The organism is Paracoccus sp. IB05 (assembly GCF_016405985.1).
Taxonomy (GTDB): Bacteria; Pseudomonadota; Alphaproteobacteria; order Rhodobacterales; family Rhodobacteraceae; genus Pseudogemmobacter.
In genome coordinates this window covers 1-54108 of record NZ_JAEFCF010000003.1, presented here as the reverse complement: position 1 = coordinate 54108, position 54108 = coordinate 1, and the positions used below count along the sequence as shown (strand labels likewise).

Genomic DNA, 54108 nt, shown 5'->3' with positions numbered 1-54108 from the left:
GTGCAGCAAAGCTTCGGCCTCAGGCTTGACCTTCGTCCCGAATCGTAACATGTATAGTTACATGAAGCGTGACAGCCGTCTCTCCTCCGTCCTCCATGCTTTGCTGCATATGGCAGAGCATGAGGGGCCGATGACTTCTGAGGCCCTGGGGAAGTGCCTCGGGGCCAATCCCGTCGTCGTGCGCCGTACGATGGGGCTCTTGCGCGAGGCGGGGCTGGTCTCGGCCGAGCGGGGGCATGCGGGTGGCTGGCGCATCAGCGCCGATCTGAAGACCGTCAACTTGCGCCAGTTGCATGCGGCACTGGGCGAGCCCGCGATCTTCGCGATCGGCAACCGCAACGAAACCCCGGAATGCCTTGTGGAGCAGGCGGTGAATGCCGCGCTCGACAAGGCCTTCCTCGAGGCGGAGGCGCTGCTGCTCGACCGCTTCGCCGATGTAACCCTCGCCGATCTGGCCGCCGATTTCGCGCGGCGGCATGCGGAAAGGCGCGCAAGCAAGGATTAGACCAGATGCAGGACGTGATCGTGATCGGGGGCAGCTACGCCGGAATGGCAGCCGCCCTGCAGCTTCTGCGTGCCCGGCGCAAAGTGCTGATCATCGACGCCGGCGAGCGGCGCAACCGGTTTGCCAGCCATTCACATGGTTTTCTGGGGCAGGACGGGGTCGATCCGGCGGTCATCCATGCGAATGCCCGCAATCAGCTGACGGCCTATGCGACGCTGGAATGGATGGAGGGCAGGGTAATCGCCGCCTCGGGCCGGAAGGACGATTTCATGGTGGAGACGGCTGGGGGGAGCCAGCATCGCGGGCGCCGCCTGCTGTTCGCGACCGGGGTGCGGGATGAGCTACCCGCGATCCCGGGGCTGGCGGATCGCTGGGGGCGGTCTGTGTATCATTGTCCCTATTGCCATGGCTACGAGCTGAACCAGGGCCGCATCGGAGTCATCGGCACGGGACCGATGTCGGTCCACCAGGCGCAACTGCTGCCGGAATGGGGTGAGACGACCCTGTTCACCAACGGCGTCACACCCCTTGATGCCGGGGCGGAAGCGGATCTGGGCCGTCGCGGAGTCACAGTCGAGCGGCAGCCGATCACCGGGATCGAAGCGGAGGCAGAGGTGGTGCTGACCGACGGGCGCCGCCTGAACTTCGCGGGTCTGTTCACCGCGCCACGCTGCGCGCCGGCCAGCGATCTGGCGGCAAAGATGGGCTTCAGGCTGATCGAGACACCGATGGGCCTGCAGATCGCGACCGGAGAGGCGAAGGAGACCGATCTGGCCGGCGTCTTCGCCTGCGGCGATGCGGCCCGAGTGCCGCATTCGGTGTCGCTGGCGGTGGGCGATGGCGCCTGGGCGGGCGCGCAGCTCCACCGCTCGTTCGTCTGGCCGGAAGGCTGATCGCTGTGATTTCGCAGGTTCGATATTCAAGGAGGCTACCATGACCGACGCCGATCCCCGCGCGCATTGGGATGAGATCTACTGCACGAAGCGCAGCACGTCGTCGGGACAGCCGAGCAAGCTGCTGGTGCAGATTACGGAGGGGCTGACCCCGGGGCGATCTCTCGATCTCGGCTCGTCGAATGGCGACGATGTCGTCTGGCTTGCGACGCAGGGCTGGCAGGCGCTCGGGGTCGACATCTCGGGCGTCGCCTGCGACCGCGCAACGGCCCGCGCGGCCTCGCTTGAGCTGCAGGGCCACGCCCGGTTCGAGGCGCGGGATCTGGGGCAGGGCCTGCCGGACGGCTCCTTCGATTTGATCACTGCGCTTTATTTTCAAAGCCATGTCGATCTGCCGCGCGCTCGGGTGCTGCGGGAGGCAGCCGGACGCGTCGCGCCTGGCGGCTATCTTCTGATCGTATCACATGCCGCGCCGCCACCCTGGGCGAGTGCAGAGATGCTGGCGAAGGCCGACCCCTTCCCAACGGTGGAAGAGGAATTGGAGGTAATCGCTGATGCGCCAGAGGATTGGGTCATTCGGAAGGCCGAGAAGGTCTCGCGCTTCGGAAAAGGCCCGGATGGCACATCAGCTGAGCTTTGGGACAACCTGGTCTGGCTGCAGAGATGCGCCGCTTGACGAAAAGGCAGCGACGGGAGGCGGGCTTTCAGGACGAGGTCCGCTGAGGCGCTGTTGCCAGAAGCTGCACCTCCACAGGCATCGGGGATGTGCTCACGGAGAAGACGGCCTCGATCGCAGCGATGCGGGGCGAAGCGGTCATTGAGCTTCAAGATAGCCTATCTGATGGGGCTAAGCTGGTCGTGAAGGGGGTAATCTGCGCATGGCCTTGACCGGATGCCGCATTATGCTCGCCGTGCCGGTTGACCTGAAATATAGAGGAGAAGCTATGGCACTACTGGCAACTCTCCTCGCTTCGGCAGTCAGCTTTATGGGAATGGGCCGCCGCCGCCCTGGCCATTCTCCGTAGCAAAAAGCTCAGGAAGCTCGGTGGGGCCGCATCGGTGGAAGAGAGGCTGAACCGCTTTGGTTTCTGTTGCGCCCTCTTGTCTGTCGGCCTGCTGATTGTTGTCATCGTCCTCGGACGCTTGTTCGAGAGTATCTGACTGCTGTTAGGGCGCGGCTCAACGTATTCAGTGAGAGTGTTCGGTCTTTGTGTATGGCTGATCCGGTCTATGCTTCATCGAAAATAAGCATGGTGGACGATCTCCAAGGAAATACTGGATGAGCTGCGGAAGGGCGTTGAACGCCCCGAACTTTTTCGACGATACCGGGCTGAAGAAAGAGCTGAAGTTACGGCTCATGGAACGGATATTCTGGATCAACGCGTCGCACAAACCTACGACCGTCAGCTATGGCCCGGAGAAACATGCTGCACTGCAGCGACCAGCAGGGATCACTGGACGCAGGGGGCGGCCAGAGTTTGGCAAGCTCGGCCCCTGCCGATGCTGCATGGCCGCATTTCTGGAAGCCGACATTCGACTAGCACCGCAGCGAAATCGCGGCCAAGATCGCAGGTCTGTGGAACACTTCTGCCGTTGATCTGGTCACTCTCCAGCAGGTGCGATCACCAGTTGAGAGGCGATGAAATCAACACATATGCGGGCTTTCGGTGACAGGTTGCAGCTGGACGGCCAGATCGCCTTGGACTCGACGCTGCCTGATGCCGCGCCCTCGAGGATAGCGACCACACATTCTCGATCCATTTGTTCGCGCACTGCAAAAACAGGAAGGCAGGCTAACCCTGATCGGCCGCTACCATGACGATCAGGGGTTCTATGGTGCTGGCAACGGCCGTGCCAGGCATGTTGATAGGGCGGGCAAGCGACCATTCCTCCAGTCGCCCGGTCGCAGGCTGGCGACGGAGGAGGCAACAGTATTGGGCCAAGTTGTGGATCGCGCACCAACGGTGTTTCTGCTTCTGTTCGGCAGGCCGCTTTCCTTGTCGGTCCTGGTGACCGGCGTTCTGCTGCTTCTGATCACCTTGCCGCAGTGATTGTGACAGGTGAAGGTGCCGCGAGGTAGCACATCCTATGACCTTGCCAGAGTTTGTTCACGCCAGACTGATCCGGCGCGCGGGTTCAGGCGTATAAGATAACCAAGATAAGAATCCGACGCGCAGAAACACCCAGAGCCCGCCAGCGCGAAGCCGAGCACCTTCACCCTGCCACGCGCTACTGAGCCGCAACATGAAAGGTTCCCCATGCTGAATGTGATTTTGCTCTACACGGTGACGGCGACAGTCTTCCTGGGGCTCGACATGCTGGGCATCCGCTACATCGTGCGCCCGGTGTTCGAGCCGCATGTCGGACATCTGTTCGCCTCGCCCTTGCGGCTGGGACCGGCGGCGGTGTTCTACCTGTTCTATGTCGCCGGGCTTTTGCTGTTCGTCTCCTGGCCCGCGTTGAAGGCAGGGGCGCCAATGCAGGCGCTTTGGTATGGGGCGCTCCTTGGCGCGATGTGCTATGGCACCTATGAGATGACGAATTATGCCACCCTGGCTGACTGGTCCTGGAAGCAGGTTGTAGTGGACGGGCTTTGGGGCACATCCCTGACCGGATTTGCCGCCTGGGCGGGGGTGGCAGCGCTTAGCGGTCGGGTTTCCTGACCGCAAGGCGCGCGGTCAGACGCAGCGACAGCGCATAGGGCAGCAATCTCAGCAACTTCATCGCAAGCGTAAAGCGCTTCGGGAAATGTAGTTCGAACGCGCGGGTCTGCAGCCCCCGGATTACGGCCTGCGCCGCTTCCTGGGGCGTGACAATGGCGGGCATGTTGAATGCGTTCTTGTCGGTCAGCCTTGTGCTGACGAAACCCGGACAGACCAGCCGTACATCGACGCGCGGGGCCAACTCGACCCGGAGGCTTTCAGCGAGGTTGTTCACCGCCGCCTTGGTTGCGCTGTAGGGCTGGCCTGCCGGCAATCCCAGATAGCCCGCGACAGATCCGAACAGAACCAGCTGGCCCCCATCACAGATCAGCGGCGGGGTCAGGCGGGCGACATCAAGGCTGCCGAGGAGGTTCACCGTCACCAGCCGCGCAGTCGCCTCGGGGTCGAGGTCGGCAATCAGGCCGGGATCGTAAAGCGCCGCAGTGCAGATCACCGCATCGAGACTGCCCGGCGTGATGCCGGCACAGGCCACATCAAGCGCGCCCGGCGTCGCAAGGTCGAGAGGCAGAACCTGTGCCCCGCCACAGCCTGCAGCGAGTGCTTCAAGCGCGATCGCGTTGCGCGCCGACAGGATCAGCGTCGCGCCCTCTTGTGTAAAGGCGCGGGCGAGGGCCGCGCCGATCCCCTCGCTCGCCCCGATGATCCAGACGGTTTTGCCGCTGAGCCCCATCGGCTCAGATCCGGAACAGCGGTTGCAGCAGGCGCGGGATCATCGCGCGGAACCGCAAAGGCGCATCGGTTGCGGCCAGACAGATGCAGGGGCCTTCCATCCCGGCCATGGGCTGATGGTCGATCTCATCGCCAGCGGTCTCAACATCACCCACGCCAAAGCGCCCCTCGCTGTCCGAGAAACTGCCCTGCAGCACCAGCGTCAACTCCAGCCCGCCATGACTGTGCTCGGGCACAGCCCGGCCTGCCGGGATGTAAAGGAGGCGCAACGACCCCTCCCGATCCGCCGAAAGGATCTGCTGGCGGATGCCGCCGCCCAGCATCCGCCATTTCGGTGGCTGGCCGCCCAGCGCCTGCATCACCGGTGCAGGAAAGATGCCCGAGCGTGCAATCGGTGCGCTTGGCGGAGACGTATCCTCCAGCGCGGCAAGCAGCCGTTCCTTCGCGCCGGAGCTCATGGCGCTCGGTGCTACGCGGTCGAGTAGCGCGCCACCCAGTATCTCGGCCGCCTCGGCACGTGCCCGGCAAGCGTCGCAAAGCGACAGATGCGCCGCGACGACAACCGAAAACGCATGCGGCAGATTGCCGGTGACATAGGCGTCCAGCAGGTGGTCAGAAATGTGATGCGTGATCTCGGTCATGGCTGCCTCAGATCTTTCAGGTCGCGCCGCAGTCGTTCCAGCCCCAGGCGGATCCGGGATTTGATCGTGCCCAGCGGAAGGCCGGTCATCTCGCTGATGCGGCTGTGCGGCAGATCCTCGAAATAGGCCTGTTCCAGTACCTTCGCCTGATCGGGCGACAGTGCTTCCAGCGCGCGGCGCAGCATCGATGCCTCTTGCCCGAGCGCCAGGATCTGCGGCGCATCGGGCTCCGATCCTTCGGGTTCTGCCAGCGGATCGGGTTCGGGCGGCGGCTTGCGGCGGGCAAGATCGATGCGGCGATTGCGGGCGATGCGGTAGATCCAGGCGCTGGCTTCGGCGCGGTGCGCATCGAACTGCGCGGCCTTGTGCCAGACCGTCAGCATGACATCCTGGACAACATCCTCGGCGCTGCCGTCACGTAATCCGCCCCGGATCAGCATGGCCTTCAGCCTTGGGCCGAAATGGTCGAAAAGCTGCAAAAAGGCCGTGCGGTCGCGGCGGTCGCGCACGGCAAGCAGCCATAGGGTTGGCTGCGTCGGGCTGGTCTTGTCATTGGACAAAAAGCCGTTCTCCTCGGATGCCGGTCGCGCATCGCCATGATGCATTGCGCCCCTGCTCTCGGGCGGCGCTATCACATTCTGGCTGCTGCGGTCATCTTGCATCATGGAATGGAATACGCTGCAGCTCACGGATCAGATCACCGCGTCACAGAATTTGCCGGTGCAGGAGATTTTTACGTCGGGTGATGATCTGTTACCCTGGGGGTTGCGTATTCCTCTCGGACAGGACCGAAGGAGACCGCCTTGCCCTTTGACGCATCCCGCGGCGCACCGCAGAAGATCGCCATTATCGGCGGCGGCATTTCCGGCCTGTCTTCGGCCTGGCTGCTGTCGCGCCACCATCAAGTCACGCTCTATGAGGCGGCCCCGCGCTTGGGCGGCCATGCCCGTACCGTGATGGCCGGGCGGCGTGGCGATGTGGCGGTCGATACCGGCTTTATCGTCTTCAATTACGCCAATTACCCGCATCTGACGGCGATGTTTCGCGATCTGGATGTGCCGGTGCAGCGCAGCGACATGAGCTTTGGTGTTTCGCTGGATCATGGCCGCCTGGAATATGCGCTGCGCTCGCTGGATGCGGTTTTCGCGCAGCGCCGGAACCTGTTGCGCCCCCGCTTTCACCGGATGATCCGTGACATCCTGCGCTTCAACGCGCAGGCCGAGGCGTCCGCGCGGGGCCGCCCCGAACTGACCATTGACCAGTTGATCCGGGACTTGGGCCTCGGCGCGCGGTTTCGCGACCAGTATCTTTATCCGATCTGCGGCGCGATCTGGTCGACACCTGCGCGCCAGATCGGTGCCTTCCCGGCAGAAGCACTTTTGCGCTTCATGTCCAATCATGCGCTGATGTCGCGTGGCGGTCAGCATCAGTGGTGGACGGTTTCGGGAGGCAGCATCAGCTATGTGACCCTGCTCAGGGATCGGCTGGCGGCGGCAGGGGTCAGCCTGCGGCCAGCGACCCCGGTCCGTGCGATCACGCGCAGCGATACCGGGGTGGTCGTTCAGACCGACGGCACGGCAGAGAGCTTCGACCACGTGGTTATGGCCTGCCATGCCGATCAGGCGCTGGCCTTGTTGAGTGACCCGTCGGGGGCTGAGACTGCCGCCCTGGGCGCGGTGCGGTTCCAGGACAACCGCTCCGTGCTGCATGCCGATCCGCAAGTGATGCCAACCTGCCGCAAATGCTGGAGCTCGTGGATCTACCGCGATGACGACCCGGCTGCGGGCAAGGCTGTTGGCGTCACCTATTGGATGAACCGGCTGCAATCGCTGCCCGAGGAGGATCCGCTTTTCGTCTCCCTCAACCCCGGCACGACCATCGACCCGGCGCTGATCTATGAAGAGACGGTCTATCGCCATCCGGTTTTCGACCATGCCGCGCTGAATGCCCAGACCGCTTTGCGGGGGATGCAGGGCCAGCGGCAGACCTGGTTTGCCGGTGCCTGGCTGCGCAATGGCTTCCACGAGGATGGATTTGCCAGCGCCATGCGGATCGCCCACCAGCTTTCGCCCGCGAGGGTTTGAGGGATGGGTGATCTCGCATCCACCCTCAGGGGGGGAGAGGTGCTGCACCTGACGGCAGATGTCAGCCATGCCAGACGTGGTGCGCTGCGCCACGCCTTCCGCTACCGCGTGGATTATCTGCTGCTCTCGCCCGAGGCTGTCCGCCCGCAGGGCCTGTTCCGGCTGGGCCGACTGGGGCTATTCAGCTTTCATCAGCCCGACCATGGCGGCAGGCGCAAGGCGGGCGCCGGGGCGGCCTGGGCATGGGCGGCGCTGGAACAGGCTGCGCTGACACGCGATGGCACAATGACCCTCGCGCTGATGGCGCAGCCACGTTTTCTCGGCTTCTGGTTCAATCCGGTCAGCTTCTGGATGGTCCTGCGCGGCCCGGATCTGCTGGCCGTCATTGCCGAGGTCAACAATACCTTCGGCCAGCGTCATTCCTATCTGTGCCACCTGGAAGATTTCGCTCCGATCCGCCCCGAAGACCGGCTGAGCACTGCAAAGCTGTTCCATGTCTCGCCTTTTCAGGATGTTGCGGGCGGATACGAGTTCCGCTTCACAGTGACCAACGACAGGTTTGCGATTTTGATCCGGCAGATCAACGGCGCGGAGGGTCTGCTCGCAACCCTGCAAGCGATACCCCGCCCCCTGCGCCAGCCCGCGCTGCTTGGCGCCGCCTTGCGCCGTCCGGGAGGGGCGCTGCGGATCGTCGTTCTGATCTACTGGCAGGCCCTGCGCCTGCGACTGAAGGGCGCCACCTATCGCCGCCTGCCCGTGCCCCCGGATGAGGAAATCAGCTGATGAGCCTGCTTAGAAACCGCTTTCTCGCCTCGCTTGAGGGCATCCGCCACGGGCGTCTTGCCCTGACCACCCCCGAAGGCCACCGCCACCAGTTTGGATCCGATGGCCCCGAAGCCGCGATCCATATCACCGACTGGGCCATGCTGTCCGCGCTGGCGCAGCGCGGCGATGTCGGATTTGGCGAGAGCCATATCGCCGGTCATTGGGACAGCCCGGATCTCGAGGCGCTCCTGGTGCTCGCGATCCGCAACCTTGACCACCTTGGCGGGCAGGCCCGGCAGGGGCTGCTTTCCGGTCTGCGCTTTCGCCTGACCGACCGGCTGCGCGCGAATTCGCTGACCGGCTCGTCGCGCAACATTCGCGCGCATTACGATGTCGGGAATGAGTTCTACCAGCTCTGGCTCGACCCCGGCATGAGCTATTCCTCGGCGTTGTTTGACGGCACGGATGATCTGGAGACCGCGCAGGCCCGCAAGAATGACCGTATCCTGTCGCGCCTTGCGCCCGGCGAGCGGATCCTCGAAATCGGCTGCGGCTGGGGTGGTTTTGCCGAGGCTGCTGCCAATACCGGCCGCCATGTCACCGGGCTGACGCTGTCCCCTTCGCAAAAGGGCTATGCCGATGCGCGGCTGGACGGGCGCGCCGAGATCCGGCTGCAGGACTATCGTCATGCCAGCGGGCAATACGACAATATCGTCTCGGTCGAGATGATCGAGGCGGTGGGCGAACGCTACTGGCCCGCCTATTTCGCCACGCTGAAAGCCCGCCTCGCGCCCGGAGGCCGGGCGGTCCTGCAGGCGATCACCGTCTCGGACGCGGAATTCTCGGTCTATCGTAAAAGGTCCGACTTCATCCGCCAGCATATCTTCCCCGGCGGCATGTTGCCCAGTCCCGCGATCCTTTCGCATCAGGGCGCAATGGCCGGGCTGGCGCTGCGCCACAGTTTCTCCTTTGGGCAGGACTATGCCCGCACCTGCCGGATCTGGGCCGCCCGCATGGCCGAGGCCGCGCCGCGCATCCACCGTTTTGGCTATGATGCGGCCTTCCTGCGCGGCTGGCGCTATTACCTCGAGGGCTGCGCCGCGACTTTCGCGACGGGGCGGACGGATGTGGTGCAGGTGGAATACAGCCATGCCGATGATATGGCGATGGCGGCATGACGATGCCTGCAATCCTCTGGCTGAGCCGCGACTTCCGCTTTGATGACAACGCGGCACTGTCGGCGGCCTGCGCTGACGGCCCTGTCCTGCCGGTCTTCATTCTGGATGCGGCGACACGGGCGCAAGGTTCGGCCAGCCGCTGGCGGCTGGGGCGGGCGCTTGCCGCCTTTGATGCCGCCTGGGCGGCGCGGACCGGCGAGCATATCACCGTGTTGGAGGGTGAGGCGGCAGCGCTGCTGCCCGCCCTCGCTGCCCGCCTCGGCGCGACGGGCATTCATCAGAATGACTGGCCCGCGCCTGCGCAGCAAAGGGTGCAGGCGGCTTTGCGTGATGCGCTCGGCAGTGGGCCGGTTCGGCTTCACCTGCATTCTGGGCACCTCCTGATCCACCCCTCCCGGATCCGCACCGGCGCGGGCGGCAGTTACAAGGTCTATACTCCCTTCGCCCGTGCCGTGCGGCAGGCCGGGCCGGATCGCCCGCTGGCGGCGCCCGGGCATCTGACAGCACTCCCAGCCATCGGGGAACTGCGCGCGGAGACCCTGAACCTCGCGCCGGATATGTATCGCGGCGCGGCCGTGCTGGCAGAACAAGCGCTGCCCGCAGGCGAGGCTGCTGCATTCGGGCGGCTGGATGATTTCTTTGACCGCGCCAGGGACTACCCCACCCATCGCGACCGCCCCGATATCGAAGCAACCTCGGGGCTTTCCGAGCATCTCGCTTTGGGGGAGATCAGCCCGCGCCGCATCTGGGCCACGGCAAGTCTGCGGGGTGAGGTCGAGCCATCCCTGGCCACAGGCAGCGAGAAATTCCTTTCTGAGGTTTTGTGGCGCGAGTTTGCCTGGCATCTGCTGCTGGCGTTCCCGCAGATGCCGGAGGCGCCCTGGCGTCCCGAATGGGCGGCCTTCCCCTGGGCAGGCGAAAGCCCTGCCGCCACCGCCTGGGCCCGGGCAGAGACGGGCATCGCACTGGTCGATGCAGGTCTGCGCGAAATGCGGGTGACCGGGCGGATGCACAACCGCGTGCGGATGGTGGCGGCAAGCTGGCTCACCAAGCATCTCATGACCGACTGGCGCATCGGGCTGCACCATTTCGCGGACAGTCTGACTGACTGGGACCCTGCGGCCAATGCGATGAACTGGCAATGGGTGGCCGGCTGTGGCCCGGATGCCTCGCCGTTTTTCCGCATCTTTAATCCGGAAAAGCAGGCCGCAACCTTTGACCCCGAAAGCCGCTACCGCGACCACTGGCTGCAAGGCGAGGGCGCGCGGGCCTATGCTGCCACCTTGCCCGCGTCCTGGAACAGTCCCGCCAGATGGAGAAGCGCAGACACTGCGCCCCTGCTGGCCAATGGCCGCAGCCGCGCCCTTGCCGCGCTGGAGCGGTTCAACCACGACAATTGACAGGCTCTGCGCGAAGAAAGGGTGATCCGATGCCACAAAAAACGCTTTCGATCCTGGTTCTGCTGCTGGCGCTGGCCTTTGCCGCCGCGCCGCTGCTTTCCGGGGGCTTCAGGCCGGAGCAGTTTCCCGTCACCGATGCCTGGCCCGCGCAACCAGCGGGATGGGCGTTCTCGATCTGGGGTCTGATCTATCTCGCGCTGATCGTTGCCGCTGTGATTGGTGTCTTACGTGGTGGCCCGGACTGGACGCAGGCGGCAGGACCGCTTGGCATTAGTCTGTCGGTTGGCGTGTTCTGGATCGCGGCAGCCAATCATGTGCCACTGCTGGCGACCGCGATGATCATGGTCATGGCGGGCTTTGCCATTCTGGCCTGGCTGCGCAGTGGGCCCGCGATCTGGCAGCACCTGCCGCTTGGCCTCTATGCGGGATGGCTGACGGCGGCCACCGGGGTGGCCTTTTCGGCGGCGTTGACCGGTTACGGCCTCCTGCCCGCCAGGACGGCTGCAGTTCTGATGCTGTTGGCAGTTCTGGCGGTTGCGGTCGTGATCCTTACGCGCCCGCAGAGCGACTGGACCTTTGCACCTGCGCTCATCTGGGCGCTGATCGGGGTGATCGCGGCGAACGTCGATCCGCTCAATCCGGTGGTGACCGGCATCTGTGGTGCAGGGGTGCTGCTGGTCTCGGTGCTGGCACTGCGCCAGTCGCCCGCGTCATATGGGAGGGTCAGATGACACCGGATGCTGTTCGGCCAGAGATCACCGATCTCATCCTCAGGGTTGCCCTTCGGGACCGTGTAGCCTTTGATCGGCTCTATGCGGCCACGTCGGCGAAACTTTTCGGCACCTGTCTGCGTGTCTTGAAAGACAGAGCGGAGGCTGAGGACGTGGTGCAAGAGGTGTTCATCGGGATCTGGCTGAAGGCGGACCGCTTTGCGCTGACCGGGCAAAGCCCGATGTCCTGGCTGATCGCGATTGCCCGCAACCGGGCGATCGACCGGCTGCGGATGCGGCGCGGAGTACTCTCGGCGCTGGACGATGACGCCATGGAGGTCCGCGACTCTGCGCCCGGACCCGAATCTCAGGCGGTTGCCGCTGGAGAGCGCCGCGCGCTTGAGGGCTGCCTTGGTGAACTGGACGCCGGTCGCGCCGCTGCGGTGCGCGCGGCTTATCTGGATGGCGACAGCTATGCCGATCTTGCGGTCCGCCATGCTGTGCCGCTGAATACGATGCGAACCTGGCTCAGGCGTAGCCTGATGCGGTTGAAGGAGTGTCTGCAAAGATGAGCGACACCGATATGGATCATGTGCCTGACGGCGATGACATCCTCGCAGCGGAATTCGCGCTTGGAGTTTTGTCGGACGATGAACAGGATGCCCTGGCCCGCCGGGTTGAAACCGATGCGGCCTTCGCCAGGCTTGTGGGGGAATGGGAGGACCGCCTTGCCCCGCTGTCCGAGGGCTTCCTGCCGGCTGATCTGCCGCCTGCGGTCAAACGCGCGCTGGATCTGCGGCTTTTCGGGGCCGCTCAGGCGCGGCCCGGTTTCTGGTCAAGCCTCGCGCTCTGGCGGGGGCTTGCAGGCGCGGCCACCCTGGCCTTTGTGCTGGCCATGGCCTTGCACGGTCTGAAGCCTGCGGTGCCGACAGACCGCCTCGCAGCATCGCTGACTGCCGAGGGCAGCAGCGTCACCTATCTGGTCCTCTACGACAGTGCCACCGGCAGCGTCAGCCTTGCGCATATGAGCGGCGATCCGGTCGAGGGGCACGACTTCCAGCTCTGGATCGCGCGCGGCGCCGAGGCTCCCGTTTCGCTTGGGGTGATCCCGGCCGGCGTCTCGACCCGGGTTCCTGTCACCAGCGATCAGATCCGCGCGCTGATGACCACCGCCGCCCATATGGCGATCAGCCTGGAGCCGCCCGGTGGCTCGCCCACCGGCCTGCCGACAGGGCCGGTTCTGGCGGTGGGCGATCTGCTCGACATCTGATGCCGGGTCTGACGCCCGGGAAAAAACAGGCCCCTGCGAAAAAAAATCGCAGGGGCCTGAAACTTTCTGAAACCACCATCCGTGTCTTCTCCTGTCCCCCGATCAACGGGGCAGACATTTCCGGGAGGAAGTCACATGAAGACCTTTACCAAAGCTCTCTTCGCAGGCTGTTTTGCGCTGACCACCGCAGGGGCAGCACTGGCGCAGGACAATCCCATGGTCGGCGGCGCTGCAATGTTCGCCGATAAGAACATCGTCGAAAACGCGATGAACTCGGCCGATCACACCACCCTGGTGGCCGCAGTCCAGGCCGCCGGTCTGGCCGAAACCCTGCAGGGCGAAGGGCCGTTCACGGTTTTCGCGCCCACCAATGCGGCCTTTGAAGCGCTGCCCGCAGGCACGGTCGAGACCCTGCTGAAACCCGAAAACAAAGAAACGATGGTCAAGATCCTGACCTGCCACGTTGTCGGTGCCAAGGCTATGGCCGCCGATGTGCAGAAGATGGTCGCAGATGATGGCGGCAAGCATGTGATCGAGACGCTGGGCGGCTGCAAGATCACCGCCGAGGCCAAAGACGGCATGGTTACCCTGACCGATGAGACCGGCGGCGTCGCAACCGTCACCATCGCCGATGTCGTGCAGTCGAACGGCGTCATCCATGTCATCGACAAGGTTCTGCTGCCGGCGGGCTGATCCCTCCGGCCAGATCAGGGCTGTCACGGCCCGGGCCAGGTCTCGCGCGGTCTCTCCCTCCCGCACGGATATGGCCCGTTATCGCCGGGCTACCCGGCAAACCCAAACCAAAGAAGGAAATTTCCCATGAATGCGATCAAATCGGTTACTGCAGGACTCCTCCTCTCGGCACTTGCTGCACCGGCCATGGCCGCGACTGTTGTGGGTCTCTCGGGCGAGAATGAGCTGCACTGGCTTGATACCGAGACCTGGACCCGCACCGGCGGCGTGAATGTAACCGGCGTTGAAGGGCGTCTCCTCGGTATCGACGTGCGCCCGGCCGATGGCCTGCTTTATGGCGTCTTTGCCGATGGCACGCTTGCGAGCATCGACCCGATGACCGGTGTGGCGACCAAGGTCAGCACGCTTGCCACCAAGCTGGCCGATGGCGTTTCCGCCACGGTAGATTTCAACCCGGTTGCCGACAAGTTGCGTGTGATGGGCAGCGATGGCACCAGCCTGCGGGTGACGGTTGAGACGGGTGAAGTGGTGACCGATGGCAGCCACTCCTACGAGGATGGCACCGCCCCGAACATCATCGCAGGGGCCTATACCAATTCCTACAAGGGCACTGAAAAGACCCAGCTTTTCAACATCGACGGTGCTGCCGGCTGGCTGGTCCTCCAGGATCCGCCGAATGATGGCAAGCTGAACCCGGTGGGCGAGATCGGTGTGAAACCGGCCGAGGCCGGGTTCGACATCGCCTCGGACGGCAAAGGCGGCAATGCGGCCTGGCTGGTGGTCGAGGGTGGCTTCCATTCCGTCAACCTCGAGACCGGAGCAACCACGGAGGTCGGCAGGATCGAAGGCGCGAATGTCCGCGACATCGCCATCCTTCCCGCGATGTAAGTAACCAGTGCTATAGTTCAGTTCTGGACGAGTGACGCGGCCCGAAGCCTCAGGCTTCCGGGCCGCAATCCATTTCCTGAATGGCTTCTGAGCAGGTTACTCATTTGCCCAGCGTCAAACTCCGAGAATTCTGCACGCCCGCATTACCAGGCTGGCATACTCCAACATTTCGCAGTGTCAACTCGGAGTGCCCGCAATGGAGCTCCGAGCAACATGCTGCTACACAGCAACTTTCAGGTTCGGCGCCATCAGCGGTCCCGCCGCCCCCGGCAGGCGAGCGCGGCCCTTAACAGCCGTTCTACCCAGTCAAATGCGGCTTTGCCGCATTCCCGGAAGCTGCCGTTCGCTCTTTCAGTTCATGTTGCGCCAGGCTGCGGGGGTGACGCCCTCCCAGCCCCGGAAAGCACGGTAGAATGAGCTGGTGTCCTGAAATCCCAGCAGGAAAGCCACCTCATCGATACCGTTCTGCCCGTCTGCCAGAAGCACGCGACCCAACTCCCGCCGGGCTTCGTCCAGAAGGCTGCGATAGCTGGCCCCGTGCTGGGTGATGCGGCGTTGCAGGGTCCGCTCGCTCATCCCCAGCTCGCGCGCCACGTCGCCGATTTCCGGCTTGCCGCTGGCGATGCGGCGCTTGATCAGGATCTTGACCTGTTCGGGCAGCGAGGATTGCGCCTCGATCTCGCCCAGTGAAGCGGTCAGCGAGGGGTCTAGGATGGCCAGCAGATCCGGGTTGTGCCCCGCGAACAGCAGGTCCAGATCGGAGCTGCGCAGGACCAGCGCATTCCCGGCGCAACCCGTGCGGATCGGCGCGTCAAAATAGCTGTGATGCATCGGGCTGGGTGGGCTGGATCTGGTCATTTCAACCCGCAAGGGCCGGATCTGTCGCCCTGTACCGCGCCGACCAAGCTCCAGAATGGCGGCAAAAGTCACATCCGCCGCCGCATCCGGCTCGCCCTCGGAACTGAACAGCCAGCGCAAGGCGATCCTGCATTCAGCGCTGCTATCCGCCAGCGTCAGTTCCTCGGGCGTGCAGAGGCGCTTGAACCGGGCCAGCCTGCCCAGCCCGTCGCGGTAGTCGCGCGCAAAAAAGGCCGACATGGTGGCGGGCGGATGAACCGAGGTATCGGTCTCGACCGTCATCCGTAGCCCGATGGCGGGATCATTCGACAGAGCCTCGACCGCGTGCCACAGCGCAAAATACTGCGCCGTGGTCAGCCAGGCATCCGGTGTGACATGCAGCGCCGCTGGCAGTTGCGCCTGCCGCAAGAGGGCGGGTGCCGGAAGGCCGAACCGCTCTGCCGCCCGCCAGAAGGCCTGCGGCAAACGGCAGCGGTCGCTGGTATCCCTGTTCATCGCAACCCCCTACATCTGGCTCTTGATCAGCCGGTCAAAGGCGCGGTCGCCCAGCCATTTGCGCACCCAGATCATCATCTTGGCATATTTTCCGGCGGCATAGCGGGTTTTTGGGCGGACGGATTTCACGGCATCGCCCACCACATCGGCGATCACGCTGGGATCGGTGCCCTGACCATGGCCATAGCTGCGCTCTATCGAACCGGCCACGCTTTGCGCCACTTTGGCATAGGCACCATTGGCCGAACGATCCAGAACCCCCCGCGAGGCTGCGGCGCCAAAGCCGGTCTCGATCAGGCCCGGTTCGATCACAACCACGCGGATGCCGAAGGGCTCGAGCTCCAGCCGCAGGCTGTCGGACCAGCCTTCCAGCGCATGTTTGGTCGCATGATACCAGGCACCCAGAACAGTATAGATCTTGCCGCCCATCGAGGTGATGTTGACGATGGTGCCCTTGCCGTTTGCCCGCATCGCGGGCAGCAATAGCTGGGTCAGCCGGGCCGGACCAAAGACATTGACCTCGAACTGATAGCGGGCGTCGTCCAGCTCGATTTCCTCGACCGGACCATAAAGGCCATAGCCCGCGTTGTTCACCAGCACATCGACCCCGCCCGAGCGTTCGGTGATAGTGGCGACCGTCGCGACGATCTCGGCATCCTTCGAGATGTCCATCGCCAGTGGCACCGCACCTAGTGCCGCCAGATCAGCCATCTTGTCGACGCTGCGCGCCGCCACATAGACCAGATAGCCATCGGCAATCAGTCGCTTGGCAATGCTCTTGCCCATGCCCGAAGAAGCTCCGGTGACGAGGGCGGTTGGTTGGATGTTGCTGTTCATGTTGCACCTGTGCGTTTGCAATGATGACAACTTACTTCGCGTCTTCCGCCACATCATTGGCACATTACGCCAATTTACTAGGGAAATACGCCAATACGAGAATGTCGGTAAAAGGCTCCGAGCAACATGCCGCGACACAGCAATAGGCAGGTTTGGCGCGGTCGGGCGTGCCTCTCCCCACGACAGGCGAGACCGGCCCATAGCCGCCGGTCGGCCTCGACTTATGCTGCTTTGCCGCATTCGTGCAAGCTGCCGTTCATCTTGCTTCGCAGCAAACATCCTGCCAGGTCGGTAGCTATGCGGTACAAAGGCGTCCTTCGCTAATGTTGCGACGGAAAGAGCCCCGCTTCGGGCCAGATCGACCAAACGGGCGGAAAGCCGTCTGTGTATGGTACGGCACTGAACCCGCAGAGAGTCCCCAAAATCGCACCGAAGTGCGCGGCGCAGCGAACACGTTGCTCATCGTATCGTGCGGGCGAACAGCATCACATGCTTGTGAGCCTCTGATCGGTCTGAGGACGATGGTAGGCCCAGTTTGGAATGCAGTTCTCGATCCGGCGGGAACATCCGGTGCGCAGGGCAGTTGAATGACAGCCGGACAAACTGCCCGGCCTTATCCATCAATCTCTGGGAGGAACTACGATGGCCAATCCGAACAATCCGAACCCGACCAAACCTGCAAATCCGCAGACGACTGATCCGGCACGCGAGGATGATCGCAAGCCGGGCAAACAGCAGGAACAGCAGAACCCCGGGCAGAAACAGCCTGACCATGACAAGCCGCGTCAACCGCAGCAACGCTGACAAGTCCTGACTTTTGCATCGGCGGCGGGGATGATCCTCGCCGCCGTTTGTTCCGGAGGAACAATCTTGCCACAAAGCGAACCTGATCAAAAAACCGGGCCCTGGGTGCCATGGCCACCTGTCGCCGATGAAGCTAAGCCTGAAGCTGCCTTCAACCCCGCACGCCGGGTGCGAGGTCCAATAGATCATCAGGCTGACGGCCAGCAAAGTAAAACCCAGGCGACCTAGTCACGACTGGACGCGCGCCGGTCGCACGTAGTTAACCCGCCACAGGGGAGGGCCACGGGGGCGGGCGGGTCGGCTGCCTCGGGCCCTGCCATTCAGGTGCGGGGCGACAGGACTGTAATGGACCGAAATTCGCGACAAAGCTCAGTCTTCACCGAAGATCAGCCTGCGTTGGATCCTTGTTCCCCAGTTAGTTACAAGCCTGAAACACAGGGCACCCTCTGGCGGGATTCCTCAGGTCGCGCCAGAGGGCTCCCCTCCCGATACCGTCGATTTCTGATCGTGAAGAGCTGCGGAGTCCTAGGATGGTCCCCACGCCCGTGAGAGGGCGCGGGGCGCGCGTATCACTCAGAGCGGTGGAAAGCGCGTGGTGTCCGGGTTGCGAAGCCGTTCCTGACGCTCAGCCTCAGCGGTATCGTAAAGCCAGCCATCGGCCTCGAAGCGTGATCTGAGGTCACGAAAGCCAGTCGCCGGCACCTGGTCAAGAGCCGCAGTCACATCGGCGCGCCGCTCTTCCGGGAAACGAACGGTCAGGGCGACATTGCCGCGCCGCATCGCCTCGTGGAAGATCGGAGCATCGGTATCACTGATCCCGAGATCGGCAAGCGCGCCGACGGCACCGCCGAGAACCGCGCCTCCGACGGCGCCGACTGCTGTTGCCGCAAGCCAGCCCGCGGCGACCAGCGGCCCGATCCCGGGAATGGCGATAATGCCGAGCCCGGCGAGAAGCCCCGCACCCCCGCCCGCCACAGCGCCGACCCCGGCACCGGTCGCGGCGCCGGTCGCATCATCTGGCACCGTATCCGTATCGCGGTAGTGCCCGCGCAGGGTTTCGTTGCCCAGAACCGAAACCTCCACATCGGTGTGACCAAGCGCCCGGACAGATTCACGCGCCCGTTCCGCCGTGGCGAAGTCGTCGTAAACTCTGGTTAAAACTGACATTTCATAGCCCCCTTATTGTACAGCAGGTGTGGTGACGACATTGCCCTTATAGTCGATGGCGATGGCTACGGCCTCGGCGCCGACCTTGCCGGTGCCGCGCCAGATGCCCTGGTCGTCTTTCACCAGTGCCGAGACATCGGTGACATTCCACGCAACAGCACGATCACGGGCCTGTTCCTCGGTGAAACTGTTCGCTCCCTCGAAGGGGGCTCCGGCTTCAGGCGTGGTCTGGGACCAGGTCTCCGATCCGCAGATGGCGAGGAACTGGTCACGGCTCAGCCCCTCGGTCGCGGGTGTAACGCCATCAATCGTGGCCCGGGCGGTATCACGGGCAGATTCGGTCTGGCTGATATAGCCATCGCCATCCACATCGAGCGCGCTGAAATCGCTGTCGCAATCCACTTTGCCCATTGTGTCGGCGGCTTCCGGAACGGCGACAGTGCCGTCTTCGGCAGGCGGATCGGTTGCTTCCTGCGCCAGCGTCATTGACGGTGCCGCCAGGGCTGCGATCAGCACGAATGCAAAGCCATGGTGTGTCATCTTGTCCTCCTGGATGAGCGGCGTATGTGTCGCCGGGTGCAGTCCAGAACCGACCGATGGGCGAATTGTTCCCGTCACCACGTTCTGAGCCATTGCAGTGCGTGTGCGGAACATCTGGCGAGGCCATTGGTTGAAGCGTGATCCCGGCATGTCTGTGCCGCCCGTGGAGGAGAGATATCGTTATGACAGGTGACTGGAAGGACAGGGATCAGGCGACTGAAGAGCGGCGTTCAGTTGCGTTCTATGGCGCGGAAAGACGCCCGTCTCGGCGGGAGTGGGACCCCGGCAATTATGGCGGGCTCGATCACGAACGCGGGCCTGGCTCCGGCCTCAGCTCACCGAAGGCTGATCTTCCGCCCAGGGCTGCTTGCGGATTCACGGGGCTTGGGCCGAAAGGCTATTCCCGGTCTGAAACACGCGTTCTTGAGGATGTCTGCGAGGGGCTGACCGAGGATGACGCGCTGGATGCCGCGGGCATCTCGGTCACGGTATCGCAGGGCGAGATCACGCTGGCGGGCACGGTGCCATCGCGCCAGGCAAAACGTCTTGCCGAGGATATTGCCGAGAGATGCCGGGGCGTGAATTACGTTCAGAACAACCTGAGAGTGCAGGCCGGCGCCGGTTCTTGAGGGATGTGACAGCCGATGCCCCGCGTCAGGTCAAAAGAGGGGGCACGAGAGATTTACCCGGCCGGATGCAAAGACCTGTATTCTGGCTGGATTTTTTTGAGTAGACTAAGATCGCGGATAACACAGGCTGGATCTGATCGATGGTGAATTCGGTTATTCCCTTCCCCGGGCAGGGCGCGCAGACGTCCTCAGAGGAAGACAAATTTGCTCGGGCCGCAGCGCAGGATCTGTTGCAGGCGGTTACGGCGCAGCCTGTCCCTGACAGGTTGCAGGTCCTCGCGGCAGAGCTGGGCAGGGCACTGGATCTGCGGCGCAGCGAATTCTCTGCGCCGGGTGATGAGACCGACCGGACGCTCTGACCCTTTGGCGGAATACCGCTGGCCCTGATCGGGCAGCGGAACCCAAGGCTCTCCGTCTGGTTGTCTTCCCGTGCAGAGGATGAGGGAGAGACGCCATGTTGACGCCGGACCACACCGACAGCCAGAGCAATACCCGTAGCCCAGACAATGTGGGCAACCAGACCAGGACGACTTCGGACGAGCTGATCGCGCTGATCCCCAGGCTTCGGATTTACGCGCGCAATCTGACGCGGGGCGGGGACGAGGTTGATGATCTGGTCCAGGAAACGCTGATGAAAGCGATCGCGAATGTGGCGCGCTTTCAGCCAGGAACCAACCTCCGTGCCTGGCTTTTTACCATCATGCGTAATTCGTTTCTCACCCGCGTCAACAAACGGGCCCGCGAACCTGTGGGCCAGGCGGATTGCGTGTCTGGCAATGTCATCTGCTTTCCGCGACATGATACGCAGATCACCGGCAATCGTGTGTTCCAGGCAATTGACCGCCTCCCGCCGCAGTTTCGCGAGGCGCTGATCCTCGTCTTTGTGGTGGGCGAGAGCTATCAGGATGTTGCCCGGATCTGTGACTGCGCCATCGGGACGGTGAAAAGCCGGGTAAGCCGTGGCCGCCAGATGCTGCTGGAGGAACTGGGCGTGAAGCGCCTCAGCGATCTTATTGCCGTGAATTTCTGATCATAGGGTAAGGCCCGGCGCAGTGCTGACCTCAGCCGCGTCGGGCGCAGCCGCGCGATACGGTGTCCTCAGATCCCCGCTTCAGGGTTCCGGCGCTGGTGCCGATCTTCGGGGTCGAACTGCTCCTCATCACCATTGTCATTCGGGTCTTCGTCCAATGGATCATTGCCCGGCAGGATGTTGCCCTCGTCATCTGCGGGCAGCGTTTCATCCTGCGGCCAGGGCAGATCGTCGGTGGCGCGGTCGAAAACCGGCACTTCGGGGACGGGGTTCTCGGCGGGCACAGTATCAGCTCCAGCATCGCCAGCTGTCGGCTTTCCTGTCGCTTTCCTCATCAGACGTCCCTCCGAGCTTTGCATATCCCTTCAATCGGCAAGCCGGGCCGATGTTCCCTGGTGCGGCGCAATGGGATGCAGAATCAGAGCGGCAAAGCGATGGTGCAGCGCGCCCCGTCCGCGTCGAGGCTGAATGTCGTTACCGCATCCAGCTGATAGGGAAGGGCCTTTTCGATCAGTTCGCGCCCCTGACCAAGGCGTGGCGCGGTATCCGGCAGCGTTACTCCCGTTTCGCGCCATTCGATCTGGAGAAGGGGGCGCTCCGCCGCCTCAATCCGCCAGGCGATCAGCAGCTTACCCCCGGCCTGCCCAAGCGCACCATGTTTGACCGCATTGGTGGCAAGCTCATGCAGGGCCATGGCAAGCATCTGCACCGCAAGCGGGCGCAGTGGCACATCGGAGGGGCCATCGAGTCGGACGCGATTGCCGGGGTCGGTCCCCACTGCCGAAAGCGCGCTTTTCACCAGCTCGTCAAAGCTGAGCCTGTCATTCTCATCAAGGCTGGACAAAAGCCCCTGCACCCGCGCCAGCATCTCAAGCCGGTCGCGGAAGCGCGGCCCGAAATCCGCGAGATCCTTTGCCGATTGCAAGGTGCGCTGCGCGACCTGGCGCACCACTGATAAGAGGTTGCGGGTGCGGTGTTGCAGCTCGGCGACCAGCACCCGCTGGCGTTCCTGAAGGCTGTGCAATTCGTCGATATCGGTCGAGGTGCCCAGCCATTCGATGATTCGCCCCGCGCTGTCGCGCACCGGCGTGGCGCGGGTCTTGAACCAGCGCCAGAGACCGTCTGCATCTGATTTCAGCCGGAATTCGACCTCGAAACCTTCCGCCTCGGCTGCGGCCCAGGCCGCCCGGGCGTTGTCGCGGTCATCCGGGTGAACCGCGTCGAGCCAGCCGGAGCCAAGCGCTTCTTCGGAGGATTGGCCGGTATAGGCCGTCCATTGCGGGCTGGCCCAGGTCCAGATGCCAGGCTGGCCTGCCCGCCAGATCAGCTGCGGCAGACCGTCGAGCAGGCGGTGGAGCCGCTCTTCGCTGTCGCGCAAAGCGCGCTCGGCGTTGCGGGTGGCAGTCAGGTCGGTAAAGGTCAGCACCGTGCCGCCGATGAAATTGTCGATGCTGCGATAGGGCAGAACGCGCACCGCGTAATGCCGGTCCCGCGCCGGATCCGCCACCAGCCGTTCGACCGGCATCAGGCTTTGCAGCACCGCTTTCACATCGTCCTGGATTTCCGGATAGCTGATCCGGGTCACCACATGATCCAGCGGCCGCCCGATATCGGTGTCGAGCAGGTGGAAAACTTCGGTGGCCGAGGCGGTGAAGCTGCGCAACCGCAGGTCATTGTCCAGAAAGATCGTGGCAATCTGGCTGGCTTCCAGCAGGTTCTTGATATCGGAATTGCTGCGCGCCAGTTCGTGGATCTGGTGGCCAAGTTCGAGATTGACGGTCTGCAGCTCTTCATTCACCGATTGCAGTTCTTCCTTTGAGGTTTCCAGCTCCTCATTGGTGGATTGCAGTTCTTCATTGACCGACTGGTATTCCTCATTCGAGGACCGCAGCTCTTCATTGGTGGATTCCAGCTCCTCAATCGTGGCCTGAAGGCGCTCGCGGGTGACCCGCAACTCGTTTTCCAGCCTTTGCACGTGATCATCGGATTCGGCCGGAACGGCGGGCTCGGTATCTTCTTTTGCGATGCCGACATGCTGGAACACCACCACAAGCGAGGTGATATGGTCGCGGCTGAGCGGCTCAATCACGATATTCACGCAGACCGCCTGATCGTCCTGGCGCAGCAGCTGGCGGGGCAGGTCGACCCGGACGCCTTCGGTGACCGCGCGATACAGCGCCGAGCGCAGCTCGACCCGCAGGTCACGGTGAACAAGGTTGATCAGATTGAGCGAGGCGGTTCCGGTAAGGGGTTCCAGAAACCGGCCGATCCGGCCCGAGAAATGCAGCACCTCGAACTGGGTATCGACGACGACATAGCCGGGGGCAAAGCGCTCGGCGACGGCATCGGCCTGGCGGCTGACAGTATCCGACAGGCGCGACAGCGGCAGCGGATCTGACGCCGGCGCCGCGCCGCGGCTGGCCTGTTTCCGGACCGAGGGCGGGAAGTCAGGGATCACCCTGGTCGCGGTTTCCAGCCGGCGGAAGAGGCGGCTCTTGCGGTCAATGGGGGTGAACAGCGTCTGGTGACGCGTGACATTTTCCGATGAGCCCAGCATCAGAAGCCCGCCACTGCGCAGGGCAAAGTGGAACAGCGGAATGGCGCGGTCCTGAACCTCGATATTCAGATAGATCAGCAGGTTACGGCAGGACAGCAGGTCAATGCGCGAAAAGGGCGCGTCCTTGACCAGGTTATGCGGCGAGAAAATGCAGATCTCGCGCAGCTCTTTCACCACGCTGTAAGTGTCGCCCTCACGCGTGAACCAACGCTCCAGCCGGTCGGGGCGGATGTGATCGGCAATCGTCGGCGCATAGCGGGCCGCCCGGGCGAGGCCGAGCGCGCGGGCATCGAGGTCGGTGGCGAAGATCTGGATGCGCGGCGGGAATTCCAGCGTGGCCGCATGTTCCTTCAGCAGCATGGCGATGGAATAGGCCTCTTCGCCGGTCGCACAGCCCAAAACCCAGATGCGGATGGTATCCTCGGGCCGTTTATCGCGAAACAGCGCGGGGATCTCGCGTTCCAGAAGGTCGAATTCCTGTGCGTCGCGGAAGAACTGCGTCACACCGATCAGCAGATCCTGGAACAGGCGCTGCACCTCTTCGCGGTTCTCGCGCAAAAGTGCGACATAGGCGGCAATGTCGGGCAGTTGCAGCACCTGCAGACGGCGTTGCACGCGGCGGATAAAGGTGCCGCGCTTGTAGCCGTGAAAATCATTGCCGGTGACCCGACGCAGGGCTGCGACGATATCCGCGATCTGCGCCTCAACCGCCTCGGCGGTCAGGCGGATGCTGGCCTCCGGCAGAACCGCTATATTGCCGATATAAAGGTCTATCTCGGCGGCGATCCGGCTCGGGGTGCCACGGAGGTCGAGAACACCCGAAGGCCCGGCGGTCTCGGACCCATCGGCATCGCCGGGATCCCATTCCCCGATGGAAAGCCCGCCGCATTCCTTGGTGGCGCGCAGCCCGACCGCGCCCTCATCATGCAGCCCGTTCAGGATCACCGCGACCGAGCACCGTCCCGCATGGCGCGCGACGGATTCCAACATGGTATCGACAGCCCCGGCAGTCTTGTCGGATTGCCGCTCGCGCAGGGAGAGCAGACCGGACTCCAGGGTCAGCAGATGGTTGGAATCGGCGATATAGACGTGTTCGGGATGCAGTGGCGTGCCGTCATCCACAGCGAGTACCGTCAGGGCCGAGGCGGCGGCCAACTGATCCACCACGCTCGCCAGTGAGGGCGGATCCATCCCGCCGACAACGACCAGATAGGCGCCGCCGAGCCCCGGCTCGATGGCAGCGAAGATGCCGGTCAGCGAGGCAAGCGACTCCGTCGCCACGCCGATACCGATGATGGCGGCGATCTCATCGGGAAGGTTCTCGGACCCCTGTGCCGGGCCATTCTCGAGTGACTTGATCATGCAAGGTCCTGGCGCGGATCACGAAGGCGCCTGTGACCTTAGCCCGATGCGCGGTTCAGCGACAGCGGGTTCAGTTCAACAGATCGCGTCCCCGTTCAGCCAGCGCGCGCTCCATCAGCTGTTGCAGCCATTGTTCCAGCGGAGGAACAGCGGTCAGCGCCGATTGTTCCTGCAAGGCCAGCTCAAAAGTGGCCTCGACCAGCCGGTCGGCGGCAATCGGATCGGTCAGGATCAGCCGCGCTGAAAGCCGCAGCCTTGGCAGCAGGGACACGAGGTCACGCGTATGGCTCCGGGCTGCGCGTTCCAGAAGGGCCACGGCTTCGCCAGCCAGGCAGGGTTTTGGCAGATGGGTTATATGAGCGAAGCGCCCTGGAATACCGGCGATGCTCTGGCCCGAATAGAACACGAAAGGGATGGCGGCTTCCATCAGGCGATCAGCAAGCGGATAGACTTTCTGGTCGCGCAGGTTCAGGTCAAGAACCGCCAGATCTGCATCACCCACGAAATCAGCGGCGTCGTTGACTGTAGGAAAAGGGCCCAGGACCCGGGCCTTTGCGGCACGAAAATGATCGGCGAGTTCATTCGCGACGAAATAATCGTCTTCGACGATCATAATGTTCTGGCCAGTCAGGGTCTGCATCTTGTTTCCGTCTCGCGTCGAGGTCGGTCATCATTGAGGCAGCTGACCCGGCGCGGTTCGGGTTTTGCACTCTTTCACTATGAACGAAGATCAGAATGACGCAACCTGGGTGATCATTGTGCAAAATGACATTATTTCAACGGGTTGATTTTTCCGATCTGCGAATCTGCGGATAACCGCCTGGTCTTTGCCGGGGATTGGGCCAATTCAGCCGTTCAGAGGTCAATCGGCTTTTCCAGCCTGGGCATAGCGGCATATGCTGGCGGCAATACGCCGGTGTCATATCCGGTAATGAACAGGAACGGTATTCCGGCGGCAATCAGAAAATCAGCGACCGCAAAAACCATATCGCCGCGCAAGTTCACATCCAGCATCGCGAAATCGGGCGTCGGGTCGAGGGAAAGGTGATCCAGCGCCTCGTGAACGGTTGGGAAAGGACCAATGACCAGCGCCCCGGCCTGATCGAGGAAACGCGCCAGATCGGCCGCCAGAAGATATTCATCCTCGACGATCATCACCCGTTTTCCGCCAAGGTCCGGCAGGAAGGCGGCCAGTTTTCGTTCTGTCATGCTTTACCTCCTTTCCGGGGGCACGACCCTGTGCTGATGCTGCATCATTCCGCGGAACATGGAGTATGAACAGGGGCAGCTAAGCAAAGTTCCCGCATAGGGACAGGGAACATGCGCGGCAGATGCCGGTTCACAGGGGATACAAAAGCGGAGATGCGGCTATGTCAGCTTTCGAAGATGAAAACACCCCTCCTGTGATCATCGCCACCGCCCCGGGCCATAAGGGGCAGGAAAAGACCGGAGACTCGCCGTTTTACCGCGACTATCCCAAGCCGCCCTTCCGCGGGCAGACCCAAGGTTTGCCCGGAAGTTTTCAGATGATGCAGCCCCGCCCGGATCATGGCGAGGAAAGCTGGCGCGGCGCGGGGCGGCTCGACGGGATGATCGCGGTGATCACCGGGGCTGACAGCGGAATCGGGCGTGCGGTGGCAATTGCCTACGCGCGCGAGGGCGCTGATATTGTGCTTGCCTATCTGAATGAGACCGCAGACGCGGCGGATACCGCGCGGTTGATCGAACAAGCCGGCAGGCGGTGCCTGCCTCTGGCGGCAGACATCGCGGATCCGGCGCAGTGCCGCGCCCTTATCGGCAAGGCAGTCGCAGAATTTGGCCGGATTGACATCCTCGTGAACAATGCCGCGCATCAGGACACGTTTGACGATCTGGATGCCATTTCCGACGAGGAATGGGCGCATACCTTTGCCGTGAATATCCATGCGGTCTTCTGGCTGTGCAAGGCTGCGGTGCCGCATATGCGACCGGGCAGCGCGATCATCAACACCGCCTCAATCAATGCGGACATGCCGAACCCGGCGCTGCTGGCCTATGCCACCACAAAGGGGGCGATCCAGAATTTCACCGGCGGGTTGGCGCAGATGCTGGCGGAGAAAGGCATCAGGGTGAATTGTGTGGCGCCCGGCCCGGTCTGGACCCCGCTTATCCCGGCCAGCATGTCCGCCGATAAGGTAGCGAAGTTCGGCGAGAATTACCCGATGAAACGCCCGGCGCAGCCGGTCGAGCTGGCCTCGGCCTATGTGATGCTGGCTGAACCGATGTCGAGCTATATCTCGGGGGCGACAGTGGCGGTGACCGGCGGCAAGCCGTTGATCTGATCCTCGCGCGGTTCGGTGGCGGAAGGGGAGCGCAGCGAGAACACAACGCCCTGTGGCTCAAAGGCCAGGACGGCATCTCCGTGAAATTCGTGGCGCAGCGCGGCCTCGATCAGCTCGCGCCCGAAGCCGCTTACCGCTGGTTCCTGCACCGGCGGGCCGCCTTCCTCGCGCCAGAACAGCGCGAACTGGCCGCGTCGCTGGGTCCATTCGATGGTGACCCGGCCATTGCCATCCGACCAGGCCCCGTATTTCTGCGCATTGGTGGCCAGCTCGCCAAGCGCGAGGCTCAGTGCGAAGACCTGGTCCGCCTCGATCATCACCGGCGGGCCGCGCGTGACGAGCCGGTTTTCCGGCAGGGTGCCGGCAAGCGCGCCCGCGATCAGCGCGCGAATATCCAGCGTCCCGTCAATATCCTCCAACAGCGCGCGCTGCGCCTGATCCAGCTGGCTCAGGCGGCGGATCGCGGCATCCAGCGCAGCCTCGGGCGATGCGGCATGTCGGAAGGTCAGGCGCAGGATCGCCACCGCCTTCGCATAGGCATTCTTGATCCTGTGCCGCAATTCGCCGTTCAGAATGCGGCTGCGGCGGGCGGTCAGAACCTCGCCCGTGGTCTCGATCACGGTGTTCATAAAGCCGCAGATCCTGCCGGTCTCATCCGCGACCGGGCTGTAGCAGAAAGTGAACCAGCCGGTCTCCGGCCCGTTGCCGCGCTCGATCTGCAGCTCATAATGCCGGATGAAGGTTGATTGCCCGGAGAGGGCGCGATCCGCGATCGGTCCGATTTCATGCCAGGCCTCGGCCCAGATCACGCTGAAGGGCTGGCCAAGGCAGGGGGCTTTCTGACCGAGGATCGGCACGAAGGCGTCATTGTAGATGGTGATCATCTCCGGCCCCCAGCACAGGCATTTGGGGAAATCGGAGCGCAGGATCAGATCGGCAGTGATCTTCAGCGCAACTGGCCATGCGTCACGCGGGCCGAGCGGGGTCCGTCCCCAGTCGAACCGACGCACCTGATCACCAATCACCCGATCATGTCCGGTTTCCACGATGATAAGCCCGCTCTTTTAGTCACGTTAGACAGATGTGCATGAGCCGGGATGTTTGTATTTTTCAAAACCCCGATCAAGAATATTTTTTCGGGCCGCCGGGGGGGATGAGCGGCTCCCGGATCAGACGGGGGGAAAGGGATATCTCAAGGTCCGAAGCGGGGCATCCGGACCGGCCGCGTGTAAGCTGAACGTCATACCCTCAATGAAGGTGGCCGCGCATTTCGCTGAAAGCACCCGTCGGACTGCGTTTTCCTGGCCCGATCAGATCGGCGGCATCCTGTAAGTGTTGCATCAGATCGAGGGCCTGTTCAGGGATTACAGCCTGCCTTGTCCAGTGGATCAGATCGCTGAGGCCGGCGACAAATGAATGCTGCGGCAGAAAACCGATCAGGTTTTCGGCGGCCCCCGGCGCTCCGATGAGATGGCGGCCGGTCCCTATGCAAGCCATCTCAAGCGGCCTGACCTGTCCGGCCTGTCCGAAAGCTTCCCGGGCGATCAGCTCGGCCACCTCGGTCGCAGTGTGTCCGATACCCGATGTAATGTTGAGCGAAGGGAGGTCTCGGTTACAAGCGGTAAGGGCCAGGCACATCGCGTGAGCGGCGTCCCCGACATGCAGCCAGTCATCCGTCTGCCCGCCATCTTCCAAAAGCACGGGCGGCTCTCCGCGAAGAACAGCCGCCGCCATAAGGCCGATCTCACCGCCGACCGTTATGTCGCCAGCCATCGGGGTGCCGTAAAGACGCCCCATGCGCAAAACGGCGACATCCGCCCCGGTGGCACGTGCCCAGATCCTGACCATCCGCTCGCGGAGCAGGCAGAGCTTTGCCGCCTCGTTCAGGGGAGAGGTCGGCGCATCTTCCGGGGTCGGCATCGCGGCGATGGGCTGGCCCCGCAATCCTTTGGCCTGCCAGATCCCCGCTTGCAGGTCTTCAACCATGCGGCGGGCAGGCTGGGGCTGACCATCTTCGTCGATATAGTGGCCCTCACCATAGACCATCAGGCTTGATTGCAGGACAAATCGCCTGATGCCCGCTGTAGCTGCAGCCCGCAAAAGCGCGATCATCTCTGTCAGGGCGGCCGAGGGGGATGCGGGCGGCCGCTTCAACAGATCTAGGTCCATTGGATGCACCGGGGGGATCAGATGGATAATGGCATCGGCCCGCGTGAGCGCCAAAGCAAGACTGTCCTGGTCGGCGGGCCAGGACATGATCAGGTCGAGATCCGCAGGAATTGTCAGAGTGGCGGCGCCGGGGCTGCTGTCGGAATGGCCATGCAGTCGGCCATCAAGACCGATGACCTCATGGCCCCGTTCCCGCAGCGCCCGCACGAGATGGCGCCCATGATGGCTGCAGACGGATGTGACAAGGACACAGGTCATGGCTGGTTACCTCTCAAAAGGGGGGCTGGCTCTGATCGTGTCAGAGCCAGCCCTGCCGCGACCGCCACCGGGAGCGGGCGGCGGTCGCGGCCTCAGGCGGCGGCGAGCGCGGCCTGGTTGACGGATCCCTCGGCAAGCTTCGACAGCGTGCTGTCGGTCGCCTCTTCTTCGGCAAGCGTGCTTTGCAGGATCTTTGCGATCTCGGGCTGACCCATCAGCTTTGCCCAGTTTCTGAGCGTGCCGTAGCGTGCCATTTCATAGTGCTCGACCGCCTGGGCAGAGGCGATTAGACCGGCATCCAGCGCGGGTGAGCCTTTGAAGCCGTCGATCACCTCTTCGCCTTCGTCAAGGATGCCTTCAATCGCCGGGCAGGTCTTGCCGCGCGCGGGTTTCCCCAGAATTTCGAACACCTGCTGGAGCCGTTCGACATGCACCTGGGTTTCGTCATGGTGTTTCTCAAAGGCCGTGCCCAGCTCTGCCGACTGCGCGGCGCGGGCCATTTTCGGCAAGGCTTTCAGGATTTTTCGCTCGGCGTAATAGACGTCTTTCAGCAGGTCGAGAAACAGATCATCAAGGGTCTTCGCTTTCATGGCTTCGCTCCTGTGCGGGTTGGTAGGGTTCAGTTGCTCGAACCGGCAGGGGCGCAGATTGTTCCGGGCCGCCGCGATCCTCTTTGTGCGGCGGCGGAGGGTCGCCCCCCGGCCCGCATGCCGCCGGGAACATTATTGGCGCGTCCCGGATTGAAACCCTGTCAGACAGACCCTGAAAGGAGTTCGCCATGTCCGCGCCACAAACCAATCTGGAAAAGCAAACAAGGCGCCACTGGGCCCCGCTGCTCGGCATCGCTTTGGCCGCCCTGTTCGGGGTGGGGATCATCGTTTACTGGTTGGGAGAAGAGGTCTCCGACGCCGACCCGCAGCCCCCGGCGGGCCTTGATGCCGGAACCGTCAACGAGCCGGCCACCTCGACCATCCCTGCCGAGGTCGTCGAGCCGGATGCCCAGTCCGGCACAACCAACAGCCCGGCGAGCGAGCCGACAACGCGTGAAAGCCCGCCTGACCCCAATGCGCCCGAAGGCCAGCCGACAGAGTAACGGGCGGTCACATCTCAAAATCTGACTCGGCTCGCGACCTAGCGGGCCAAAGATCAGCGGCCCTGGCACCTGACAGTGCCGGGGCAGCAAGTCATCGCACCTCGGGCATTGCCGCTGGATTAGGGAGTCCGGGAACATCGCGTTGTCCTGAATGACGCTTTTTCCGCCGTCGATCCCTCTTCGAAAGCGGAGGCTTCTCATGCAACTGCGGCCCGCTTTTTCGCGGGCCGCAGCGGCGGGTTCAGCAGTCCTGCCGGGGATCAGCCTGGTTTGGAACCGGGCTTCCCGGTTTCAGCAGCCATGGCGGGGATCGCGGCTGGCGAGGCCTCGTCCTGCCGGTCGCGGATCCGCAGATTGTTCTGGACATGCACGATGCCCGAGCAGTTCTCGACCGCATCCTCGGCGGCGCGCTTGGCCTGGCGGGACGAGACATGCCCGCTGAGTGTGACCTCTCCATTCGCCACCTCGACCGAGATTCCCCGGGCGTCTACAGCATCGGCATCGGCCAGCCGGTCACAGACATCTTCCCGCATCCGTTCGTCGCTGCGCTTGTAGTCTTTCGGTCCATGGCCGCGAAATCCCCGCGGCTCATCCCGGCCCTGACCCTGGAAGGCGGCATACATGCCGGCATCATAGCTGCGGGGCGGGAAACCCGCGACATAGGGCGGCGACCCTGCGCTTTCGCGAAACCCACCCTGGCTTTCGCGAGTCCAGCCTGCGTCTTCGCTGCGGTTCCGGCCCTCTTCATCGTAGCGGCGTTCATGGCGGGCAAAGCCATAGGCATGGCCGCTGTCCTGTTGGCCCCGATCCGGCCGACCGTAATCCTGCCGCTCATATTCGCCGCGCCCATAGTCCTGGCGGCCATAATCGTCATGCGCCCGTCCCGGCGCGCGCTCACTGTCCCGCCGGTCCCGGTCCCATTCTGATCCAGTCCGGAAACGGGTTTCGGCCTCGTCTTCGCGGGAGCGCGGCTGGTCATAGGCGCGCGGGCGCCAGGCGGTCGTATGTTCGTCCCGGCCACCCCCATCTCTCTCGAAACGGGCGCGGTCCCGCTGTGCGTCCTGGCTCTCATCATAGCGCCGATTTGCCATTGGTCTCTCCTCCTCGGTTGCCCGGCTCTGCGCCGGTCTCTGATGAACCGCGGGGTCCTGGACTTTGTTCCTGTTCAGGGTGCGGCCTGGTCGATGACGGCGCAGGCCAGGCGGTCCCCTGCATTTCCGGTCGGCTGACTGCGGTGATCATCCGCCCCGGCATGGACCATCAGGGCGCGACCCCGGATGGAATTATTGCCTTCGCCGAGGGTCACGTTCGGGTTCAGTACCTGCACCCGGGCAAAGCCATCCGCATCGCTGTGGATGTTCGGCATGTCCCCGGCATGGGGGCCGGTTTCCGACAGCACGCCATGTTCCACATTGCCGGGGTTGAAATGGCCACCGGCGGAGTCGTGTCCGCTATGGGGGTCGCAGCTGCCGGTCTCATGGATGTGGAACCCAAGCCAGGCATTGGCTGGAAGGCCACCCAGCTCCAGGTCAATCAGCACGCCGCCCCGGGTTTCGGTCAGGGTGGCGGTGCCGGTCTCGACCCCGTCGAGGCTGACAAAGCTCGTCTGGGCCTCTTGGGCAAAAGCGGTGGAGGGCAGGGCAAGCGCTGCGCAAAAGAGGCCAATGGTTAGCGGTTTCATCGGTTGATCCTTTGATATGGGTGTAGAAACCCGGATTGTTCCAGAGCGGTCAGTCCATGAGCGCGCCATCGTCCTGTCGCGCCTCCGGCGGGCCATCATCGCGGATGTCGCGGACCGCTTCCGGAGAGACGGGGGCTGCGTCATTGCCCCAGGCCTCGCGCAGAAAACTGGTCAGGGCGGCAATGTCGTCGTCACTGAGACGCGCCTCATAGCCCTGCATCACCAGCGGCATCGGTCGCTGCGCCGTGCCCTCGACCGTGGCACCCCAGAGGATGATCGACACCAGCGGCGTGATCTCATCGGAGAGAACTAGGCTATTGTCCTGCAAGGCCGGGAAGATCTCAGGCGAGCCGCGGCCGGTGACGAAATGGCATTGCGCGCAATTGTCCATGAAGACCCTTGCCCCTAAAGGCATGTCCGGGGAGGACTCGGTCAGCATCCGGGCCGTGGCCTCGCCCCGCGCATCCGCCTGAGCGGCAGGGCGGGCGAGGGGCCCCCGGGGCACGGTCATTTCCGGCGGGTCATGGGGCTGGCCGTCAAGCGCCTTCAGAAAACGCGCCATGGCGATGATATCCGCATCGGTCAGATATTGCAGTGAATGCTCGACCACGAGGCCCATCTCGCCATTGGCAGTCGCGGCGAAGTTGCGCCCGGTGGCAAGGAAGGCGGTCAGCTCCGGGGTAGGCCAGTCGCGGATCACGCTTCCCGGCCCCCGCAGGGCGGGCGCTTGCTGGCCGTCGATGTAACCGCCGGTCAGGAAGGCGGGCTGATCCGCCGTGATCCCGTCCTGGCCCATATAGGCGGTGCGCGGGCTGTGGCAGGCGGCGCAATGGCCCGGTCCTTCGACCAGATACTGGCCGCGATCCAGCACCTTGTCGCCCATGATCCCGTTGAACCCGCTGTCATGGGTAAGGATTAGCCAGTTCAGCGCGCGGATGCCCCAACGCTGGTTGAAGGGGAAGGGCAGATCGGGTTCGGGCACATCAATGCGGACCGGCTGCACCTCTTCCATGAAATAGGTGTGAAGCGCGCGGATGTCGCCTTCGGTCAGCAGGCGGTAATTCTCATAGGGCATGGCCGGATAAAGATGGCTGCCATCGGCACTGAGCCCGTCGACCAGGGCTGCGCGAAATTGATCAAGGGTCCAGCCGCCGATGCCGGTTTCCGGGTCTGGGGTGATGTTCGCGGTATAGATCGTGCCGAGCGGGCTGTGGATCGCCCGCCCGCCTGCGAAATCCGCGCCACCCTCGGCGGTATGGCAGGCCATGCAATCGCCCGCCCGCATGGCATATTCACCCGCGCCGGGTTCAGGTGCCCAATCAGCGGGCAAGGCCTCGGAGGCGGGGGTGCGGCTGACCGGGATCCAGATCAGGCCCGCGATGAACAGGACCGCGACCAGGGCAAGGGCCGTGAAGAGGCGAAGGACGGTTTTCATCTCATACCCCCCTCAGACCAGCGGGCCGGGATTGCGCAGATATTGGCGCCGGATCGCATCTGCCGCCCAATAGGCGAGGCCGCCCACGAGGCCGGTCGGGTTATACTGCGTGTTCTGCACAAAGGCCCCCGCGCCGGTCACAAAGACATTGTGCTTGTCCCAGGCCTGGAGATAGCGGTTCAGCGGGCCGCCCTCCGGCGTCTGTGACATGATCGCGCCGCCAGTGTTATGGGTGGTCTGATAGGGCCGCACATCATAGCGGCTGTCGAAATCCTTATAGCTGGATTTCATCAGATCGGGCTGCATCGTGCGCGCCAGAGCCTCGATCTTTTCCTGCAGAAAGGCGTTCAGCCGCAGCTCATTGGGATGCCAGTCAAAGGTGATCCGCATCAGGGGGCGGCCATGGCGGTCGCGGTAGGTCGGATCCAGATCGCAGTAATGGCCCCGGTAAGACATGACCGAGGCATGATGCGAGATGCTCATCTCATGGCCATACCATTCGGCAATCGCCGATTTCCAGCCGGCGCCCCACTCCGGTGTATTCTCGGGCAAAGGCATCGAGCGGATCGGCTGACCATTGGTCTGGGCTGAAGAGATATAGGCGCCGCCAATGAACCCCTCGGCCCCGAAATCAATCGCATTCATGCCGAAATCATCAATGCAGACGCCATTGATTCCGGACCCCACAAAGGGATTGAAATGCTCATCCCTGAAGAACATCGAGGTCGAGCCGGTGATCTGATAGCCGTAATTCTTCCCCGTTACACCTTTGCCGGTGGCCGGATCATAGGGCTGGCCGATGCCAGAGATCAGCATCAGCCGAACATTCTCGATCTGATAGGCGGCGAGGATGACGATATCGGCGGGCTGGAACACCTCTTCGCCGGTATCTTCGTCGAAATATGTCACGCCGGTCGCGGTCAGGCCGTCCGCTGCCATCTCGACGCGCAGGACTTCGGCCCCGGTGCGGTAGCTGAAATTCGGCTTACGAAAGAGCGCCGCAAGGATCGTCGTCTGGGGGGATGATTTCGAATACTGATAACAGCCATAGCGCTCGCAAAAGCCGCAGAAATTGCAGGCCCCCATCTGCATGCCGTATTCATTGACATAAGAGGTCGAGGCATTGCCGCCCGGGCGCGGAAAAGGGTGATAGCCCATGGCCCGCGCGGCCTCGGCGAATTTCGCGCCGTTATATGTGACGGGCAGCGCGGGCATCGGGTAATCGCGCGACCGCCAGCCCTCGAACGGATTGCCGCCTTCGCGGATCTCGCCGTTGAGATTTCCCGCGATGCCGGAAATCCCGGCCACATATTCAAAACGGTCGAAAAACGGCTCCAGGTTATCATAGGTGACGGGGTAGTCGCCGATGGTCATGTCTTCGGGGATGATCGCGGCACCCCAGCGGTCAGTGACATAACTGCGCAGTCCCATTTCCACCGGCTGCGGCCGCCAGTTCTGACCGTTCCAATGCACGCCGGAACCGCCGACACCATTCCCCAGCAGGAACGAGCCCCATTTGCGCATCGGCAGCGCGGTTTCATGCAGATCACGCCGGATGGTGATGGTCGACTGCGAGGGACGCTGCATCATCTTGTGCCGCTCGCCCTGCGACAACTCGTCGATCATCTCAGGATATTTCATCTCCGGCACGGTGCGCCGGTCGGGGCCGCGCTCCAGCGCGAGAATTTCCAGCCCTTCTTCGGCCAGTTCCATCCCCATGATCGCGCCGGTCCAGCCAAGGCCCACGATCACCACTTCTTTCTTCGGATCCTGTCTCGCCATGGCTCAGGCCCTCTCGCCCGAGATCGATACCGGACCGAGCGGGTAGGGGATATTGTGCCGCCCCACCCATTCCCTGTAATGCGCCCGCGCGCCGGGAAAGCCGATATGGACCCAGGCGGCCATGCCGTGATTGCCGCCATGGATCGGGTCCGAAAAATAGCCCTCTTTGGTATTGGTGAGCAGGATGTCAAAGAAATCGCGCAGCTCTGGCGGCAATGGGACATCGCCGCCTTCAAGTGCCGTCAGCGCCTCGTCCTGCATCGCCGCGTCCAGATCGGCAAAAGCCGTGCCATGGCGGGAGACGCACCATTCATCGAAAAGCGGAATAGCCGCGCGGTAGATGTCTGCGGGCGAAAGCGGGGATTGCCAGCCCAGTTCCGGTGGTGCATCGGGCTGATGCGGGCCTTCCATATACCAGTCCGTCGCCGCACCAAAATCGCCCGCCAGCTCGCGGTCGATAAACACCGGCACCCGCGCCTCGATGGCACCCGGACCCTCACCGTCGGACGGGATCAGGCGCGCGACCGCAGCAAGGACAAACACCCATTCGTTTTCCGTCAGCCAGGCGCGGGGATAGTCTTTGAGAGGCGGCATATCCTGCGCAGCTACGGTGGACGGCCAAAGACCGGCCGCAGCAAAGCTGGCAGCGGATACCCTGAGGAATTGCCGGCGACCCGGGTGGCTGAGGGGGAAATGCGGCTTGGGGTTCTGTGGTGGGGCGGTCATGTCGTTTCCCTGGCTGTGAACGGGGCTGGAAGCGGCATCCGGGATGCTCTGGGAAACCTGAACCGGCGCAGGCTCAGATTGTTCCTGCGAATCCGGAACAGTCCCGCCGTACAGGAGTTTCACCATGCCGTAGGATCAATGAGGCTGGTCAGGATATGCCTGAAAACACTGATGTGCTCTGTGCGGTGCTGGATCAGCTTAATGAAGTGGGCGAGGCCGAGACTGTCAGTGTTGGCGCGATTGTTGAGGCCAGCGGGACACGCTCCTTCGCGACGCTCATGCTGATTTTCGCGCTGATTGCCGTGTCTCCGGCCAGCATTGTGCCGGGTGTGACAAGTCTGGTTGCGGTGCTGGAATTCCTGTTGGTGGCGCAGATGATTGCCGGCAGACGCCATGTCTGGCTGCCAGATATGGTATCTGAACGTGAAATCGCGGGCGCGCGCCTGCGTTCCGCAGTGTCTTGGCTGCGCAGACCGATCGCTGCAATTGATCATGTCCTGCGACCAAGGCTCAGCTTCCTGACCGAGAAGCCCTTCCTTTACCTGTGGCTTTTTCTGATTCTCACGCTCACGCTTGTGATGCCTTTCATGGAGCTGATCCCGGGCACAGGAACGGTCGCATCGGGGTTCATTGCGCTTGTGGCGGCGGCTGTGCTGACGAGGGATGGCGCCTTGCTGCTACTGGCTGCTCTCTGTCTTGGCGCTTTGATCTGGATGGCGCGCTGGATCGGCGGGGCGATGCTGTGAGCGGTAAGACTTCGGCATGTCCTGTCTGCAAAAGCCCCCCCGACAAACAGGGCACACGAACAAACAGGGCGCCCGAACCGGATCCGGGCGCCCCGCTGGCGGGGTATCAGTGCTGATGTTCAGGCAGCTCTTTCAGCTGCTCTTTGGTCCAGGCGGTTTTGCCATGAACCTCGCCATTCTCATCGCGCATCAGGTTCAGCTGATCGACACTGAGAAGCACCGGCTTAGACCCGATCCCCAGAAATCCGCCGACATCAACAACAACCTGGGTTGCCGCCCCGCTGCCATGCACATGCGAGATGGTCCCGACCTTGCGATCATCAACCCCATAGATCGGGGCGCTGGTCAGGACGGCTTCGGTCAGTTCCGAATGGGTCAGGGGCGTGTGTCTGCTGTGGTCCATGAGTTTCTCCTCTGGATATCGCGGGTTGTCCGTGCGGCGGTTTCCCGCACGGAAATGCGGTGAAGATGCCGCTGCAAAGGGGACAGAAGCTCGTCTGCCAATGCGTTGGCTGCGATGGGAAACCGGGAAAACCATCGCATTCTTCTTACCCTTGCGCCCGGTTGACATGCGAAACGGCATCTTCCCGGGGATAAACCTCCCGCCCCCTGGCTTGTTCCCCGGCAGTCGTGGGGGGCTCCTGTTCAGCCCTTTTTCGGCGGCTCCCTGCCGCAAGGGGGCGAAAGGGACGGCGGGTTCTCGCGGCGAAAGTTTGCGGGCGGGAACTCCCGGAGTTGCGAATGGTTCTGCTTCATTGCCTGTCACCTGCGGCTTGTCAGAGGTGCAGAGCGGCGCGCATCACAGACGAGGACATATATGATCGAGAGCTTTGCCACCCTCCTGAGCGCCGAATTCCGCAATCCCTTTCTGGCGGTCAGTGCAGAGGCGGCGCTGCTGCGTCTGATGTTCGCCGCCATCCTTGGCGCGGCAATCGGGTTCGAGCGCGAGCTGCATGCCTCTGCGGCGGGTCTGCGCACCCATATGATCGTTTCAATGGCCGCCTGCCTTTTCACCATCATTGCGGCCGAGATCATGGCGCAGGAGTTCCGGGAGGTGAGCCAGATCCAGACCGATCCCTTGCGCCTGATCGAGGCGGTGACCGCAGGCGTGGCGTTCCTTGCCGCCGGGTCGATCATCACCTCGGGCGGCAGGGTGAAGGGGCTGACGACCGGGGCGGGCATGTGGATGGCGGGGGCCATCGGGCTGGCAAGTGGCAGCGGGTTGCTGCCGCTTGCCATCATGGCGACGGTGCTTGCGATCCTTGTGCTCTGGCTGTTGCGGCGGGTGTCGCAGCGCATCGCGAAAAACGGCGAGGGCGCTACGCCGGATCAGCAAAACTGACATAAAAGGAGAGAGCTATGCCTGCTAAATCAAAGGCCCAGCAAAAAGCGGCAGGTGCGGCCCTGTCGGCAAAGCGGGGTGAAACGGCGCGCAAGGATCTGGTCGGGGCCTCGAAAGAGATGTTCGACAGCATGACCGAGGCAGAGCTGGAAGATCTCGCCTCCACCCCTCATGACGGATTGCCGGACCGGGTGGAGGATGAGGAATGATGACGCCTTTGCAACCGGCTGAGATCACGCGCGCGCTGCTGGTCGGCAAACATGTTTTTGCGTCGAACAATGAGCCTGTCGGCTGCGTGAGCGATGTCCATGGCAGCGGTTCATCCGCGACCATCTTCGTGGATCTGGGCGGCATCCTCTGTCTCGATGGCAGGACCATCGAACTGGTCGCCGGGGATATGGAGATCGGGCGCGAAGAGAATGGCGCGATCATGCTGGGAACCGCGCTTACGGTGCATCAGCTGGAAATGCTGCCAGCCGTGCGGCTTTAACCGGTCGCGCCACAGGAGGTCAGACCCAGAACCGGGAAGAGGGTCAGGATCGTGGCTGCGAGCCCGATCCAGCCTCCGGCCCGGATAATCCTGTCGCTTGTGTCATTGCCGCGTGGCGCGCGCCACAGGATCGCGCTCGCCGCCCCGACCGCCAGCAACCAAAGCAGGATCATCGTGAAGTGATGCAGGTCACCGACGGGGGCTTGATAGGCGGGCCAGCCCCGGGCGCAGCCGATACCATGGGCGGCATAGATCACCGCGAAAGCCACGGCCCAGAGGGTGGGGCCGAGAAGGGCGCGCAGTGGCCAGCTCATCACAAAATCTCCTGTGCCGCGATTAGCAGGACAAGGATCAGGGTAGTCGCGAGCGTGAAATCCTGCCAGGCCCGCCAGATCGGCCAGGCGGCGACACGGCCCTCGGCCAGTCTGCCGTCCCGGCGTTGCACCAGACAGAGCAGGGCAAAGAGCGCCGCAATTGCGCAATGCAGCGCGACATAGCCCAGCCCCGCCGCCCGGAGCGCATCGCGCGCGTGCCGTGTCGGATCATCGAGCAGCATGGCCAGCCCGCCGGTCACCCCGAGGCCGAGCAGCAGCAGGGGCAGGGCGACCGTTGAACCGGTGGCCAGTGGAAAGCGCGCAAGCCCGGAGGCGGCAATCAGGATCAGGATCAGAACGGCTGCCAGAGTGCCCGCAGGCAGGGTGCCGATAGTGCTCTCCGGCGCAGGCCAGCCCGGCGCGATCACCGACAGGAAGCCAACCGCGAACAGGTAACAGGTAAAGAAGGTGCCATTCGCGATCAGAAGGCAGGTTAGTCCGGTGCGCGCCAGACCGTCAGGAACACTGTGGTTTACGGGCAGGCTTACCCCCGGTGCGGCCTCGATGGGCGGCTCGTCACTCTGGCTGCCCATGAACTTATGCCATTGCCACACCGTCACCCCGATGGCCGCGAGGCCGAAGGGGGCCAGCGGATAGAACCCGAACAACATCAGGAGCACAAAGCCTCCGATCACGGCGGCGGTGACAATTGGCAGGGCCGAGTTACCGGGCAGGACCGCGATATGACGCGGCGCGCCGCTGATCGCATCGACCACCAGCGTCTCGCGCCGCCCGCGAGGGGCGCCGGGCAAAAGACCCTCTCCCCGGGCAAGCTGTAGTGCGCTTTGGCCGGGAAAAGGCAGGGAGGCGATGTTGTAACTGGGGGCGGGCATCGGCATCGCCCATTCCAGCGTGTCCGCCTGCCACGGATCCCGCCGCGTCCTTTCCCCGAACAGGATCTGCAACAGCAGATCCAGCGCGAAGAGCGCGAAACCCGCCGCCATGACAAAGCCGAAGAAGGAACTTACAAGATTGGTCCATATCCATTCCGAGTTGTCAGGATAGACATCAATCCGGCGCGGCATTCCCAGAAGGCCGGTCAGATGCATAATGAAAAAGGTGCCGTGAAAGCCGATCAGGATCAGCCAGAAGGCCGTTGGCCCAAGGCCACGCACCGCCGCCCGCCCGGTAAACAGCGGCATCCAGTAGACCGCCGCCGCCATCATCGGAAAGACAAAGCCGCCGATCAGCACATAATGCAGATGCGCGGTGACGAAGGCCGTGTCATGCGCCTGCCAGTTGAAGGGCACGATGGCCAGCATGACACCGGTCAGACCGCCCATCACGAAGGTCGAGAAGAACCCCATCAGATGCAGCATCGGCAGCCGCATCTCGGGCCGCCCCTGCCAGATCGTGCCGATCCAGGCGAAGATCTGCACCGCAGTCGGCACCGCCACCAGCGCCGAGGCCGCCGAAAAGAAGGCCAGCGCCATATGCGGGATGCCCACGGTGAACATGTGATGCACCCAGAGGCCGAAGGACAAAAACACCAGCCCCAGAACGGCCGCGACAATCGCGCCGTAGCCCATGATCTTTGTGCGGCACATCACCGGCAGGATGGTGGAGATCGCGCCGGCGGCGGGCAGGAAGATGATATAGACCTCCGGGTGACCAAACAGCCAGAAGAGGTGCTGCCACAAAAGCGGATCACCGCCGCGCGTCACGTCGAAAAACGGCCAGTCAAAGGCGCGTTCGATCTCGAGCAGCATTGACGCGAGGATCAGCGGCGGAAAGCCCACCAGCATCATCGCGCTGGTCCCGAGCATATACCAGGCGAAGAGGGGCATTTCCGTGAGCTTCATCCTCGGCGCGCGCATCCTGAGGATCGTCACCGTGATCTCGACTGCAGCCGCCAGCGCGGAAATCTCGACAAAGGTGACGCCCAGAAGCCAGACATCGGCATTGATCCCCGGGCTGTAGGTCTTTGACGACAAAGGCGTATACATGAACCAGCCGCCATCCGGGGCGACACCGGCGACCAGCGCCGACAAAATGATCAGCCCTCCGAAGAGATAGCACCACCAGCCAAGCGCCGAGAGTCGGGGAAATGCCAGATCGCGCGACCCGAGCATCTTGGGAAGCAGATACATCCCCAGCCCTTCCAGCATCGGTATGGCGAAGAGGAACATCATCAGGCTGCCATGCATGGTGAAGAACTGGTTATAAAGCGCGGTGTCCAGAAAGGCCCCGCCGGGTGTCGCCAGCTGGGCGCGGATCAGCATGGCAAGGCAGCCCGCAATGGCGAAGAACACGAAAGCCGTGACCATGAAGCGCAGGCCAAGCTCGCTGTGATTGACCGAGGTGAGGATGCCGCGCCATCCGGCGGGACGGCCCCAGACCCGGTCAAGCTCGCGGTGCAGGCGCAGGGCGCGTTGGGGCGGATTGGGCGTGATCATGGGGCCTCGCGGGTCGTAAGATCGGAGAAGGCGGGCGGGGCGGCAGGATCATAGGCCAGCACCTCGAACCGCATCCCGGCATAGCCGGTGCCGGAGAATTCAGCCGAGGTTCCGTGGTAGAGGCCGGGCTTTGACGCCTCGATCCGCAGGATATTATCGCGGCCGGGCAGGGCGTCCATCTTGCCCGCGAGCTGCGGCACCCAGAAGGCGTGGATCACGTCTTCCGACCGGATCACGACATCGACCGGCGTTCCGGCGGGGATGTGCAGCCTGCCTTCGGTCCAGACGATCTCGTCCTCTGGCCCCGGTTGGCCGAAACGCCAGCTCCATTGCCGGGCAACCGCCTCGACGCGGACCACATCCGCGCCGGGGCGGGCCTGGATCCGCTCGCCCACCCAGATCCCGGAACCGACAACTGCGAATAACACAGCAAAGCTGAAACCGAGGCCCATGCCCTTGATCCAGAAGGCTTCTCCCGGGGCGCGGGGGTTCCTGCGGGCAAAGCCGTGCCAGATCAGCCCCAGCACCAAAACCGTGATCAGCGCCGCCCCTGCCAGCATCGCCCACAAGAGCGTGGCGATATCCGCCGCCGCCGGCCCCTGGGGCGCAAGGGTCGAGAGAGGCCCGCCACAGCCGGCAAGCGCCGGAACCATCAGCGCCACCGCTGGTTTTGGGAAGGACACAGAGAAGGACAGACGCAGATGGCACAGGCCAGACCAACCCGCCGCAGGCTTCGCGACCCGATCCACGAGCATCGCAGCTTCCACCGCACGGAATCGAAAATCGCGGTCGCAGGACACCCGATCCATGCCATGCTGGTGGCCTTCCCCATCGCGCTTTGTGTCAGCACACTCGGCGCGGATGCGCTTTACTGGTGGACGGGCGATCCCTTCTGGCCGCGCGCCGCGCTCTGGGCGGCGGGGGTGGGATTTGTGATGGGGATCCTCGCCGGGATTGCCGGGACGGCTGAATTGCTGCTTGTGCCGGGCATCCGCATCCGTGCCGCCAGCTGGACGCATTTCATCCTCGCTGTAATGCTTTTGTCGGTGCTGGGCGCCAATTGGGGGATGCGGATCGGGGATCCTGCGGGGGCGGTGCTGCCCTGGGGCTTCCTCGCCTCGCTGCTGGCGGCTGGCATGACCGCGATGACCGGCTGGCACGGTGGCAAGCTGGTGTTTGACTATGGTCTCGGCACCCAGAACGATCATGATGACCCCGCGCGTGGGGACAGGAACTGATCGGGGATCAGCGCGCGGAAGGGCGCAAGGTCGGGTTTGGCCAGGACCAGCGCGAGAACGGCGGCCATCAGCGGCAGCACGATCAGCAGCCCGGCCAGCGGCGCGCCCTGCCACTGGCTGCGCCGTTCTTCGCCCGAGCGCTGGATCAGATGGCCGAACCAGACATGGACCATCACCATCGCGGCGACAAAAGCCAGTTTGACCAGCAGCCATGGCGCGAAGACCTGCGCGGCAAAGATCAGCCCGGTGCCCGCCATGATCGTCACCAGCGCCGCCGGGGTGGCGATGCCGATATAGCCGATATGGGTGATCAGGCGGAACCGCGCATATTGCCGCTGGCTCATCGCCCCGCCATGGGCGCGCATCAGAAGCGGCAGCGCGATCAGGCTCGCACACCAGCAGGCCAGCGCGGCGACATGGAGGAATTTCAGCGCGGCGATCATGCGGCCTCTCCCAGCCGCCAGGCGCGCCTTGCCATGACGCCCGCGACCAGCGCCAGCGGCACAAGGCCGGGAACCCACATGATCAGCCCGGCGGTCTGCTGATCCGCCAGCGGTTCGATCCCCCAGGCGAGCGGGCCGGTCATATGCTGCGTGTAAAGCAGCCGGGTCGAGAAGGTCAGCACCGCGCCGATCAGCCCCATCACCCCGGCAAATGAGCCGACTAGCGCTGCATTGACCAGAACCGTGCCAGCGTCACGGTGGTCCGGGGTGAATACCGCCGACCAGAAGGCCCAGGCGGGCAGCAGCAGCGCGGCCTGCATCAGCCAATAGACCAGGGCGCTGTCCCAGGCGGCGCTGTAAACGGCGGGCAGATGCCAGAGTGTCAATGCGCCAGCGGTCAGCAGCAGCGATACCGGCGCCAGCGCCCCGGACAAGCGCATACTGCGCAGCGGCAGGGCGAGCGCGAACAGGGGCGCGGCAAAGCTGACCAGCAGCAAATGATGCAGCGCCCGCGCGCTGAAAAGCGCCGTGGTCAGCGCGCAAAGCGGTGAGACAAAGGCGATGACGAGCGCGGCCCAGGCCACGCAGAACATCACGCGGTTCTGTGCCCGTGCGATTCCAGGGATCAGCAGCGCAATCAGCGCCAGAACAAGCAGCGGATGAAAGTTCCAGCTGCCGAGGATCGCAGCCGGGTCTGGTGCTGGCCCACACCAGGGGATTGTTTCCGGTCTGCCTGTCTCATCCATGACACTCTCTCCCATGCGTCAAAGTCCTGGCGCCGTCGGGTGAGACAACGGCGAAAATCGCAGATCCTGGCCCTGTGCATCTCAATGGCGCCAGGTCTCCGCCTGAAGCTGTCTGCGCAGATCGGGAAGCGAAAGGGCACCGGTCGCGGACAGGGCCTCTTCGACCGCCTGACGATAGTCCTCCGGGAAACGCACCGAGACGGCGACGCTGCCGCGCCGGAACCCCTCACGGTAGATCTCGGCATCGCCTTCAGGAATGCCGAGATCAATCAGCGCTCCGAAAGTGGCACCGGCAAGCGCGCCGCCCGCTGCACCCGTCAGGGCGGTTACAAGCCAGCCCGCTGCGGCAACCGGCCCAAGGCCTGGAACCGCGATCAGCCCGAGCCCGGCCAGGAGACCGGCGCTGCCGCCCACTGCTGCGCCGAGCACACCCCCGGCTGCGGTGGCCGCCGCAGGATCCGGGATCTGGACCTCCTCCCCCGTGTCAGGATCATAGGCCTTTTGCATGTCGCGATAGTCACGCAGCGAGCCGTCGCCGAGGATCGACGGCTCGACCGAGGGGAGGGAAAGCGCCTCAAGATGTTCAACGGCGCGCATCGCATCGGCATAGTCTTTGAAAAGCCGGGTTGTCACGGCCATGTTTGGGGCTGGCATAGCAATCCTCCCATTCGCCCGGTGCCGCTGAGGGACATGAATTTCCTGTCGGTTTTCCCGCCAACGGAGCCGGTTCTTCGCAGTCAGGATTAAGAAACATGTGAGCCGGGGGTTTGTTCCGCAGAGATCTCGCGAGGAACATCTTGTGCGGGCCGGGCAAAGAAACGCCGGGAGCGCAGTCTGCGTGGGAACATGAGCCGCGATCAGAAGTTGTTTGCACATGCCTGGCCATCTCCCGGCCAGCCAACCAACCGGAGGAAAAGTGATGCCACATGGAGGCGAAGACCCCGATCTGCCCGTCATCCCGGTTCCGCCCGCCGCGCCGGACGTGCCGCAAGATCCCCCCGATCCGCCCTTGCAGGATCCTGCTCCGGGGCGGCGGGGGCCTGACATTCCGAACCTTCCCGATGTCGGAGATCCGATCCCCTCGCCCGATGCGCCGGAGGATCCGGTTGCATCCTCCTGAAAGCTGCGGGTGGGGCTATGCGCCCGCCCGTTCATTGATGGGATGCTAGACCCCTGAAGAAAGGAGCAAGCAGATGAGAAGGACAGTTTCCGCTATCGCGATGTGCCTTTGTCTCGGCGGGCAATCCCCGGTCATGGCACAGGGCAATCTGGAGGATATTGTTTCGGGTGTCGCGCAGAGCCTGCTGGTGCAGGAACTCGACCGTCAGGCCGCAGCCGAAGCCCGGCGGGCCGGAACGCTGACCGGCTGGCGTGCCTATCTGACGAGATTTCCGAACGGTGCCCACCGCAGCGAGGCCGAGCGCGAGATCGCAAGGCTGGGCGGTTCGGTGCGTCCGACCGAACCCGCTCCTGCGCCTGCCCCGGCGGACAGCGCAAGTGCCACCGAGGCGGCTCTGGCCCTCAGCCGCGAGCAGCGTCGCCAGATCCAGAGCCAGTTGACCTCGCTGGGATATGATGCCGGGGTGGCGGATGGTCTTTGGGGACGCAAGACCCGCGAGGCGATCAGAGGCTGGCAATCGGCCAATGGCGCGACAGCCAGCGGCTATGTGACCGAACGCCAGGTCCGCCAGATCCGGGAGCAGGCAGGAGGGGTGGCACCTCCGGTCGATGATACTGCCACGGATGACCGGAGCGAGGAGCGTCTTCTGGGGCTTACCGTCTCCGAGCGCCGTGACATTCAGCGCCGTCTGACGGCGCTTGGCTACAGGACGGGGGGCACAGACGGGGTGCTGGGGCAGAACAGCCGCCGCGCCATTGCCGCCTGGCAGCGGGACGAAGGCTTGCGCGCGAGTGGCTATATCACCGCAGACCAGCTGCGCGAATTGCGCCGCCAGACCGGCCCATGACCGATCACATGACCGATCAGGTGCCCGCGGCTTCGGGCACCTGAGACATGGTATGAAAGGAGGAGAAGATGTTTCCCTGGCTTCGCGTAATGCTCGTCCATCTCTGGGCCGCCTGTATCGCGGGAACCGTGGTGATCGCAGGTCTGGCCCTTGGCTATTACGACCCGGCGACCTTTGTCATCGCCGCCTTTGCAGGGGTTCTGCTGGGCGTCCCGGCAGGGCTGCTGAACTGGATCTGGCTGCGCCCGACGCGGTCACGCGAGATTGGATGGACCTGGCCTATTGCGCAATATATCCGCCGCCAGGCACAGGCGTTTATATTGCGTAAGGCCTAAACCTCCAGTCGGGTCTGCAGGACGTCCCCGGGATCACCGGGGGCCAGCTCCGGCGGCAGCCGGGGCTGAAACTGGTCAAGGTGCCGGAGGAAGTCCCGGCACCAGCCGAAGACGTCATGATCCGCCAGCACAGCCGCCATCGCGGCATGGCGCGCCTTGCGTTCCTCGCGCGGCATGGCGACCGCCTGCGCGACCGCGCGCGTGATGGTTTCCTCGTCATAGGGGTTCACGAGCAGCGCGCCTTCGCCCAGCTCGGCGGCGGCCCCTGCGAAACGTGACAGGATGAGGGTGCCGGGATCTTCCGGATCCTGCGCCGCGACATATTCCTTGGCGACCAGATTCATCCCGTCGCGGAGCGGCGTCACCAGCCCGACCCGCGCGATCCGGTAAAGACCGGCCAGCGTCTGCTGGCTGAAGGCGCGGTTCACATAGCGCACAGGCATCCAGTCGAGGCGGCTGTGCCTGCCATTGATCTGGCCCGCAAGCCCGGCCACCTCCTGGCGGAGCGCGTCATATTCGGCGACCCCTTCGCGGGTGTTCGGTGTGATCTGCAGATAGGTCACCCGCCCCAGCCATTCCGGGCTGGTTTCCAGAAAACGGCCAAACGCCTGGATCCGCTGCGGCAGGCCCTTGGTGTAATCAAGCCGGTCGACGCCCATGATCAGGCTGCGCCCTTCCAGCGAGGCGCGGAATTTGCGCATGGCGACATTGCGGACCGCATTCCCCGCGCTGCGGCCGATAGCGCCGGTGTCGATGCTGATCGGGAAGGCCCCCACCCGAAAGCGCCGCTCCTGCGCGGCATAAACCCCGGGCTCGCCCGCCACCGGCTGCGCAAGCCCGCTGCGGCTGAGGCAAAGGCCGAAATTCGTGGCATCCGGTTCAGTCTGGAAGCCCAGCAGATCAAAGCTGGTCATCGTGCGCAAAAGCGTTTCGCCGCCCGGCAGCGTCAGGAAGACATCCGGCGCAGGCCAGGGGATATGCATGAAAAAGCCGATCCGGTTCCGGAACCCGAGCTGGCGCAGCTCGGCGGCCAGCGGGATCAGGTGGTAATCATGGATCCAGATCAGGTCATCGGGCCGGATCAGCGGCGCAAGCCGCTGCGCGAAAAAGCGGTTCACGCGGAAATAGCCTTCGGCATCGCGGCGGCTGTAATCGGTCAGATCGATGCGATAATGGCAGATCGGCCAGAGCACGCTGTTCGCGAAACCGTTGTAATATTCCGACAGATCCCGCTCTGACAGATCGCTCAGCGCATAGGTGATCGCGCCGTCTTCATGCAGCGAGAGGGGGCCGGGCTCTTCCGCGCCCGAGGAGCCTCCGGACCAGCCCATCCAGATCCCGCCCCGCTCGGACAGGGCGGCGCGCACAGCCACCGCAAGCCCGCCCTGGGGCGGCCGGTCGGGCGCGGGCACCCGGTTTGAGACGACGATCAGGCGGCTCACAACACTTCCTCCCAGGGGCACGACAGCGCCATGGCGGCATTTATCAGCCCGACCATGGAATAGGTCTGCGGGAAATTGCCCCAAAGCTCGCCGCTTTCGACATGGACGCCTTCTGACAAGAGCCCCAGCGGGTTTCGCCGCGACAGCACATCGTCAAAGATCTCGCGGGCCTCCTCCTTGCGGCCGGTGCGCACCAGCGCGTCGATCAGCCAAAAGGTGCAGGCGGTGAAGGCGGTCTCGGGCGCGCCGAAATCATCGGGGCGGCGGTAGCGGTAGAGGTGGTTTCCAAAACGCAGATCCGCCTCGCAGGCTGCAACGGTGGCCAGAAAGCGCGGATCCTGCGGCGCGATAAAGCCGGTCTGCGCCATCAGAAGCAGGCTTGCATCGACTTCGTCGCCGCCAAAAGAGGCCACAAAGCAGCCGCGCTCGGCGTTCCAGCCGCGTTCAAAAATTGCCGCGCGGATCTTTGCGGCGCTGGCCACCCAGCGTTCGGTTTCCGGCACAAGGCCCAGCTTGCGCGCGATCCGCGCCAGCCGGTCACAGGCCGCCCAGCACATCAGCGCGGAATGGGTATGGACCTCTTCACGGGTGCGGAACTCCCACAGACCGGCATCGGGCTGATCCCAGCAGGCCTCGGCCTCGGCCCCCAGCCGCTCAAGCCTGCGGAACAGGGCCTCATCGCCCATATCGGGCAGGCGTTCGTCAAAGAAACACTGGATCGCAGCCAGGATGACCGATCCATAGCCGTCATTCTGCACCTGGTTGAAAGCCGCATTGCCGCGCCGCACCGGGCCAAAGCCGCGATAGCCGGGCAAAGCGGGCACGATATGCTCATCCAAAACCCGCTCCAGCCCCAGGCCGAAAAGGGGCTGCATATAGCCGCTGTCAGACCCCGCCGCGATATTCGAGACATAGGTGAGGTAATGTTCCATTGTGCGCGTCGCGTTCAGGCTGTTCAGCGCCTGGACGGTAAAATAGCTGTCGCGGAGCCAGCAGAAGCGGTAATCCCAGGTCCGCCCGCTGGCGCCGAATTCCGGGACCGAGGTGGTGAGCGCGGCGACAATCGCGCCGGTTTCCTCGTTCGAACACAGCTTCAGCGTGATGGCTGAGCGGATCACCACATCCTGGAAGTCAGCGGGCAGGGCGAGGCTGCGCACCCAGTTGCGCCAGTAATCGGTCGTCTCGCGCAGGAAATGGCGCGCAATGGCCATCGGATGATCCGAAAGGCTCTCATCGGGGCCAAGGATGAAGGCCTGCGGGCGTTCCAGCAGGAAAGGCGTCCCGGACAGGATGTAATCGACCGGAGCATCGGTGGTCAGGCGTAGCACCTCGGGGCCAAGGATATAGCGCAGATGGTTGGTGCCGCGCGTGATCCCGGGCGCGTTGGCCCCATAGTCCGAGCGGAGCCGCAGCGAGACGGTCAGTCGGGGCGTGCCCTTGACCGGCTCGATGATGCGCTGCACGGAATAGCCGCGAAACATCCGCCCGTTGCGCAGGAAGCGCGGCGCAAAGTCGATGATCCTTGCCTCGTTGCCCTCTTTATCGGTGAGGATGGTCTCAAGGATGGCGGTATTGCGCAGATAGCGCTGGTGGCTGCCGGTCTGGTGGTCAAGCCGGAAGGACCAGGCCCCTTCGCCTGTATCCGCTCCGCCCTCCGGGCCTCCGCCGAGCAGGCCGCAGAAGACCGGGTCGCCATCCATGCGCGGCACGCACATCCAGTCGAGCCTGCCATCCCGGTCGATCAGGGCGGCAAGGCTTGCATTGCCGATGATGCCGCGATCAAGGTCGGGCAGGGAGCGGCAGGGGGTATTCGTCATGAATTCAGTCTCCTGGACGGGACGGTCCCGCCAGTTGGTGGAGCCAGGACCGGAAGGCCCCCGGCGTTGTGATGCGTTGAATGGCGGCACTGGGGCTGTCCTGGTCGCCGATACGGATCGACAGGCCGCCCATGCTGTTGACCGCCTGAAACATCGCCTCATCCGTCAGATCGTCGCCGGCCGCGAGCGGCAGGCGGCCAATAAACGGGGGCGAGGCCATAAGGTTCCGAAGCGCCGCGCCTTTGTCAACTCCGGCAGGGCCAAGCTCGACGACACATTTTCCGTCCCGCAAGCGCCAGGCCGGTCCGGCAATCACAAGGGCCTCGGCCATGATCCCTTCGACAATGCCGCGAAGATCGGGTGCCAGACGGTAATGCAGGGCAAAGGCCGCGCCTTTATCCTCGATCAGAAGTCCGGGATGGTCCGCCGCTTTGGCGCGCATAAAATCAAAGGCCGCCCGGAAGGCTGCGGTATCGCCTTGCGGTGCGGTTGTGGCAGGGCGCTCCATCACCACCGCACCGGGACGGATTTCCGCCCCATGCAGACCGGCCACAGTAAAGCGATGTTGCGGGAAAAGGCTGTCGACAAAGCCAACCCGCCGCCCTGTCACCAGAGCAAGCGCCCCGGAGACGTGATCCTCAAGCCACGCCAGCAGCTCGGCAAGTCCAGGTTCCGGCACTACCTCATCAGGGGTCGCGGCCAGGTCCAGCAGCGTGCCATCGAGGTCCAGGAACAGCGCCGTGCCAGCCAGATCGGGCAGGGCGGGGTCCCTCTCTCTTCCCTCCCCGGCTGTCGGGGGCCTCGTCTGATGTGGGGGAAGCGGTGTCAGAACCTTCTGAGCCGCGGGGGAAGCCTGTCGGTTTTCCGTGGTCATGGCCGCAATCCTGGACAGAGTTTGCTGCAGTTGCAAACAACGGGGGCGGATCTTCGCTTATGGCAAGGGCAGGCGGGCCGCAGAGAATTCTCGGAGGGGCGCGGTGCCGCAGTCAGCGGTAGCGAAAAATCGCTGCATCCGGGTCGTCGCTGCCCGCGATGGCTGCGGCCACGATCTGCGCTGCGATGACCGAAAATGTGATGCCATTGCCGCCATATCCCATCGCGGCGAAGCATCGCACATAGCCCGGCACGCGGGCGATGATCGGCAGCCCGTCATCTGTCACGCTGAAGGGCGCCGACCAGGTGTAAGCTGGCTTGCCGATATTTACCCCGGTCAGATCGTGCAGTTTCCGGGCGATGATGCCAGCCTTTTTCGCCAGCTTTTCCGGGTCGGAATTGCTGTCGGCGGCCTCTTCATCCTCGCCGCCTGCGATGATGCGCCCTGCCTCATCACTGCGGAAATAGAGATAGGGGTCTGCGGCTTCCCAGACGATCATGTCCCGCATCCAGCCCGGCAGATGTGGCATTGGCCGGGAGGCAAGCGCCCAGGTCGAGGTGACATGATGCGATGCCGTTTTCATCTGCGGCAGATATTCATAGCCGGTGCAGAAAAAGGCATATTCGGCGACCAGCACCTCTCCGTTCCGCGTCGCGAGCGCGATTCCCGAGGGCAGTTCCGCCATATCGGTGATCTCAACCGGCGAGACGAGCTGCGCCTTTCTGGACAGCACGGCCCGCAAAAGCCCTGCCGTCACCTGCGCGGGGTTCTCCGAGGCTGAATCCTGCGACAGGATCGCCGCCGGGCGGTCGATACCAAAACGCTCTATCAGGTCTGCGCGTTTCAGATAGTCGGCTTTTATTCCGACCCCGTGGCGCGCCTCTGCCTCATTGCGCAGCGCCCGCGCGCCCATCTCATCTCCGGCGAGATAAAGCGCGGGCTTGGGGCCCATTCCACAATCCAGCCCCAGCCGGGCAGAGAGCGCCACCAGATCCGCCACCGCCGCGACCGAGCGCACCCAGGCGCGTCCGGCGTGATCCGGGCCGATCTTGCGGCTCAGCCGTGTCAGGGGAATGTCAATCTCATGCTGGATCATTGCGGTCGAGGCCGGGGTGGACCCGCGCACCGCCGGGCGGCGATCAAGGATAAGCACCGACTTTCCGGCCCGGGTCAGCGCCTCCGCCATCAATGCGCCGGAGATACCGGCCCCGATCACGATCACGTCGAAGCGCCCGCGCGGGAGTTTCTTCGCAGCGGGCACCGTGGAATGCGGGGTCGTCAGCCAGATCGGTTTGCCGATCCGCAGATCGTCCTTGCGGGTCTGGGCGTCATGACTTCGGGATCGTGTGGCCATCCGTAACCTCTGGCGAAGAAAACATGGGCGCGCAGATGCTCGTGGTCTGAACCTGCTTTGAACCGTCCGGACAGGCCGAGACATGCTGCGACCCGCACAAGCATCGGTGCGGGTCGCGCAATGACCCGGAGGAGGAGGGAAACCCCGTCCGGATCATATTTCAGCGGCGGCGATTGCCATCGGCGCTGCCGCTGAGCAAATAGCCCATGGCGATGCCAAGAAGACCGACGCCGACCAGAACTGTGGAAGTCGTGACCGGGTTCTCCCGCGCGACATCCGCCGCCACATGCGCCTGGTCACGGACCCGGCTTGCGACAGCGCGTGCCCGCCCTTTGCCGGTTTCATAAGCGTCTTCAGCCTCCTGCACCGCATCTGAGGCATGTGATGCAAGGGATTTGCTGATCCGCGCCATTTCGGTCTTCAGATCCCCGATCTGTTTTTCCAGGCTTGTGCGGATGTCTTCGAAAGCGTCAGCCATTTCGTAGCTCCTTGTTCTGTGAATAGAGAACCGGGCAGCAGGAGAAAAGTTCCTGTGGGGCAGCTCCTGTTCGCCTTTCCAGGCGGGATGCCGCCCGGTTCGCTCTGAATGTCGGGCCTCACAGCCGATAGCTGAGACCGCCGAAGATGCGCCCCTCGTCGCGATGCCTGCCGCCCCGAACCGCACCGGAAAGAGCGGCCGCGCCAGCGACCAGCGCGGCCGCCGTCAGGATGAAGGCCGTCAGGATCGCGCTGATGCGGGCGGTTTCTGCCGCATCGCGGGCGGCGGCCTCTGCCTCGTCTGCCATTCTTACAGCTTCCGCCCGCAGTTCCTGCGCCGCGCTGATCGCGGCCTCTACCCGGGCTTCGACCACACTTTGCTCAAGGCCGCTCAGCCTTGCAGTCGCGCCGGTCAGCCAGGCGCGGTCGGCTTCGGTGATCTCGCCGCTCAGGGCGACACCGGCAAGGATCGATGCGCTTTGACGGGCCAGTTCGGATGGGTCTTCCGAGGGTGCAACAGGGGCGGCGGTTCCCGGCGCGGCAGGCGTTCCGGCGACGGAAGGTGCTGTGTCGGAAAGCAAGGGGCGGCTGAGGGTGTCGCCGATCCGGCCAAGCGCGGCAGCGCCGGCATCTTGCGGCAGTGCTGCGCCAAAGCCCTGTGCCGCACCGCCAACCGCAGTGGCTGCGGCCTGTGTCGCATTGCCGGCGACCTCACCCGCCGTGGTTGCAACCGTGGTCACGACGCCTGCGGCCATCCAGGCCGTCACCAGCATGCCAAGGCCCCAGACCACCAGCCCGTTGATCCCGTCGCGCGTGGCGGTCTCGTCGCCCGGGAGGGTCTCGACCCGGCGCCGCATGCGACCGGCAATATACCCGCCCGCCAGATAGCTGACGACCAGGGTGATCACGAGCCACAATCCCGTTACGATGATCCAGAGGCTAAAGGATCCCTCGCCGGGTTCTGCTGAAATTGTCGAAAGCCCGAGTGCGGCTCCGAAGGTCATGAAGAGACCGGCAGTCGCGGCGGCCACGACCGCACCGGCGATCACAGCGGCCCAGTCAACAAGGGGGCCTGTTGTAACGGGTGCGGTTGCGACGGGGGCGATCTGCGTTTCGCTGTGTTCCATTGCGATCTCTCCTCAGCGCAGGCCGAGAAGCGACAAGATCGCGAGAACGACCACGACGAGGCCAACGAGATAGATGATGCTGTGCATGACGATCCTCCGGTGTTGAACAGGCTGCGCGACACCGCGCTTCCGATTGGCCACAACCAGCCGATCACGTGAATGTTCCGCAATTCCTGCCGCAACCGGCCCGGCACTGCGGGAACAGAATCTCGGGCCGCCTGTTCACACCTCAACGGCAACAGGAGGGTGATATGTCGACAGCAGCTGAACTGGAGAGCAAACTCTGGAGCGCATTGCGCTCGGATCGTGTGATGATGCTGGGCCTTGTGGGCAAAGACGATGGTCATACCCGCCCCATGACCGCAATTATCGAAGGCGAGGACCGGGGCCCGATCTGGTTTTTCACCAGCATCGACAATGAAATTGTGACCGCTGGTGGTGGCCGTGCTGTGGCAGCCTTTGTCTCGAAGGGCCATGATCTCTTCGCCACGATCCATGGCCGGGTCAGCATCAGTCAGGATCCGGCGGCGATTGACCGGCTCTGGAACAGCATGGTTGCCGCATGGTTTGACGGCCAGGATGATCCGAAGCTTCGGGTGTTGCGTCTTGACCCGGAAGGCGCACAGATCTGGGAAAATGCGTCCTCGCTCTTTGCGGGAGTCAGGGCGTTGTTCGGCGCAGACCCGAAGGAGGATTACAAAAGCAAGGTGTTGAACGGCTTGCAATAAGGACCCCGCTTCTGGGGTGATCGGCGTCCAAAAGGGACCCCACCGACCG

The 54108-nt window shown here is 63.7% G+C and carries 60 protein-coding genes; 28 read left to right on the top strand and 32 right to left on the bottom strand.

The genetic code is table 11. The annotated features are described in order from the left end of the window. Positions 1–61 precede the first annotated feature (61 nt). The 4 genes from JC607_RS03005 (at position 62) to JC607_RS02990 (ending at position 4061) form a co-directional block, all read left to right on the top strand. Positions 62–505, top strand: a complete 444-nt coding sequence (locus tag JC607_RS03005) for an Rrf2 family transcriptional regulator (protein WP_198835606.1) — start codon at positions 62–64, stop codon at positions 503–505. 5 nt (positions 506–510) lie between these two features. Beyond that, positions 511–1398: an NAD(P)/FAD-dependent oxidoreductase gene (locus JC607_RS03000; RefSeq protein WP_198835470.1), complete on the top strand. Its 888-nt coding sequence runs from the start codon at positions 511–513 to the stop codon at positions 1396–1398. A gap of 40 nt (positions 1399–1438) precedes the next feature. After that, positions 1439–2074 carry a bifunctional 2-polyprenyl-6-hydroxyphenol methylase/3-demethylubiquinol 3-O-methyltransferase UbiG gene (locus JC607_RS02995; RefSeq protein WP_198835469.1) on the top strand — a complete coding sequence of 212 codons (636 nt, stop codon included), beginning with the start codon at positions 1439–1441 and terminating at the stop codon, positions 2072–2074. 1585 nt (positions 2075–3659) lie between these two features. After that, the gene (locus tag JC607_RS02990) at positions 3660–4061 is read left to right on the top strand and encodes a DUF2177 family protein (RefSeq protein ID WP_198835605.1); all 402 of its coding nucleotides are present in this window, start codon (positions 3660–3662) and stop codon (positions 4059–4061) included. Here the strand turns inward: JC607_RS02990 and JC607_RS02985 are convergent. From JC607_RS02985 to JC607_RS02975, 3 genes are read right to left on the bottom strand one after another with little or no spacing between them, the layout of a single operon-like run. Next, positions 4042–4791, bottom strand: coding sequence for an SDR family oxidoreductase (locus JC607_RS02985; protein ID WP_198835468.1), 750 nt, complete (start codon positions 4789–4791; stop codon positions 4042–4044). The two genes, JC607_RS02990 and JC607_RS02985, sit on opposite strands and share 20 nt — an antisense overlap. Before the next feature lie 4 nt (positions 4792–4795). Next, complete coding sequence (locus JC607_RS02980) at positions 4796–5431, bottom strand: ChrR family anti-sigma-E factor (RefSeq protein ID WP_198835467.1); 636 nt, start codon at positions 5429–5431, stop codon at positions 4796–4798. Further along, the gene (locus JC607_RS02975; protein ID WP_370584741.1) at positions 5428–6120 is read right to left on the bottom strand and encodes a sigma-70 family RNA polymerase sigma factor; all 693 of its coding nucleotides are present in this window, start codon (positions 6118–6120) and stop codon (positions 5428–5430) included. Before JC607_RS02975 ends, JC607_RS02980 begins: the two co-directional genes overlap by 4 nt. A gap of 114 nt (positions 6121–6234) precedes the next feature. Between JC607_RS02975 and JC607_RS02970 the strand changes: the two genes are divergently transcribed. The 9 genes from JC607_RS02970 to JC607_RS02930 all read left to right on the top strand — a co-directional run bounded on the left by JC607_RS02970 (position 6235) and on the right by JC607_RS02930 (position 14419). Further along, positions 6235–7515, top strand: a complete 1281-nt coding sequence (locus tag JC607_RS02970) for an NAD(P)/FAD-dependent oxidoreductase (RefSeq protein WP_198835466.1) — start codon at positions 6235–6237, stop codon at positions 7513–7515. 3 nt (positions 7516–7518) lie between these two features. Then, on the top strand, positions 7519–8298 hold the full coding sequence (locus tag JC607_RS02965) for a DUF1365 domain-containing protein (RefSeq protein ID WP_198835465.1): 780 nt from the start codon (positions 7519–7521) through the stop codon (positions 8296–8298). Next, positions 8298–9458, top strand: coding sequence for a cyclopropane-fatty-acyl-phospholipid synthase family protein (locus JC607_RS02960; RefSeq protein ID WP_198835464.1), 1161 nt, complete (start codon positions 8298–8300; stop codon positions 9456–9458). Before JC607_RS02965 ends, JC607_RS02960 begins: the two co-directional genes overlap by 1 nt. After that, a complete protein-coding gene (locus tag JC607_RS02955; RefSeq protein ID WP_198835463.1) occupies positions 9455–10858 on the top strand; it encodes a deoxyribodipyrimidine photo-lyase in 1404 nt (467 codons plus the stop codon). The genes JC607_RS02960 and JC607_RS02955 overlap by 4 nt, the downstream gene beginning before the upstream one ends. A 29-nt stretch (positions 10859–10887) precedes the next feature. Then, the gene (locus tag JC607_RS02950; RefSeq protein ID WP_198835462.1) at positions 10888–11589 is read left to right on the top strand and encodes a hypothetical protein; all 702 of its coding nucleotides are present in this window, start codon (positions 10888–10890) and stop codon (positions 11587–11589) included. Then, a complete protein-coding gene (locus tag JC607_RS02945; RefSeq protein ID WP_198835461.1) occupies positions 11586–12140 on the top strand; it encodes a sigma-70 family RNA polymerase sigma factor in 555 nt (184 codons plus the stop codon). The genes JC607_RS02950 and JC607_RS02945 overlap by 4 nt, the downstream gene beginning before the upstream one ends. Beyond that, entirely contained in the window at positions 12137–12838 is a 702-nt protein-coding gene (locus JC607_RS02940) for an anti-sigma factor domain-containing protein (protein ID WP_198835460.1), read from the top strand. The genes JC607_RS02945 and JC607_RS02940 overlap by 4 nt, the downstream gene beginning before the upstream one ends. A 135-nt stretch (positions 12839–12973) precedes the next feature. Continuing rightward, positions 12974–13531 carry a fasciclin domain-containing protein gene (locus JC607_RS02935; protein WP_198835459.1) on the top strand — a complete coding sequence of 186 codons (558 nt, stop codon included), beginning with the start codon at positions 12974–12976 and terminating at the stop codon, positions 13529–13531. Positions 13532–13657: 126 nt separating this feature from the next. After that, positions 13658–14419, top strand: coding sequence for a DUF4394 domain-containing protein (locus tag JC607_RS02930; RefSeq protein ID WP_198835458.1), 762 nt, complete (start codon positions 13658–13660; stop codon positions 14417–14419). Between the two features lie 351 nt (positions 14420–14770). Here the strand turns inward: JC607_RS02930 and JC607_RS02925 are convergent, their stop codons facing one another. Both JC607_RS02925 and JC607_RS02920 read right to left on the bottom strand, forming a co-directional pair. Further along, on the bottom strand, positions 14771–15772 hold the full coding sequence (locus tag JC607_RS02925; RefSeq protein ID WP_198835457.1) for an AraC family transcriptional regulator: 1002 nt from the start codon (positions 15770–15772) through the stop codon (positions 14771–14773). A 9-nt stretch (positions 15773–15781) separates the two neighbouring features. Then, complete coding sequence (locus tag JC607_RS02920) at positions 15782–16609, bottom strand: oxidoreductase (RefSeq protein WP_198835456.1); 828 nt, start codon at positions 16607–16609, stop codon at positions 15782–15784. Between the two features lie 642 nt (positions 16610–17251). On the opposite strand from JC607_RS02920, the gene JC607_RS02915 reads away from it, so the two are divergent. Continuing rightward, entirely contained in the window at positions 17252–17413 is a 162-nt protein-coding gene (locus JC607_RS02915; RefSeq protein ID WP_198835455.1) for a hypothetical protein, read from the top strand. Positions 17414–17986: 573 nt separating this feature from the next. Here JC607_RS02915 and JC607_RS02910 read toward each other — a convergent pair. Then, positions 17987–18580 (bottom strand): hypothetical protein, encoded by a 594-nt coding sequence (locus JC607_RS02910; protein WP_198835454.1) that lies wholly within the window; start codon positions 18578–18580, stop codon positions 17987–17989. 12 nt (positions 18581–18592) lie between these two features. Further along, a complete protein-coding gene (locus tag JC607_RS02905) occupies positions 18593–19120 on the bottom strand; it encodes a hypothetical protein (protein ID WP_198835453.1) in 528 nt (175 codons plus the stop codon). A gap of 182 nt (positions 19121–19302) precedes the next feature. On the opposite strand from JC607_RS02905, the gene JC607_RS02900 reads away from it, so the two are divergent. The 3 genes from JC607_RS02900 to JC607_RS02890 all read left to right on the top strand — a co-directional run bounded on the left by JC607_RS02900 (position 19303) and on the right by JC607_RS02890 (position 20779). Beyond that, positions 19303–19749, top strand: a complete 447-nt coding sequence (locus JC607_RS02900) for a BON domain-containing protein (RefSeq protein WP_198835452.1) — start codon at positions 19303–19305, stop codon at positions 19747–19749. A gap of 140 nt (positions 19750–19889) precedes the next feature. Continuing rightward, the gene (locus JC607_RS02895; protein WP_198835451.1) at positions 19890–20108 is read left to right on the top strand and encodes a hypothetical protein; all 219 of its coding nucleotides are present in this window, start codon (positions 19890–19892) and stop codon (positions 20106–20108) included. A 95-nt stretch (positions 20109–20203) separates the two neighbouring features. Next, the gene (locus JC607_RS02890; RefSeq protein WP_198835450.1) at positions 20204–20779 is read left to right on the top strand and encodes a sigma-70 family RNA polymerase sigma factor; all 576 of its coding nucleotides are present in this window, start codon (positions 20204–20206) and stop codon (positions 20777–20779) included. Between the two features lie 68 nt (positions 20780–20847). On the opposite strand, the gene JC607_RS02885 is transcribed toward JC607_RS02890, so the two are convergent. The 4 genes from JC607_RS02885 to JC607_RS02870 all read right to left on the bottom strand — a co-directional run bounded on the left by JC607_RS02885 (position 20848) and on the right by JC607_RS02870 (position 25907). After that, positions 20848–21063 (bottom strand): hypothetical protein, encoded by a 216-nt coding sequence (locus tag JC607_RS02885; protein ID WP_198835449.1) that lies wholly within the window; start codon positions 21061–21063, stop codon positions 20848–20850. A gap of 134 nt (positions 21064–21197) precedes the next feature. Then, positions 21198–24698, bottom strand: coding sequence for a CheR family methyltransferase (locus JC607_RS02880; RefSeq protein WP_198835448.1), 3501 nt, complete (start codon positions 24696–24698; stop codon positions 21198–21200). Between the two features lie 70 nt (positions 24699–24768). Beyond that, positions 24769–25338, bottom strand: a complete 570-nt coding sequence (locus JC607_RS02875) for a hypothetical protein (RefSeq protein ID WP_198835447.1) — start codon at positions 25336–25338, stop codon at positions 24769–24771. Between the two features lie 215 nt (positions 25339–25553). Continuing rightward, a complete protein-coding gene (locus JC607_RS02870; RefSeq protein WP_198835446.1) occupies positions 25554–25907 on the bottom strand; it encodes a response regulator in 354 nt (117 codons plus the stop codon). Positions 25908–26224: 317 nt separating this feature from the next. Here JC607_RS02870 and JC607_RS02865 point away from each other — a divergent pair, with 317 nt between their 5' ends. Next, the gene (locus JC607_RS02865; protein ID WP_233092601.1) at positions 26225–27019 is read left to right on the top strand and encodes an SDR family oxidoreductase; all 795 of its coding nucleotides are present in this window, start codon (positions 26225–26227) and stop codon (positions 27017–27019) included. Here JC607_RS02865 and JC607_RS25930 read toward each other — a convergent pair. From JC607_RS25930 to JC607_RS02850, 3 genes are all read right to left on the bottom strand, one after another. Further along, the gene (locus JC607_RS25930) at positions 26968–28065 is read right to left on the bottom strand and encodes a sensor histidine kinase (protein ID WP_198835444.1); all 1098 of its coding nucleotides are present in this window, start codon (positions 28063–28065) and stop codon (positions 26968–26970) included. The two genes, JC607_RS02865 and JC607_RS25930, sit on opposite strands and share 52 nt — an antisense overlap. A gap of 202 nt (positions 28066–28267) precedes the next feature. Beyond that, complete coding sequence (locus tag JC607_RS02855) at positions 28268–29446, bottom strand: NAD(P)-dependent oxidoreductase (RefSeq protein WP_198835443.1); 1179 nt, start codon at positions 29444–29446, stop codon at positions 28268–28270. A gap of 92 nt (positions 29447–29538) precedes the next feature. Beyond that, entirely contained in the window at positions 29539–30036 is a 498-nt protein-coding gene (locus JC607_RS02850) for a ferritin-like domain-containing protein (RefSeq protein WP_198835442.1), read from the bottom strand. A gap of 188 nt (positions 30037–30224) precedes the next feature. On the opposite strand from JC607_RS02850, the gene JC607_RS02845 reads away from it, so the two are divergent. Beyond that, entirely contained in the window at positions 30225–30539 is a 315-nt protein-coding gene (locus JC607_RS02845; RefSeq protein ID WP_198835441.1) for a hypothetical protein, read from the top strand. A gap of 260 nt (positions 30540–30799) precedes the next feature. On the opposite strand, the gene JC607_RS02840 is transcribed toward JC607_RS02845, so the two are convergent. The 5 genes from JC607_RS02840 to JC607_RS02820 form a co-directional block, all read right to left on the bottom strand. Continuing rightward, positions 30800–31630, bottom strand: a complete 831-nt coding sequence (locus JC607_RS02840; protein WP_198835440.1) for a BON domain-containing protein — start codon at positions 31628–31630, stop codon at positions 30800–30802. 74 nt (positions 31631–31704) lie between these two features. Then, a complete protein-coding gene (locus JC607_RS02835; RefSeq protein WP_198835439.1) occupies positions 31705–32220 on the bottom strand; it encodes a superoxide dismutase family protein in 516 nt (171 codons plus the stop codon). 49 nt (positions 32221–32269) lie between these two features. After that, positions 32270–33655, bottom strand: a complete 1386-nt coding sequence (locus JC607_RS02830) for a cytochrome c (protein WP_198835438.1) — start codon at positions 33653–33655, stop codon at positions 32270–32272. Positions 33656–33667: 12 nt separating this feature from the next. Beyond that, on the bottom strand, positions 33668–35437 hold the full coding sequence (locus tag JC607_RS02825; RefSeq protein ID WP_198835437.1) for a GMC family oxidoreductase: 1770 nt from the start codon (positions 35435–35437) through the stop codon (positions 33668–33670). 3 nt (positions 35438–35440) lie between these two features. After that, entirely contained in the window at positions 35441–36163 is a 723-nt protein-coding gene (locus JC607_RS02820; RefSeq protein WP_198835436.1) for a gluconate 2-dehydrogenase subunit 3 family protein, read from the bottom strand. A 155-nt stretch (positions 36164–36318) separates the two neighbouring features. Between JC607_RS02820 and JC607_RS02815 the strand changes: the two genes are divergently transcribed. Beyond that, on the top strand, positions 36319–36909 hold the full coding sequence (locus JC607_RS02815) for an exopolysaccharide biosynthesis protein (protein ID WP_198835435.1): 591 nt from the start codon (positions 36319–36321) through the stop codon (positions 36907–36909). A 106-nt stretch (positions 36910–37015) separates the two neighbouring features. On the opposite strand, the gene JC607_RS02810 is transcribed toward JC607_RS02815, so the two are convergent. Continuing rightward, positions 37016–37312 (bottom strand): PRC-barrel domain-containing protein, encoded by a 297-nt coding sequence (locus JC607_RS02810; protein WP_198835434.1) that lies wholly within the window; start codon positions 37310–37312, stop codon positions 37016–37018. A 414-nt stretch (positions 37313–37726) separates the two neighbouring features. On the opposite strand from JC607_RS02810, the gene JC607_RS02805 reads away from it, so the two are divergent. The 3 genes from JC607_RS02805 to JC607_RS02795 are packed head-to-tail and all read left to right on the top strand — an operon-like array spanning position 37727 to position 38741. Then, the gene (locus tag JC607_RS02805) at positions 37727–38251 is read left to right on the top strand and encodes an MgtC/SapB family protein (RefSeq protein WP_198835433.1); all 525 of its coding nucleotides are present in this window, start codon (positions 37727–37729) and stop codon (positions 38249–38251) included. 17 nt (positions 38252–38268) lie between these two features. Then, entirely contained in the window at positions 38269–38460 is a 192-nt protein-coding gene (locus JC607_RS02800; RefSeq protein ID WP_198835432.1) for a DUF3008 family protein, read from the top strand. After that, positions 38457–38741, top strand: coding sequence for a hypothetical protein (locus JC607_RS02795; RefSeq protein ID WP_198835431.1), 285 nt, complete (start codon positions 38457–38459; stop codon positions 38739–38741). The genes JC607_RS02800 and JC607_RS02795 overlap by 4 nt, the downstream gene beginning before the upstream one ends. Here the strand turns inward: JC607_RS02795 and JC607_RS02790 are convergent. From JC607_RS02790 to JC607_RS02780, 3 genes are read right to left on the bottom strand one after another with little or no spacing between them, the layout of a single operon-like run. Next, positions 38738–39055 (bottom strand): hypothetical protein, encoded by a 318-nt coding sequence (locus JC607_RS02790; RefSeq protein ID WP_198835430.1) that lies wholly within the window; start codon positions 39053–39055, stop codon positions 38738–38740. The genes JC607_RS02795 and JC607_RS02790 overlap by 4 nt on opposite strands. Next, a complete protein-coding gene (gene ctaD / locus JC607_RS02785) occupies positions 39055–41511 on the bottom strand; it encodes a cytochrome c oxidase subunit I (protein ID WP_198835429.1) in 2457 nt (818 codons plus the stop codon). The genes JC607_RS02790 and ctaD overlap by 1 nt, the downstream gene beginning before the upstream one ends. Continuing rightward, positions 41508–42164 carry a cytochrome c oxidase subunit II gene (locus tag JC607_RS02780; protein ID WP_198835428.1) on the bottom strand — a complete coding sequence of 219 codons (657 nt, stop codon included), beginning with the start codon at positions 42162–42164 and terminating at the stop codon, positions 41508–41510. Before JC607_RS02780 ends, ctaD begins: the two co-directional genes overlap by 4 nt. 48 nt (positions 42165–42212) lie before the next feature. Between JC607_RS02780 and JC607_RS02775 the strand changes: the two genes are divergently transcribed. Further along, a complete protein-coding gene (locus tag JC607_RS02775; protein ID WP_198835427.1) occupies positions 42213–42749 on the top strand; it encodes a DUF2231 domain-containing protein in 537 nt (178 codons plus the stop codon). On the opposite strand, the gene JC607_RS02770 is transcribed toward JC607_RS02775, so the two are convergent. The 3 genes from JC607_RS02770 to JC607_RS02760 form a co-directional block, all read right to left on the bottom strand. Next, on the bottom strand, positions 42716–43192 hold the full coding sequence (locus JC607_RS02770) for a CopD family protein (RefSeq protein WP_198835426.1): 477 nt from the start codon (positions 43190–43192) through the stop codon (positions 42716–42718). The genes JC607_RS02775 and JC607_RS02770 overlap by 34 nt on opposite strands. Further along, positions 43189–43938 carry a cytochrome c oxidase assembly protein gene (locus JC607_RS02765; RefSeq protein WP_198835425.1) on the bottom strand — a complete coding sequence of 250 codons (750 nt, stop codon included), beginning with the start codon at positions 43936–43938 and terminating at the stop codon, positions 43189–43191. Before JC607_RS02765 ends, JC607_RS02770 begins: the two co-directional genes overlap by 4 nt. An 81-nt stretch (positions 43939–44019) precedes the next feature. Continuing rightward, positions 44020–44592, bottom strand: a complete 573-nt coding sequence (locus JC607_RS02760; protein ID WP_233092584.1) for a hypothetical protein — start codon at positions 44590–44592, stop codon at positions 44020–44022. A gap of 265 nt (positions 44593–44857) precedes the next feature. Here JC607_RS02760 and JC607_RS02755 point away from each other — a divergent pair, with 265 nt between their 5' ends. The 3 genes from JC607_RS02755 to JC607_RS02745 all read left to right on the top strand — a co-directional run bounded on the left by JC607_RS02755 (position 44858) and on the right by JC607_RS02745 (position 46240). Beyond that, positions 44858–45058 (top strand): hypothetical protein, encoded by a 201-nt coding sequence (locus JC607_RS02755; protein WP_198835424.1) that lies wholly within the window; start codon positions 44858–44860, stop codon positions 45056–45058. A gap of 73 nt (positions 45059–45131) precedes the next feature. Further along, a complete protein-coding gene (locus tag JC607_RS02750) occupies positions 45132–45905 on the top strand; it encodes a peptidoglycan-binding protein (RefSeq protein WP_198835423.1) in 774 nt (257 codons plus the stop codon). Between the two features lie 68 nt (positions 45906–45973). After that, on the top strand, positions 45974–46240 hold the full coding sequence (locus tag JC607_RS02745; RefSeq protein WP_198835422.1) for a hypothetical protein: 267 nt from the start codon (positions 45974–45976) through the stop codon (positions 46238–46240). Here JC607_RS02745 and JC607_RS02740 read toward each other — a convergent pair. The 6 genes from JC607_RS02740 to JC607_RS02715 form a co-directional block, all read right to left on the bottom strand. After that, on the bottom strand, positions 46237–47682 hold the full coding sequence (locus JC607_RS02740) for a trehalose-6-phosphate synthase (protein ID WP_198835421.1): 1446 nt from the start codon (positions 47680–47682) through the stop codon (positions 46237–46239). The genes JC607_RS02745 and JC607_RS02740 overlap by 4 nt on opposite strands. After that, positions 47679–49499 carry a glycoside hydrolase family 15 protein gene (locus JC607_RS02735; protein WP_198835420.1) on the bottom strand — a complete coding sequence of 607 codons (1821 nt, stop codon included), beginning with the start codon at positions 49497–49499 and terminating at the stop codon, positions 47679–47681. Before JC607_RS02735 ends, JC607_RS02740 begins: the two co-directional genes overlap by 4 nt. Positions 49500–49503: 4 nt before the next feature. Beyond that, positions 49504–50373 (bottom strand): trehalose-phosphatase, encoded by an 870-nt coding sequence (otsB, locus tag JC607_RS02730; protein ID WP_198835419.1) that lies wholly within the window; start codon positions 50371–50373, stop codon positions 49504–49506. 112 nt (positions 50374–50485) lie between these two features. Next, positions 50486–51727, bottom strand: coding sequence for an FAD-binding oxidoreductase (locus JC607_RS02725; protein WP_198835418.1), 1242 nt, complete (start codon positions 51725–51727; stop codon positions 50486–50488). Between the two features lie 160 nt (positions 51728–51887). Then, entirely contained in the window at positions 51888–52205 is a 318-nt protein-coding gene (locus JC607_RS02720; RefSeq protein WP_198835417.1) for a hypothetical protein, read from the bottom strand. A gap of 118 nt (positions 52206–52323) precedes the next feature. After that, positions 52324–53331 carry a hypothetical protein gene (locus JC607_RS02715; RefSeq protein ID WP_233092582.1) on the bottom strand — a complete coding sequence of 336 codons (1008 nt, stop codon included), beginning with the start codon at positions 53329–53331 and terminating at the stop codon, positions 52324–52326. Positions 53332–53582: 251 nt separating this feature from the next. Between JC607_RS02715 and JC607_RS02710 the strand changes: the two genes are divergently transcribed. Beyond that, entirely contained in the window at positions 53583–54059 is a 477-nt protein-coding gene (locus JC607_RS02710) for a pyridoxamine 5'-phosphate oxidase family protein (RefSeq protein WP_198835416.1), read from the top strand. The last annotated feature ends 49 nt before the right edge of the window (positions 54060–54108 follow it).

Excerpts from the sequence above, each read along its gene's own strand:
- JC607_RS03005 (WP_198835606.1), top strand. The coding sequence starts at position 62 with ATGAAGCGTGACAGCCGTCTCTCCTCCGTCCTCCATGCTTTGCTGCAT.
- JC607_RS03000 (WP_198835470.1), top strand. The coding sequence starts at position 511 with ATGCAGGACGTGATCGTGATCGGGGGCAGCTACGCCGGAATGGCAGCC.
- JC607_RS02995 (WP_198835469.1), top strand. The coding sequence starts at position 1,439 with ATGACCGACGCCGATCCCCGCGCGCATTGGGATGAGATCTACTGCACG.
- JC607_RS02985 (WP_198835468.1), bottom strand. The coding sequence starts at position 4,791 with ATGGGGCTCAGCGGCAAAACCGTCTGGATCATCGGGGCGAGCGAGGGG.
- JC607_RS02980 (WP_198835467.1), bottom strand. The coding sequence starts at position 5,431 with ATGACCGAGATCACGCATCACATTTCTGACCACCTGCTGGACGCCTAT.
- JC607_RS02965 (WP_198835465.1), top strand. The coding sequence starts at position 7,519 with ATGGGTGATCTCGCATCCACCCTCAGGGGGGGAGAGGTGCTGCACCTG.
- JC607_RS02960 (WP_198835464.1), top strand. The coding sequence starts at position 8,298 with ATGAGCCTGCTTAGAAACCGCTTTCTCGCCTCGCTTGAGGGCATCCGC.
- JC607_RS02955 (WP_198835463.1), top strand. The coding sequence starts at position 9,455 with ATGACGATGCCTGCAATCCTCTGGCTGAGCCGCGACTTCCGCTTTGAT.
- JC607_RS02950 (WP_198835462.1), top strand. The coding sequence starts at position 10,888 with ATGCCACAAAAAACGCTTTCGATCCTGGTTCTGCTGCTGGCGCTGGCC.
- JC607_RS02945 (WP_198835461.1), top strand. The coding sequence starts at position 11,586 with ATGACACCGGATGCTGTTCGGCCAGAGATCACCGATCTCATCCTCAGG.
- JC607_RS02940 (WP_198835460.1), top strand. The coding sequence starts at position 12,137 with ATGAGCGACACCGATATGGATCATGTGCCTGACGGCGATGACATCCTC.
- JC607_RS02935 (WP_198835459.1), top strand. The coding sequence starts at position 12,974 with ATGAAGACCTTTACCAAAGCTCTCTTCGCAGGCTGTTTTGCGCTGACC.
- JC607_RS02930 (WP_198835458.1), top strand. The coding sequence starts at position 13,658 with ATGAATGCGATCAAATCGGTTACTGCAGGACTCCTCCTCTCGGCACTT.
- JC607_RS02925 (WP_198835457.1), bottom strand. The coding sequence starts at position 15,772 with ATGAACAGGGATACCAGCGACCGCTGCCGTTTGCCGCAGGCCTTCTGG.
- JC607_RS02920 (WP_198835456.1), bottom strand. The coding sequence starts at position 16,609 with ATGAACAGCAACATCCAACCAACCGCCCTCGTCACCGGAGCTTCTTCG.
- JC607_RS02915 (WP_198835455.1), top strand. The coding sequence starts at position 17,252 with ATGGCCAATCCGAACAATCCGAACCCGACCAAACCTGCAAATCCGCAG.
- JC607_RS02910 (WP_198835454.1), bottom strand. The coding sequence starts at position 18,580 with ATGTCAGTTTTAACCAGAGTTTACGACGACTTCGCCACGGCGGAACGG.
- JC607_RS02905 (WP_198835453.1), bottom strand. The coding sequence starts at position 19,120 with ATGACACACCATGGCTTTGCATTCGTGCTGATCGCAGCCCTGGCGGCA.
- JC607_RS02900 (WP_198835452.1), top strand. The coding sequence starts at position 19,303 with ATGACAGGTGACTGGAAGGACAGGGATCAGGCGACTGAAGAGCGGCGT.
- JC607_RS02895 (WP_198835451.1), top strand. The coding sequence starts at position 19,890 with ATGGTGAATTCGGTTATTCCCTTCCCCGGGCAGGGCGCGCAGACGTCC.
- JC607_RS02890 (WP_198835450.1), top strand. The coding sequence starts at position 20,204 with ATGTTGACGCCGGACCACACCGACAGCCAGAGCAATACCCGTAGCCCA.
- JC607_RS02880 (WP_198835448.1), bottom strand. The coding sequence starts at position 24,698 with ATGATCAAGTCACTCGAGAATGGCCCGGCACAGGGGTCCGAGAACCTT.
- JC607_RS02875 (WP_198835447.1), bottom strand. The coding sequence starts at position 25,338 with ATGCAGACCCTGACTGGCCAGAACATTATGATCGTCGAAGACGATTAT.
- JC607_RS02870 (WP_198835446.1), bottom strand. The coding sequence starts at position 25,907 with ATGACAGAACGAAAACTGGCCGCCTTCCTGCCGGACCTTGGCGGAAAA.
- JC607_RS02865 (WP_233092601.1), top strand. The coding sequence starts at position 26,225 with ATGATGCAGCCCCGCCCGGATCATGGCGAGGAAAGCTGGCGCGGCGCG.
- JC607_RS02855 (WP_198835443.1), bottom strand. The coding sequence starts at position 29,446 with ATGACCTGTGTCCTTGTCACATCCGTCTGCAGCCATCATGGGCGCCAT.
- JC607_RS02850 (WP_198835442.1), bottom strand. The coding sequence starts at position 30,036 with ATGAAAGCGAAGACCCTTGATGATCTGTTTCTCGACCTGCTGAAAGAC.
- JC607_RS02845 (WP_198835441.1), top strand. The coding sequence starts at position 30,225 with ATGTCCGCGCCACAAACCAATCTGGAAAAGCAAACAAGGCGCCACTGG.
- JC607_RS02840 (WP_198835440.1), bottom strand. The coding sequence starts at position 31,630 with ATGGCAAATCGGCGCTATGATGAGAGCCAGGACGCACAGCGGGACCGC.
- JC607_RS02835 (WP_198835439.1), bottom strand. The coding sequence starts at position 32,220 with ATGAAACCGCTAACCATTGGCCTCTTTTGCGCAGCGCTTGCCCTGCCC.
- JC607_RS02830 (WP_198835438.1), bottom strand. The coding sequence starts at position 33,655 with ATGAAAACCGTCCTTCGCCTCTTCACGGCCCTTGCCCTGGTCGCGGTC.
- JC607_RS02825 (WP_198835437.1), bottom strand. The coding sequence starts at position 35,437 with ATGGCGAGACAGGATCCGAAGAAAGAAGTGGTGATCGTGGGCCTTGGC.
- JC607_RS02820 (WP_198835436.1), bottom strand. The coding sequence starts at position 36,163 with ATGACCGCCCCACCACAGAACCCCAAGCCGCATTTCCCCCTCAGCCAC.
- JC607_RS02815 (WP_198835435.1), top strand. The coding sequence starts at position 36,319 with ATGCCTGAAAACACTGATGTGCTCTGTGCGGTGCTGGATCAGCTTAAT.
- JC607_RS02810 (WP_198835434.1), bottom strand. The coding sequence starts at position 37,312 with ATGGACCACAGCAGACACACGCCCCTGACCCATTCGGAACTGACCGAA.
- JC607_RS02805 (WP_198835433.1), top strand. The coding sequence starts at position 37,727 with ATGATCGAGAGCTTTGCCACCCTCCTGAGCGCCGAATTCCGCAATCCC.
- JC607_RS02800 (WP_198835432.1), top strand. The coding sequence starts at position 38,269 with ATGCCTGCTAAATCAAAGGCCCAGCAAAAAGCGGCAGGTGCGGCCCTG.
- JC607_RS02795 (WP_198835431.1), top strand. The coding sequence starts at position 38,457 with ATGATGACGCCTTTGCAACCGGCTGAGATCACGCGCGCGCTGCTGGTC.
- JC607_RS02790 (WP_198835430.1), bottom strand. The coding sequence starts at position 39,055 with ATGAGCTGGCCACTGCGCGCCCTTCTCGGCCCCACCCTCTGGGCCGTG.
- ctaD (WP_198835429.1), bottom strand. The coding sequence starts at position 41,511 with ATGATCACGCCCAATCCGCCCCAACGCGCCCTGCGCCTGCACCGCGAG.
- JC607_RS02780 (WP_198835428.1), bottom strand. The coding sequence starts at position 42,164 with ATGGTTCCGGCGCTTGCCGGCTGTGGCGGGCCTCTCTCGACCCTTGCG.
- JC607_RS02775 (WP_198835427.1), top strand. The coding sequence starts at position 42,213 with ATGGCACAGGCCAGACCAACCCGCCGCAGGCTTCGCGACCCGATCCAC.
- JC607_RS02770 (WP_198835426.1), bottom strand. The coding sequence starts at position 43,192 with ATGATCGCCGCGCTGAAATTCCTCCATGTCGCCGCGCTGGCCTGCTGG.
- JC607_RS02765 (WP_198835425.1), bottom strand. The coding sequence starts at position 43,938 with ATGGATGAGACAGGCAGACCGGAAACAATCCCCTGGTGTGGGCCAGCA.
- JC607_RS02760 (WP_233092584.1), bottom strand. The coding sequence starts at position 44,592 with ATGCCAGCCCCAAACATGGCCGTGACAACCCGGCTTTTCAAAGACTAT.
- JC607_RS02755 (WP_198835424.1), top strand. The coding sequence starts at position 44,858 with ATGCCACATGGAGGCGAAGACCCCGATCTGCCCGTCATCCCGGTTCCG.
- JC607_RS02750 (WP_198835423.1), top strand. The coding sequence starts at position 45,132 with ATGAGAAGGACAGTTTCCGCTATCGCGATGTGCCTTTGTCTCGGCGGG.
- JC607_RS02745 (WP_198835422.1), top strand. The coding sequence starts at position 45,974 with ATGTTTCCCTGGCTTCGCGTAATGCTCGTCCATCTCTGGGCCGCCTGT.
- JC607_RS02735 (WP_198835420.1), bottom strand. The coding sequence starts at position 49,499 with ATGACGAATACCCCCTGCCGCTCCCTGCCCGACCTTGATCGCGGCATC.
- otsB (WP_198835419.1), bottom strand. The coding sequence starts at position 50,373 with ATGACCACGGAAAACCGACAGGCTTCCCCCGCGGCTCAGAAGGTTCTG.
- JC607_RS02725 (WP_198835418.1), bottom strand. The coding sequence starts at position 51,727 with ATGGCCACACGATCCCGAAGTCATGACGCCCAGACCCGCAAGGACGAT.
- JC607_RS02720 (WP_198835417.1), bottom strand. The coding sequence starts at position 52,205 with ATGGCTGACGCTTTCGAAGACATCCGCACAAGCCTGGAAAAACAGATC.
- JC607_RS02715 (WP_233092582.1), bottom strand. The coding sequence starts at position 53,331 with ATGGAACACAGCGAAACGCAGATCGCCCCCGTCGCAACCGCACCCGTT.
- JC607_RS02710 (WP_198835416.1), top strand. The coding sequence starts at position 53,583 with ATGTCGACAGCAGCTGAACTGGAGAGCAAACTCTGGAGCGCATTGCGC.